General features: G+C 59.0%; 47 protein-coding genes (2 of these 47 only partly in view). 26 read left to right on the top strand and 21 right to left on the bottom strand.

Annotated features, from left to right (window positions below):
* Positions 1-879: the 3' portion of a choice-of-anchor B family protein gene (locus CLV84_RS16420; RefSeq protein ID WP_104420844.1), read on the top strand. Its footprint begins 726 nt before the window's first position; the window shows 879 of its 1,605 coding nt (coding positions 727-1,605); the start codon falls outside the window, past its left edge; its stop codon occupies positions 877-879.
* Positions 880-891: 12 nt separating this feature from the next.
* On the opposite strand, the gene CLV84_RS16415 is transcribed toward CLV84_RS16420, so the two are convergent.
* The gene (locus CLV84_RS16415; protein ID WP_104420843.1) at positions 892-3,597 is read right to left on the bottom strand and encodes an alpha/beta hydrolase family protein; all 2,706 of its coding nucleotides are present in this window, start codon (positions 3,595-3,597) and stop codon (positions 892-894) included.
* Between the two features lie 107 nt (positions 3,598-3,704).
* On the opposite strand from CLV84_RS16415, the gene CLV84_RS21900 reads away from it, so the two are divergent.
* Positions 3,705-3,848 (top strand): hypothetical protein, encoded by a 144-nt coding sequence (locus CLV84_RS21900; RefSeq protein ID WP_170067748.1) that lies wholly within the window; start codon positions 3,705-3,707, stop codon positions 3,846-3,848.
* A gap of 148 nt (positions 3,849-3,996) precedes the next feature.
* On the opposite strand, the gene CLV84_RS16410 is transcribed toward CLV84_RS21900, so the two are convergent.
* Positions 3,997-5,328, bottom strand: a complete 1,332-nt coding sequence (locus CLV84_RS16410; protein ID WP_104420842.1) for a M24 family metallopeptidase — start codon at positions 5,326-5,328, stop codon at positions 3,997-3,999.
* A 72-nt stretch (positions 5,329-5,400) separates the two neighbouring features.
* Between CLV84_RS16410 and CLV84_RS16405 the strand changes: the two genes are divergently transcribed.
* Positions 5,401-7,212, top strand: coding sequence for a glycosyltransferase family protein (locus CLV84_RS16405; RefSeq protein WP_104420841.1), 1,812 nt, complete (start codon positions 5,401-5,403; stop codon positions 7,210-7,212).
* 8 nt (positions 7,213-7,220) lie between these two features.
* Here the strand turns inward: CLV84_RS16405 and CLV84_RS16400 are convergent, their stop codons facing one another.
* Positions 7,221-8,306, bottom strand: coding sequence for a glycoside hydrolase family 113 (locus tag CLV84_RS16400; RefSeq protein ID WP_146088838.1), 1,086 nt, complete (start codon positions 8,304-8,306; stop codon positions 7,221-7,223).
* Between the two features lie 2 nt (positions 8,307-8,308).
* Complete coding sequence (locus CLV84_RS16395; RefSeq protein WP_104420839.1) at positions 8,309-9,145, bottom strand: glycerophosphodiester phosphodiesterase family protein; 837 nt, start codon at positions 9,143-9,145, stop codon at positions 8,309-8,311.
* Positions 9,146-9,202: 57 nt separating this feature from the next.
* Between CLV84_RS16395 and CLV84_RS16390 the strand changes: the two genes are divergently transcribed.
* Together CLV84_RS16390 and CLV84_RS16385 are read left to right on the top strand one after the other, a co-directional pair.
* Positions 9,203-9,655 (top strand): DUF2059 domain-containing protein, encoded by a 453-nt coding sequence (locus CLV84_RS16390; RefSeq protein WP_104420838.1) that lies wholly within the window; start codon positions 9,203-9,205, stop codon positions 9,653-9,655.
* A 3-nt stretch (positions 9,656-9,658) separates the two neighbouring features.
* Positions 9,659-10,441 carry a sterol desaturase family protein gene (locus tag CLV84_RS16385; protein ID WP_104420837.1) on the top strand — a complete coding sequence of 261 codons (783 nt, stop codon included), beginning with the start codon at positions 9,659-9,661 and terminating at the stop codon, positions 10,439-10,441.
* Here the strand turns inward: CLV84_RS16385 and CLV84_RS21895 are convergent.
* Entirely contained in the window at positions 10,438-11,094 is a 657-nt protein-coding gene (locus tag CLV84_RS21895) for a class I SAM-dependent methyltransferase (RefSeq protein ID WP_104420836.1), read from the bottom strand. The two genes, CLV84_RS16385 and CLV84_RS21895, sit on opposite strands and share 4 nt — an antisense overlap.
* Positions 11,095-11,186: 92 nt before the next feature.
* Here CLV84_RS21895 and CLV84_RS16375 point away from each other — a divergent pair, with 92 nt between their 5' ends.
* Both CLV84_RS16375 and CLV84_RS16370 read left to right on the top strand, forming a co-directional pair.
* On the top strand, positions 11,187-12,200 hold the full coding sequence (locus tag CLV84_RS16375; RefSeq protein WP_104420835.1) for a Smr/MutS family protein: 1,014 nt from the start codon (positions 11,187-11,189) through the stop codon (positions 12,198-12,200).
* A 58-nt stretch (positions 12,201-12,258) separates the two neighbouring features.
* Positions 12,259-13,038: an OmpA/MotB family protein gene (locus CLV84_RS16370; protein WP_104420834.1), complete on the top strand. Its 780-nt coding sequence runs from the start codon at positions 12,259-12,261 to the stop codon at positions 13,036-13,038.
* Here the strand turns inward: CLV84_RS16370 and CLV84_RS16365 are convergent.
* The 3 genes from CLV84_RS16365 to CLV84_RS16355 all read right to left on the bottom strand — a co-directional run bounded on the left by CLV84_RS16365 (position 13,004) and on the right by CLV84_RS16355 (position 17,965).
* Entirely contained in the window at positions 13,004-14,728 is a 1,725-nt protein-coding gene (locus CLV84_RS16365; protein WP_104420833.1) for a hypothetical protein, read from the bottom strand. The two genes, CLV84_RS16370 and CLV84_RS16365, sit on opposite strands and share 35 nt — an antisense overlap.
* 70 nt (positions 14,729-14,798) lie before the next feature.
* Entirely contained in the window at positions 14,799-15,848 is a 1,050-nt protein-coding gene (locus tag CLV84_RS16360; RefSeq protein WP_104420832.1) for a PA0069 family radical SAM protein, read from the bottom strand.
* Entirely contained in the window at positions 15,848-17,965 is a 2,118-nt protein-coding gene (locus CLV84_RS16355; protein WP_104420831.1) for a heavy metal translocating P-type ATPase, read from the bottom strand. The genes CLV84_RS16360 and CLV84_RS16355 overlap by 1 nt, the downstream gene beginning before the upstream one ends.
* A 74-nt stretch (positions 17,966-18,039) precedes the next feature.
* On the opposite strand from CLV84_RS16355, the gene CLV84_RS16350 reads away from it, so the two are divergent.
* Positions 18,040-18,864, top strand: coding sequence for a phosphopeptide-binding protein (locus tag CLV84_RS16350; protein ID WP_104420830.1), 825 nt, complete (start codon positions 18,040-18,042; stop codon positions 18,862-18,864).
* A gap of 112 nt (positions 18,865-18,976) precedes the next feature.
* Here the strand turns inward: CLV84_RS16350 and CLV84_RS16345 are convergent, their stop codons facing one another.
* The gene (locus CLV84_RS16345) at positions 18,977-20,512 is read right to left on the bottom strand and encodes an alanine/glycine:cation symporter family protein (protein ID WP_406603343.1); all 1,536 of its coding nucleotides are present in this window, start codon (positions 20,510-20,512) and stop codon (positions 18,977-18,979) included.
* A 195-nt stretch (positions 20,513-20,707) separates the two neighbouring features.
* Between CLV84_RS16345 and CLV84_RS16340 the strand changes: the two genes are divergently transcribed.
* The 4 genes from CLV84_RS16340 to CLV84_RS16325 all read left to right on the top strand — a co-directional run bounded on the left by CLV84_RS16340 (position 20,708) and on the right by CLV84_RS16325 (position 25,923).
* Positions 20,708-21,289, top strand: coding sequence for an RNA polymerase sigma-70 factor (locus CLV84_RS16340; RefSeq protein ID WP_104420828.1), 582 nt, complete (start codon positions 20,708-20,710; stop codon positions 21,287-21,289).
* Between the two features lie 117 nt (positions 21,290-21,406).
* Positions 21,407-22,270, top strand: coding sequence for a FecR family protein (locus CLV84_RS16335; RefSeq protein WP_104420827.1), 864 nt, complete (start codon positions 21,407-21,409; stop codon positions 22,268-22,270).
* 21 nt (positions 22,271-22,291) lie between these two features.
* Entirely contained in the window at positions 22,292-24,961 is a 2,670-nt protein-coding gene (locus CLV84_RS16330; protein ID WP_170067747.1) for a TonB-dependent receptor, read from the top strand.
* Between the two features lie 26 nt (positions 24,962-24,987).
* Positions 24,988-25,923 carry a DUF4249 domain-containing protein gene (locus tag CLV84_RS16325; RefSeq protein WP_104420825.1) on the top strand — a complete coding sequence of 312 codons (936 nt, stop codon included), beginning with the start codon at positions 24,988-24,990 and terminating at the stop codon, positions 25,921-25,923.
* On the opposite strand, the gene CLV84_RS16320 is transcribed toward CLV84_RS16325, so the two are convergent.
* From CLV84_RS16320 to CLV84_RS16305, 4 genes are all read right to left on the bottom strand, one after another.
* Entirely contained in the window at positions 25,920-26,492 is a 573-nt protein-coding gene (locus tag CLV84_RS16320; protein ID WP_170067746.1) for an RDD family protein, read from the bottom strand. The two genes, CLV84_RS16325 and CLV84_RS16320, sit on opposite strands and share 4 nt — an antisense overlap.
* A 14-nt stretch (positions 26,493-26,506) precedes the next feature.
* Entirely contained in the window at positions 26,507-28,564 is a 2,058-nt protein-coding gene (gene dnaG, locus CLV84_RS16315) for a DNA primase (protein ID WP_104420823.1), read from the bottom strand.
* Between the two features lie 261 nt (positions 28,565-28,825).
* Entirely contained in the window at positions 28,826-29,656 is an 831-nt protein-coding gene (locus CLV84_RS16310; RefSeq protein WP_104420822.1) for an anti-sigma factor, read from the bottom strand.
* Between the two features lie 16 nt (positions 29,657-29,672).
* Positions 29,673-30,260 (bottom strand): RNA polymerase sigma factor, encoded by a 588-nt coding sequence (locus tag CLV84_RS16305; protein WP_146088835.1) that lies wholly within the window; start codon positions 30,258-30,260, stop codon positions 29,673-29,675.
* A 166-nt stretch (positions 30,261-30,426) separates the two neighbouring features.
* On the opposite strand from CLV84_RS16305, the gene CLV84_RS16300 reads away from it, so the two are divergent.
* Genes CLV84_RS16300 through CLV84_RS16285 form a run of 4 tightly spaced genes read left to right on the top strand, consistent with a single transcriptional unit; the run spans position 30,427 to position 37,596 of the window.
* Positions 30,427-31,347, top strand: a complete 921-nt coding sequence (locus tag CLV84_RS16300) for a lytic transglycosylase domain-containing protein (RefSeq protein ID WP_104420820.1) — start codon at positions 30,427-30,429, stop codon at positions 31,345-31,347.
* 6 nt (positions 31,348-31,353) lie between these two features.
* Positions 31,354-32,838, top strand: coding sequence for a GH3 auxin-responsive promoter family protein (locus CLV84_RS16295; protein ID WP_104420819.1), 1,485 nt, complete (start codon positions 31,354-31,356; stop codon positions 32,836-32,838).
* 38 nt (positions 32,839-32,876) lie between these two features.
* Positions 32,877-35,138, top strand: coding sequence for a glycoside hydrolase family 3 N-terminal domain-containing protein (locus tag CLV84_RS16290; RefSeq protein ID WP_170067745.1), 2,262 nt, complete (start codon positions 32,877-32,879; stop codon positions 35,136-35,138).
* A gap of 10 nt (positions 35,139-35,148) precedes the next feature.
* Positions 35,149-37,596: a zinc-dependent metalloprotease gene (locus CLV84_RS16285; protein WP_104420817.1), complete on the top strand. Its 2,448-nt coding sequence runs from the start codon at positions 35,149-35,151 to the stop codon at positions 37,594-37,596.
* Positions 37,597-37,598: 2 nt separating this feature from the next.
* Here the strand turns inward: CLV84_RS16285 and CLV84_RS16280 are convergent, their stop codons facing one another.
* Positions 37,599-39,164: an amidohydrolase family protein gene (locus CLV84_RS16280; RefSeq protein WP_104420816.1), complete on the bottom strand. Its 1,566-nt coding sequence runs from the start codon at positions 39,162-39,164 to the stop codon at positions 37,599-37,601.
* 101 nt (positions 39,165-39,265) lie between these two features.
* Between CLV84_RS16280 and CLV84_RS16275 the strand changes: the two genes are divergently transcribed.
* The 3 genes from CLV84_RS16275 to truB are packed head-to-tail and all read left to right on the top strand — an operon-like array spanning position 39,266 to position 41,139.
* On the top strand, positions 39,266-39,613 hold the full coding sequence (locus CLV84_RS16275) for a DUF3098 domain-containing protein (protein ID WP_104420815.1): 348 nt from the start codon (positions 39,266-39,268) through the stop codon (positions 39,611-39,613).
* A 9-nt stretch (positions 39,614-39,622) separates the two neighbouring features.
* Positions 39,623-40,414, top strand: coding sequence for an undecaprenyl-diphosphate phosphatase (locus tag CLV84_RS16270; RefSeq protein WP_170067764.1), 792 nt, complete (start codon positions 39,623-39,625; stop codon positions 40,412-40,414).
* Between the two features lie 11 nt (positions 40,415-40,425).
* The gene (truB, locus tag CLV84_RS16265; RefSeq protein ID WP_104420813.1) at positions 40,426-41,139 is read left to right on the top strand and encodes a tRNA pseudouridine(55) synthase TruB; all 714 of its coding nucleotides are present in this window, start codon (positions 40,426-40,428) and stop codon (positions 41,137-41,139) included.
* A gap of 6 nt (positions 41,140-41,145) precedes the next feature.
* On the opposite strand, the gene glpK is transcribed toward truB, so the two are convergent.
* The 3 genes from glpK to CLV84_RS16250 all read right to left on the bottom strand — a co-directional run bounded on the left by glpK (position 41,146) and on the right by CLV84_RS16250 (position 45,841).
* Positions 41,146-42,642: a glycerol kinase GlpK gene (gene glpK, locus CLV84_RS16260; protein ID WP_211295274.1), complete on the bottom strand. Its 1,497-nt coding sequence runs from the start codon at positions 42,640-42,642 to the stop codon at positions 41,146-41,148.
* Positions 42,643-42,691: 49 nt separating this feature from the next.
* Positions 42,692-43,915: a glycosyltransferase family 4 protein gene (locus CLV84_RS16255; protein WP_104420812.1), complete on the bottom strand. Its 1,224-nt coding sequence runs from the start codon at positions 43,913-43,915 to the stop codon at positions 42,692-42,694.
* A gap of 99 nt (positions 43,916-44,014) precedes the next feature.
* On the bottom strand, positions 44,015-45,841 hold the full coding sequence (locus tag CLV84_RS16250; protein WP_104421224.1) for a M1 family metallopeptidase: 1,827 nt from the start codon (positions 45,839-45,841) through the stop codon (positions 44,015-44,017).
* 367 nt (positions 45,842-46,208) lie between these two features.
* Between CLV84_RS16250 and CLV84_RS21890 the strand changes: the two genes are divergently transcribed.
* A complete protein-coding gene (locus CLV84_RS21890) occupies positions 46,209-46,370 on the top strand; it encodes a hypothetical protein (protein WP_170067744.1) in 162 nt (53 codons plus the stop codon).
* 13 nt (positions 46,371-46,383) lie between these two features.
* Here CLV84_RS21890 and CLV84_RS16245 read toward each other — a convergent pair whose 3' ends face one another.
* Entirely contained in the window at positions 46,384-47,772 is a 1,389-nt protein-coding gene (locus CLV84_RS16245) for an RtcB family protein (RefSeq protein WP_104420811.1), read from the bottom strand.
* Positions 47,773-47,859: 87 nt separating this feature from the next.
* Here CLV84_RS16245 and CLV84_RS16240 point away from each other — a divergent pair, with 87 nt between their 5' ends.
* Entirely contained in the window at positions 47,860-48,783 is a 924-nt protein-coding gene (locus tag CLV84_RS16240; RefSeq protein ID WP_104420810.1) for an NmrA family NAD(P)-binding protein, read from the top strand.
* A 4-nt stretch (positions 48,784-48,787) separates the two neighbouring features.
* Here the strand turns inward: CLV84_RS16240 and CLV84_RS16235 are convergent, their stop codons facing one another.
* The 3 genes from CLV84_RS16235 to CLV84_RS16225 form a co-directional block, all read right to left on the bottom strand.
* Positions 48,788-50,215 (bottom strand): DUF4153 domain-containing protein, encoded by a 1,428-nt coding sequence (locus CLV84_RS16235; protein ID WP_104420809.1) that lies wholly within the window; start codon positions 50,213-50,215, stop codon positions 48,788-48,790.
* A 69-nt stretch (positions 50,216-50,284) separates the two neighbouring features.
* Positions 50,285-50,605 carry a winged helix-turn-helix domain-containing protein gene (locus CLV84_RS16230; protein WP_245911535.1) on the bottom strand — a complete coding sequence of 107 codons (321 nt, stop codon included), beginning with the start codon at positions 50,603-50,605 and terminating at the stop codon, positions 50,285-50,287.
* Complete coding sequence (locus CLV84_RS16225) at positions 50,589-51,251, bottom strand: hypothetical protein (protein WP_104420807.1); 663 nt, start codon at positions 51,249-51,251, stop codon at positions 50,589-50,591. The genes CLV84_RS16230 and CLV84_RS16225 overlap by 17 nt, the downstream gene beginning before the upstream one ends.
* A 125-nt stretch (positions 51,252-51,376) precedes the next feature.
* Between CLV84_RS16225 and CLV84_RS16220 the strand changes: the two genes are divergently transcribed.
* The 5 genes in view from CLV84_RS16220 to CLV84_RS16200 are tightly spaced (at most 28 nt apart) and all read left to right on the top strand, a layout consistent with a single transcriptional unit that may run on beyond the window.
* A complete protein-coding gene (locus CLV84_RS16220; protein ID WP_104420806.1) occupies positions 51,377-52,573 on the top strand; it encodes an AAA family ATPase in 1,197 nt (398 codons plus the stop codon).
* Positions 52,560-53,789, top strand: a complete 1,230-nt coding sequence (locus CLV84_RS16215; protein ID WP_104420805.1) for a vWA domain-containing protein — start codon at positions 52,560-52,562, stop codon at positions 53,787-53,789. The genes CLV84_RS16220 and CLV84_RS16215 overlap by 14 nt, the downstream gene beginning before the upstream one ends.
* Positions 53,790-53,817: 28 nt before the next feature.
* Positions 53,818-55,344 (top strand): hypothetical protein, encoded by a 1,527-nt coding sequence (locus CLV84_RS16210; RefSeq protein ID WP_104420804.1) that lies wholly within the window; start codon positions 53,818-53,820, stop codon positions 55,342-55,344.
* Between the two features lie 2 nt (positions 55,345-55,346).
* Positions 55,347-56,909 (top strand): phytoene desaturase family protein, encoded by a 1,563-nt coding sequence (locus tag CLV84_RS16205; protein ID WP_104420803.1) that lies wholly within the window; start codon positions 55,347-55,349, stop codon positions 56,907-56,909.
* A gap of 1 nt (position 56,910) precedes the next feature.
* On the top strand, positions 56,911-57,671 hold the 5' portion of the coding sequence (locus tag CLV84_RS16200; protein WP_104420802.1) for an APC family permease. It continues 463 nt past the right edge of the window; only the first 761 of its 1,224 coding nucleotides appear in the window; it begins with the start codon at positions 56,911-56,913; the stop codon falls past the right edge of the window.

Below are 57,671 nucleotides of genomic sequence, written 5' to 3'. Positions count from 1 at the left end.
GAAAAGCCTAACGCCTCGGTGGCCGCCTACGATATCACCGATCCTTCCGCCATCGAGCTGCTGGATGAGTACCGGCCGCTGTCTAGCCTGAACTCCGGTACCATTCCCCATAACGTACACGTGATCGACAATTTCCTGTCAGTCAGCTACTACACGGACGGACTGCGGGTAGTGGATGCCAGCGTGCCCACCAACCTGATCGAGGTCGCCAACTACGATACCTGGGTGGGCCCCAACGGGGATTTTAACGGCGCCTGGGGAGCCTATCCGTTCCTGCCCAGCGGACTCACCCTGGTTTCCGACCGCCAGTCCGGCCTCTACGTCATCGACGTCAACTACGTGCGAGCGGCGCGCCTGGAGGGAATGGTCGTCGACAGTGTCACCGGCGTTGGCATTAATAATGCATCGGTTGCCATTCTGACCGATCAGCTTAATGCTACGCTCTCCGACCCGCTGGGAGCCTTCGCGACCGGCATTGCGAGGGCGGGTACCTATTCCGTTGCCGTCTCGGCCGAAGGGTACGTATCCGATACGATCTCGGTCGATTTGGCCAATGATTCCATTTCGGCCCTAACCGTGGAGTTGGCGCGCCCACAGGACCAATCTACCGCCACCGGCGACCCCGGACCGGCGGAGATCGAGGTCGTGCTCGCCCCGAATCCGGCCCCCGGGGCCGCGGTCCTTCGCTATAATCTCGGACGGCTGACCAGCGGCAGCGTAAGGCTGTACACGGCTACCGGTACGCTGGTCAGCGAGCAACGGCTATCGCGGTCGGAAGGCAGCATCGAGGTGGCCGATGGTTTTCCCTCGGGCGTGTACATCCTCCACCTTACCGCCGGGGGCAAATCCTTGCGCACCCTTCAGTTGGTCAAACTGTAAGCCCGGGGGGGCCTACCGCTTAACGGCCTCTACAACGATCCGCAGTCCGACGTGATCGGAAGCGGGCATGCTTTCCGCCGGTGCGGCTTCGTCGACGTAATCGTAAGCACTGTACCCGAAGCTGCCCTGCTGGGTGCGCTCCGCCAGGTTGCCGCCAAGATCGTAGATATACTGACCTTCGAGCTGCACGGGGGCAAAACTCCCGACCGGTTTAACCAAGGGGGTGTGTACTTCGTCGATTTTCTTCCGCAGTACGGTGACCTCCTCCGGGGTGATGGCGTAGCCCGCCCAGTAATTCAGGGTGTTCTCCTTCGCCGCGACTTTCCTGGCCTGCTTTTGGAGTGTCATGGCTTCCTCCGCGTTGGGCAGGCGAACGTGCTTTCCCACCTTCCCCGAAAGCCACTTCAGGTAATCCGCGGCTGCTTTTTCCCCGAGCATCACCGGGTCGTTCGGTCCGTAGGTGCCGAAATCATGATCGGGGCGAAAGGAGGCGTACTGGGCGTGGGTCAGTTCGAAGCGCCCGAGGCTGATGCTGTCTTTTCCCAGTGCCACTACTTCCGGTAGCAGGGTACCGTCGGCCGCGAGGGTACCAAAAAGGGCACCGGCCCGCGCGACCGTGTCCATCTTGAGCAACTGCGCCAACGGACTATCTTCCTTAAGGGCGGGATTGTCCTGCCGCTCCTTTCCGAAGAGGTAGGTATCGATCCAGGCGAGTTCCTCTTCCATCTTGCGCTTCTGGTGGGTGACCTTCTGCAGATCGTGCGGCTGGCCGGGAAACCATAGGAAGCGTACGGGGGCCTTAGCGATCTGCTGCAGGGCGCGATAATATTCCCAGCCCTGATCGCGTGGAACGGCACGATCCTCGCTGCCGTGGAAGATGATCGTAGGGGTCCGCACCTTTTCCATTTCGAAGATGGGCGATTTGAGGACGTAGGCCTCGTTGTACGTTTTCCCGTTGGTGTCATCCCAGGGGGCACCGCCGAAGTAGCTCTGATCGAAGCTCACCCCGAACTCGCAGGTGCCGAAATCGCTCGTCCAGTTAACGTCGCCCGCCCCCGGGCAGGCTACCTTGAATCGGTCGGGGTAGCGCACCGTCAGCATGGTGGTCAGGATGGCCCCGTTGCTCCAGCCCATGGTGCCGAGGCTATCGGGATCCACCATCCCTTCCGCAATCAGTTTGTCGATGCCGGCGGTGATGTCCTCCATTTCCGGGTCGTAGTAATTTTGTTTAATGCTCTCGAGGTATGCCAAACCATGGTTGGAGGAGCCGTGGTAATTAGGTTTCAGTACGAAAGCACCGCGTTGGGTGAGCAGCTGCGGATAGGTGCTCCAGTCTTCGGACCAGCGATCGGTGTCCACCATGAAGGGGCCGCCATGGATACTCAGCATCAGGGGGTACGCCCTACCCTCCTGGTAATTGGTGGGATAGTACAGTATCCCGGTGACCAGCTCGCCCCCGTAACCGGCCCACTCGATGACTTCGCTGCGGGTGATGGTCTTCTTTTTGAGCTTGTCGTTCAGGCTTACGATTTCGCGGAGGTCCGTAACGGCGTTGTCGGAGAAGTCAGCGATGTAGTAAACCGGTAGCCGGCTGGCGGTGGAATACTCCAGAACCACCCGGCTTCCATCGTTGGAGAAGGCCAGCAAGCTAACGTGGTCCGCCATGGTATCCAGGGCAATGTCGGTCCGGCTGCTCCCCTTACGGTAGATCGCTACCCGTTCGGTGGCCCGGTTGGCGAGGTCGGCGACTACATCGTTGCCGACCACCCTGATGGTATTCACCCCGTCCTCCCAATCCAGCGGAACCTCACTGGGCTTACCGTCGAGGGGCAGGTAGTAGAGCTGTCCGATACCGGCACCGTCCCACTGCGGATCGCTGCTGCGGGTAGCGGTGAAGTAGAGGCCGTTGCCGTCATCGGTGAAGGTCAGGCTCCGCGGGCCCTGCAACCCTTCCAGGATACGGCGTTCGGTACCGGACCGCAGGTCGCGCAGGTAGTATGCACTCTTGGGCTGGGCGTCGGCCGCCTGGTGGGGACTCCCTTCGAGTACGTAGGCCAGATGATGGCCGTTTTTGCTGACGCTGTAACCCGCTACCGGTTTGTCGTTCTCGGTAATGCGGCGGATTCGTTCCGACTTTAGGTCGTAGGCGTATATCCGGTCGATCTGCCAGCTGCTGGTGTCCTCGATCACGATCACGTCATCCTTCTCCTCCTCCCGCTTCCTCGTTTCCAGGCTCTTGCCTTCGTGACTGACGAAGAGCAGCGTCGTATCGTTCATCCATTCGATGCTACCGATACCGTTTTCGAATTCGTGTACCTCCTGCGCTTCGCCGCCGTACAAACTGATCTTCCACAGCTTTTTGCCTTCGTCGCGGGAGCTGAGAAAGTAAACGTATTCTCCTGCCCGGTCGAAGCGTGCGGAATGGTCGCTTTCGTCCCCGTTGGTGAGCTGTACGGTCATGAACTTACCGTCCTTCACCTGCTCTAAACGGGTGAGATAGAGGTTGCTGACAAATTTATCCTGCTGCTTGTCCTCGGTGGCCCGCAACTTACTCCACAGCACCAGCTTTCCGTCGGGCGAGAACAAAACGTTGTTCATGGACTCGGTGTGAATGACATCGTCCACCGTCCATTTACCGGGTTCGGAAACCGGCTGTTGCGCCGAGACGCAGGTGCAAAGAAACACGAGGAAAAAGACGGTAGGTAAACGGTGGATCATGCAGCAATGCTTTGGCCTTAAAAATACAACAGGGGCACAATAAATATTTTGTGTTATTTGGTAATAACTACAAACTGTTTGTATATTTATGGTCTAATCGAAAAGATATGAGCAAACCGAGCCCCCGCTTTACCGCCGCCTACCTACTTCAGCGGCTATCGGGTAACCAGCATGGCGACCTAACCCGCTTCGCCGATGATCGCCAGGCCACGCTGGTTGGAATGCAGTCCGTTAAGGATAAACGGGCGTAGATAACATTGGCATATGCGGTTCCGGTCCGTTACCGTTATTACGCTCCCTCAGTGCTTCTTGGGCCCCGCACGCTCGACAACGCGGTCACCGGAAAGAACGAAACGCATCCTCCAGCCCAGTCTACTGCCCGGTAGTCGGATGGGGAATTTAGTCCTGCCGCGGGATCAGGTACAGCTCCTCCTGCCGCCCGTTGATGTAGTGGAAGCGCTCGCCATCCCAAAAACCATCTTCTTCCACCATCACGCGAATGTCCTTTTCCCATCCCGGCAGGAAGGTGGTGTTGTTCAGTTCGATGCTGTAGGCCGTATTCGGGTACAGCGGATAATCCCCATTCACCTTCACCCCCTCTTGCTGATCCCAAAGTCCGATGGTCGGTCCCGCACCGTGACCGTGAAACCCGATCGGGTGGCTGTACACGGATGGACGGAGTCCCTCCCCTTCGGCCGCCGCGATCGTTGAGCGCAGCAGCTCGTTGCCGCTTACCCCATTGCCGAAATTACCGGTGAGTAAGTCCATCACGCGTAAGCCTTTCTTGTGGGCCTCCACCAGTTCTTCCGGTGCGGCCGTCTCCCCGGGCCGGAGCACGTAGGCATTCTCCTGGGTGTCGGTATTCAGGCCGCAGTAGGTGATGCCGAAGTCGCAGTGAAGCAGATCACCGGGTTGAATAACGTCCGCTTCGGGGCGACCGCTGAAGCCATACAAAGCCTGTCGTTCCGATCGCTGTACGTCGACCGTCGGGTGGAACCACACCTCCAGCCCCAGCTCCCGGCTGCGCTCGCGGAGGTACCAGACAACTTCTTCGGTGGTGGTCACGCCCGGCTGGATCACCCGTTCGCTAAAGGCCTCCGCGATAATGGCGTGGGCCACCTGCATGATTTGGCGGTAGACGGTCATCTCGGCGGGAATGCGGGTTTCCAACCAACCGATGGCCAGTTTTTCACCGCTGACGACCCGCTCATCCAGCGCGTCCGGCAGTGCCTCCATCAGCCGGTCGTAGTGGTAGCTACTGATGCCATCGGCCAGACCGAATTCCGCGCTACGGTTCACGGCGATCTTGCGGGGGTTCCTCGCTTCGATCAGTTCCGCCAGCTGCCGCCACTGGTCGGGTTGCTGCTCTTTGTCCCACGCCTTCTTGAACACCTCGCCTACGTCGTACCGGGCGCAAGCCAGGGTTTCCAGTGGTTTCCCTTCACCGGGGTCGTAAATGAGTAGCATGGTGGTGCGCCGGGCACCCATCCAGCTGCTGGGCAGCATCGTTTTTACCACGGCATCCTCGTTGTACTCGCGGGTGATCATCACCCACATATCGATCCCTTCTCGGCGCATCAGCTCCGGCACTACCGTGGCAAATCGTTCCTTTAGCCACCCGTCCCGGAGTTCCCCCTGCTGTTGTAAGGTCAAGATCTTCGGCATCGTACGTTGGGCCTGGAGGCCGGGCAGGGCAAAAAGCCCGAAGCATACAGCGAGTAATCCACGCATAGAGCAACTCAATTCGGGGGGTGAGGGAAGGCCCTAAAGGTATAGGCCACCGGGGTGATTACCTTTACTCCCGTGAAGAAAGCCCCCGCCATAGCGCTGCTGGTCGGTTACGCGATGCTGATCGCTACCCACGCCTATTACCCGAAGTGGCAGCAATCCGGTACGGAGGCCACGCTCAGCTACGACGTTTCCGGATATTACCTCTACCTGCCGGCGCTGTTCATCTACGACGACCTGCGGGAATTGGCTTTCCTGCCCGACATTATCGATCGCTACCACCCCACCTATGATCCCTACCAGGCCTTTGCCCACGAATCGGGTACGATGGTGATGAAGTACAGTGCCGGTCAGGCGGTGCTGTACGCTCCCTTCTTCGCGGTAGGCCATCTGTACGCCACCGTCTCGGAGGCGTATCCCGCCGACGGTTTTTCCCGCCCCTACCAGGTCGCCATATCGGTCGGGAGCTTGCTGGTAGCGTTCCTGGGGCTGTACGTGATGGCCGTCCTGCTCGGCAGGTATTTTCGACCGGGCACGGTCGCCGTCACCCTTCTCCTGCTTGTCTTCGGGACGAATTACCTCAACTACGCGGCCATCGACGGAGCCATGACCCACAATCATGTTTTCACCCTTTATGCCCTGCTCCTGTTAGTCACCGACAATTTATACCGCGGCAAGGATCGCGGGGTCGGAACGGGCGGTTTCCTGGCCATCGGTGCCATCCTGGGCCTGATGGCGCTCACCCGGCCGACCGAGATTTTGGCCGCTGTCCTGCCCCTGTTCTGGCTTATGCCCCTCCACCGCGACGGGCTTCGGCAGCGCCTTACTTTCATCGGCAGCCAACTCCCTAAGGTGGCGGTTGCAGCAATTGCCTGCCTGGCAATCGGGTCGCTGCAGCTTCTATACTGGCATCACGTTACCGGGAACTGGATCGTGTACAGCTACCAGGACCAGGGTTTCGACTGGCTGAGCCCCCACCTGATCGACGGCCTTTTCAGCTACAAAGCGGGTTGGCTTACCTACACCCCCCTGATGTGGTTCGCCGTATGGGGCTTCGGGGCGCTGTACGCGTATCAGCGCCAGCTGTTCGCCGCCGTCGCGCTGCACACCCTGCTTTTTATCTACGTAGCCTTTGCCTGGAGCGTATGGTGGTACGGCGGCAGTCTGGGACAGCGCACCATGGTTCAAGCGTACGCGGTCCTGGCCTTCCCCCTCGCAGCCACGGTCGGGTGGATCTGGGATCGAAAATTTTGGATTAAGGGAGTATTCGCCGCCATTTGCCTGACCTTCGTGGCCCACAACCTTTGGTTCACCCACCAGGCGCACCGCGGAGGCCTATTCGTTTCCGAATGGATGAACCGCTCCTATTACTGGCGCACCCTGTTCACTTTCGAGAAGCACCCGGACGATGCGTTTCTGCTCGATAATCCGGATTTTTACCGCGGCTCCCCCGAACGGATCGATACCCTTTACACCAACGATTTTGAGACACAGCCCACGAAGCTTTGCGGCATGGACCCGATCGAAGGTTCCGGGTCCGTCTGCCTGATCGACTCCCTGAGCAGTACCCCCGAGTTCCGGATCCCTGGCCCCTTCAAGTGGAAAGAATATATCCGGGCAACCGCTGATTTTTCTACCGGGGAGCACCGTTCCGGGATCCATAATTCAACCCAGCTGGTACTCCGCTTCTACCGCAACGGACAAGCGGATAAGTACCGGCTCATCCGGATTCACCGCGCCCTCAACCAGGATCCAAACCGCAGCCTGACCATCGAAGCCCGGGTACCTTACGACGGGGCGGATGAGGTGGCCGTTCTCGTGTGGAACGGCGGCGACGATAAATCAGCGGTACTGATGGATAATCTCGTGGTGATGAAGCTGGAATAAACCGCGGCTCAGCGTTCGGGAGGGTATCGGTAGAGCGTCCGGAGTAACTCTCCCGCGGGCTTACCGCCTGGTACAAATCCGACCCGGCGCCCGTCACGGTCCTCCTGGTGCCCCAGGTAGGAGGGCCACTTCCAGACAAACATGCCCGCTAGCCGTTCCGAACTACAGACGGCGGCGGAAAGGGCGGCGTAACAGCGGGCCTGGGCTTCCTCGCTAGCAACGCGGTCGCCTGCCTCGGCGTGCGGATTGCGCCAGGCACCCGCCACCGAGCGATAACCTACTTCCGTGAGCCACAGCGGTCGGTCGTGCACGCGGCTGGTGCTATCGGCCATCCGCATCCAACTTACGGCGCCTAAGGTGAGTTCCGCCGGGGTGGCTTCCGGATCGTCGGAAAGCGGGTAATAACTGTTCAGCCCCATCACGTCCAACTCCTCCCAGAAGCTGAACTGCTCGAATTCCTCGCCCCAGTTAGCGGCGTAGGTGAGCACGCCGTCGTAGCGATCGCGGATCCTCCGGATCATGTCCCGCCACCGCTCGGGATGTTTTCGGGTGGCCTGCACCAATTCCGTGCCGATGCACAGCGCGTAGAGCTCCTCCCGCTGGGCCATTTCGGCGTAGTGTAGGATCCATTCGCCGTAGGCCCGGAAGAACCTGTCCCATTCCGCATCGGTCGCGAAATCGATCGACCCCGGCCAGCCCCCCCGAACCCAGATTTGGGGTTTGAGCATGACGTAGAGCCCCCGGGCCTGGGCGTTGCGGATGGAATGGAGCACGGCGGAATCATTCTCCGCACCGTAGTGGTCCGGGATCGGGAAGGTATCCACCGGTCCCATTCCCCGCATAAAGGTATAGGGAACGATAGCCACCGCGTTAACGCCCAAGGACTTAAGGCTATCCATTGAAGGCCCTACCAGATCGCCACCGTAACCGTCGTGGCCCCGGTAGCCTTCGTGGGCGAAGGTCATCCCCCGCAGGAAGGTGGTGGGTAGAATGCGTGCTTCCGCTGGCGGCGGCCTATCCGTTTTGCTTCCGCCGTGACATCCGGATAAAAGTGTCAGCACGACCAGTAAAACCAGGGAAGCAGGAGCTCGCACGGCTAACGATTTACGTGTTCTATCCGGTTCGGATAATCGGTGATGATCCCGTCGACGCCCAGGTCGATCAGTTCGCGCATCCGGGCCACGTCGTTGACCGTCCAGGGAATGATGCGCATGTTCAGCGATCGGGCTTCGGCGACAATCCCGGCGGTTAACCCCCGCTCCCAAGGACTGTAAATTTCCGGCACGAAACCCAATCGTTCCATCTTTAGCGCCACCTCTCCGGGCGATTCGTCCAGGTAGGCCAGTGGCATATCGGGTGCCAATTCGTGGATGACGGCCAACATCGGCGGATCGAAGCACTGCAGGTTGACCAACTCCGGATGCCCCCAGTCGGCAACGTCAGCCAAGACCAAGCGGGCGAAGGCTTCCCGGTCGGGCACCATACTTGGCTGCCATTCCGGTTGATACTTCAGCTCGATGTTGTAGCGGGGAAGGTCGCGGCCCTGCTGCACACAGTACCGGTCCACGGCGGCGAAAACGGCGGCCAGGGTGGGTTTACTCGCGGGTCGCGATTGTTGCTCGGGAAATCGCGGGTGGGCCCGCTGCCCGCAGTCGTATGTGGCAATCTCCGTCACGGTCAGCTCACGTAATCGGACGGTATCGGTGATCTCGCCACCGGTCGGGGTCGAGCAGAATTCCGGCTCCATGTACGGATCGTGGCTAACGATGACCCGGTCGTCGCCGCTGATCACGACATCCAGCTCCAGGGTGGTCACGTCGGGATAGCTGAGGGCACGTAAAAAGGCGGGAATCGTATTTTCGGGCAACAGGCCGCGGGCACCGCGGTGCCCCTGCCAGTCGAACGTCGGATCGGTAGTGGAATGAGGAGTCATAGGACGGGCCCCGCAACTCAGCAGCAGGGAGACGGTTATTAGGGAATACTTGAAGGTATGAAACACGTGATCCTCTTCTTTTTGGTTGCCGGTTGGTGGGCGTCGGCCGCAGGTCAGTCCGACAGTCTGGAGTCCAAGGTACTCCGGCTGTTGGAAGTATCCGGGGCTGAAAACCAATTCGTTTCCTCGGCGATGAACATGATTGCCATGCAGGAAAGCCAGCCGGCCTTCGCGCAAATCCCGGCAGCCTGGTGGGAGAAATTTAAAGATAGGGTTCGCAACGAAGGCTGGGACAGTATCGCCCCTTCCCTGGCGGATATTTATTTGCAAAATTATACGGAGGCGGAAATCGACTACCTCATTGCGTACCACAGCCACCCCCTTACGCAGGCCATCATGGCCAAGCTCCCCGTCATACAGCAACAAAGCATGGAGGTCGGCCAGGCGTGGGGCGAGCGCATCGCCCGGGAGTTACAGGACCAACTAACCACCGACCCGGAAGGAAATTAAGTTATGTTATACCATTGGTTATTCTGGGTGGGGGCGCTTTTCGTGGTGATCTTTCTGCGGTATCTCGCCTTTAGCGGACTCTACCACTACCTGCTGCGGTTGCGGCTGCGCGATCGCCTCCGGCACCGCATATTTCACTATGAGGTGGGCGCCGGGGCGCAGGTGCAAACGGAAATCAAACGCTCGGCGATCGTCTCCCTGATCTTTGCCGGATTTGGGATCGCCGTGCTCTTCCTCTGGCAGGCGGGTTGGAGCCAGTTGTACCTCTCTTTGGATTCAGGGCGGGATTACTTCTGGCTCGTGGCCGGGCCACTTATCTTCCTCTTTGCCCAGGAGACGTATTACTACTGGGTGCACCGCTGGATGCACCGGCCCGGAATTTACGAGCGGGTGCACCGCTGGCACCACGAGAGCATCGAAACCACGGCCTGGACGGCCTTTAGTTTTCATCCCATCGAGGCGGTACTCCAGGCCGTCTTCCTGCCGCTCAGCGTACTTCTTATCCCCATGCACGTCTTCGCCTTCTTGCTCCTGCTGACGGTCATGACGCTCTCCGCGACCATCAACCACGCCGGCATCGAAGTTTTTCCGGCCTCCTGGGGGCGCGTACCGTTGCTACGCGGACTCATCGGCGCCACCCACCACGATGTGCACCACAAGCAGGCGCGCTTCAACTTCGGGCTCTATTTCACCTTCTGGGACCAGTGGATGGGGACCGAGAGCCCGAAGTTCGCCGATCGCTTCCGGAACGTTACCCGGCACCCGCGCTCCGGCGCAAAGAATTAGCCCTTTTCCATGGTACACTTCCAGGCGTGGTACTGAAAAATGCGCTCCCGCCTCAATACCCGCTCGCCGTCGATGCGCCAGCCGCGGTCTAGCAAGGCGTTGCGGTAGGCTCCGGCCCCGTGTTGCTGCGGATGGAGCGCATCTCCCGGCAGCGCGCGAAAAATGGGCAATAGCCAGGCGTGGCGGTGCACGTCGCTGGTCAGGAGCAGTTCGGTTCCGGGTTCGGCCATTGCCGTTAGGGCATCCAGCCCGGCCGCCCAATCACGTACGTGATTGATGGCATTAAAGCAGTAGAGCTGCCGGAATGGCCCCAAGTCAACGGCGTCCTCCAGCATTAGCGGTAGAAAACGTACTGCGGGATAGGCCGAGCGGGAAAAGACGTTCAGCCCTTCATACCGGTCCAGTAAGGGGTCAATCGCCGTTACCCGTTGTCGGTCGTGCAGCGCGATATAGACCCCGGCGGGCCCGCAGCCTACGTCCGCAACACTTACGCCCGGAGCGACGGTCCAATCCATCTCCTCCAGGACCCGATGCCAGTAGCGCTCCTTTTCCTCCAGATAATCGGCGACCGGTTTACGTTTCAAATAGGCGCGCCACCAACGCCATTCCAGCGCCTGCGCCAGTTGCCACCTTACGTTTTGGAATGTACCCACGGCTGCAAGGTAGGCTTCCGGACGAATCCCCGGGCATCTTCACAACAACAGCCCCGCCCCGCGCCTTTCATCTTGAACCTAAGATGAATAGTATGAACTTCAATGTCGGCGATCGGGTCAGTCTGTTAAGGACGGGCAAAGCGGGAACGATATCCGGAAAATTGGCCAACGATACGTACCAGGTCCGGCTGGACGGTGGTTTGGGCCACCTCCCGGCTCCCGGGCACGCGTTGGCACTCCTGGATGCGAACAGCCCGGCACCCGCGCCTGCCGCCCCCCAACAACCCGCCACCGGGCGCGGCAACGATCGTACCGACACCGGGATCCAGCTGGCCTTCGACCCGATCTTTAACGACGACGGCGATCCGGAGAAGTACCAACTTTACCTGATCAACGGTACGCGCAATAAGATCCTTTACGAAATAAAGGTGAAGACCGGCGATCGGCAGCGCAGCAGTAAGTTCGGCCCCCTGACCGCTTACGAGAAACTCCGACTGGACCTGGTTCCGTACGCCTGGCTCAACGAAAGGCTGACCGTCGAGCTCGATGTCCGCGCCGTGGTCGAAGGCGGTACGGGACCGCGGCATTTCCACGAGCTGAAGGTTCGGCCCAAGCAGTTCTTTAGCAGCTTCCGGGACGTGCCCGAACTGCGGCACGAGGCGCATCTCTTCGTAGTATTTCCCCACCTTAAGGCTACCTCGGTAGCGGAACGGGAAGCCCCCGCCTCTACGCTGCGGGAGATTACCCGCGCCCAGCTGAAGAGCAAGCCACCCCAGGCGCAACCGGCCCAGCGGCCACCGTCCTTGCAGGACCGCGGCAACTTCGACCCCGTCCTCGACCTGCACCTCACCGCGCTGGTGGACGACCCGGCTTCGGTGCCGAAGGATAAAGTACTGTCCCTGCAGATGGAGCACTTCGACCGCTTCGTCGACAAGGCGCTGCGCCTCGACGTGGAACGGATCTACATTATCCACGGCCTCGGTAACGGGATTCTGAAAACGGAAATTCACCAAAAGCTGGAGCACGTCCCGTTCGTCCGCAAATTTTCCAACGATTATCACCCGAAATACGGCTACGGCGCCACGGAGGTGATCTTCGATTCCTGACAAAAACACGCACTCAACCGCCGATTAAGCCGTTATTGCACCACGAAATCTATACCAAATGAAACACCTAACCCTGTTGCTCCTAGGCCTGGCATTTTTCGGCTGTAACAAAGCCAAGATCACCGAGTTGGAAACCAAGTTAGCCAGTAGCGAACGGGAAAACCAACTTATCCGGGGCCAACTGGAAACCGTGCAACGTACCAACGGCGATTTACTGAACCGGATGGAAGACCTTTCCGTCATCTCGAAGGAAGGGGCCACGAGTATTCGCGAAAGCCTGCAGTCGATCAGCGGGCAAACCAGCCGCATCAACGAACTGAACCGCAGTATACAGCGGAAAGACAGCATGGCCTTGGCTCTGGTGATGAACCTGAAGCGCAGCCTGGACAACATCAACGACGAAGACGTACAGGTGGAAGTGCGGGGCGGAAAAGTTCACGTCAGCATCAGCGACAACCTGCTCTTCAGCAGCGGATCGGCCCGCCTCAATCCGGCCTCGGAACGCGTGCTCGACAAAGTTAGCCGGGTGCTCAACGACCACAGCGACCTGAGCATCATCGTGGAGGGGCACACCGACAACATCCCCATTAACAGCAACAGCATTAAGGACAACTGGGAACTAAGCACCATGCGGGCCGCCGCCGTGGTGCGGAAGCTGGTACAGAATTTCGGAGTAGATCCGTACCGACTAACCGCGGCCGGCCGCGCCGATAACGATCCACGGGGCGACAACAGCACCGCATCGGGCCGGGCCCGTAACCGCCGCACGGAGATCGTGATCACCCCCGCCCTGGATGAATTCTTCAACCTTGCTCAAGACCCCGGGATAGCGGGATAGCCGGAATTGCCGGCGTGACCTCCGCGCGAATCCGGGGAACCGCCAGCCGGGCCACGAGGGGGCGGCGGCACACGATGTACCCATCCTTCACCGGAAGATCGAGCACCGCATTGACGGGAAAGGTGCGCATATTTCGGTCGTCGATCATTTTCAACGGCCAGCTCCGCTCACTCTCCAGGGTAAGGTTCAGGACGGCCCGCCGCTCATCGTATTCGGCATGGACGACGGTGGCATCCAGTGTGTCGTTGCGGGTACCCACGAAGAGATTGCGGGCATTGAAGTTCCCCTGGGCGTCCAGGGGATTCTCTTTGTCTTCCACGTTAAGGGTAAGGTGCCACTGAAAGGCATATTGACCGGTGTTTCGCCGGTGCAGCTCGAAGCGGGTCCCGACCAGGTTGACCAACGGATGGGCGCTGGTCCCGATGCGTTGCAGCACGGGAATGCGCAATTCAGGAACGGAGCCGCCGGCGGGCAACACCAGGTCGTACGACACCGGGACGGTCTCGATTTCCCGGCTCTCAAACAGCGTGGAAGCCGTATATCCGGTTAGGGAAAAGGAGAGACCTTCGTTGTCCGCTTCCACCGCCAGGCTAGGATACTCCTGGTATACCCCCGCACCGACGTTCTGCACCTGCCAGCCAGCACCCGCGAGGGAGGCCGGCAAGCCGGGTACTTCCACGGTGTGGCGATGGGCGGCGGCTTCGCGCAGGGGTACGGTTCTTTCAGCGATGGCGGAAAGATTGGCGAAGTAATCCGCGATCTCATATGGATCGGGCAGCCGGTAAAAAAGTCTTTCCCGGGTGTAGGGTCCTTCGAAGTCGGTATAGACGATGGTTTCCCAGTCGGTGGCGGAAAAGGTATTCTCCTGCTCCCGGCGGTGCGACAGGCTGCTGTTAACCTTGGCGGTAAACGGTAGGGCGACGTTCAGGCCGACCGATTGCTCGGCGGCCATGACCTCCTTGCTGTCGGTGAGGTGCTTGATGACGATGCCATCGAATTGCTTCAGGTAAAAGGCTTCCCCGTTGTATTCCGGGTGCTCCTGGTAGAATTGCCAGAGTCGGGCCATCAGTTGGGTAGTACGGTCGTCATTGGCCCCGAGTATTTTCGAGAGGGGGCTTTCGAAACTACCCGCCATAGCCAGTACACTGCTGTTGCGTTTGGCGTCGGTATCCAGGGCCGCCGCGAAGGCGGCGTATGGGGGTTTGAGTCCGACATCCAGGGCGGCCTTCAGGTAGCCCCCGCAGTTCTTCGTCACCACGAATGCATCGAAGCCTTCGCGGGGCTGGGGCAGCAGCTCTACGCCCTCGGAGGCGGTGTAGAGCAGATTGGTTGGTGAATAGCGGATGTCGTCGAAGGCGGCCGTGGTTTCCGGCTTGGAAAACACGTAGCTGAGCAATCCGCCGCCGTTGATATTGGCCTTTTCCACCCGGGTGCGCAGGGTGCGGGAACCGAGGAATTTTTCGATGGTCGGCGGCGTATAATCCCGGGTACCTTCGCTCTTCGTAAACCCGCAAAAATCGTAGTGTCGCTCGAAGACATCCTGGAGGGCTCCGCCCAAAAATAGGCGGCTAAAGCCGCGTTCGGGTGGCCAGCTGGCTTCATCCCGCTTTTTCCTTCGCTGCGCTTCCCCGGTTGCGGGTAGCAATAGCAGTGGGATAAAGAGAATGAGCAGCAAACGAATTTCGCGCATAGTGTAAATGGGTGAACCGTTACTAAAGGGCGTCGGGCCAAGGGTTATTGTACGAAGCGGCCGGGTGTTTTTACCAAAGACTCAATTGCGGCCTCCGGCGTCGGTGAAAGGGCTCGAAGTCGTATTCTGGCCAATCGAGGGGTTCGGCAAAATATTTCCTTTTGGCGATTGCGTACTGCTGTTGGATCACCTCGGCGATGGCGCCGCTCCCGTGCTGCCGGATTCCGAAGCGCTTTTCGCCGAGGTGGCCACCGCGGCAATCCCGGATGCGATTGAGGATACGGTCCGCGCGGTCGGGGTAGGTGCGCTGCACCCAGTCGGTAAAGATATCGGCAATGTCGTCGTTCAGCCGTACGATATTGTAACCGATGCGACGGGCGCCGGACTCCGCGGCCCGTTTCGCGATCCCGAGTACTTCATGGTCGGTGAGGCCCGGGATGACCGGAGCGATGTTGACCATCACGGGAATGCCCGCGGCACTCAACGTCTCCACGGCCGCAAAACGCTGGTGAATACTGGCCGTCCGGGGTTCGAGCATTCGCCTGATAGGCTCCTGTAGGGTCGTGATGCTGAAGCAAACATGCACCAGCTTTTTGGCGGCCATTTCCCGCAAGATGTCCAGGTCGCGGACCACCAGGCTATTCTTGGTGATAATCCCCACGGGATGCTGGAACTCCCGGAGCACTTCGAGGCAGGCGCGGGTAATCCCAAACCGCTTCTCCGCGGGTTGATAACAATCCGTATTGCCGGACATCATGATCGCCATCGGCTGGTAAGTTGGCTTGCGCAGGGCGGCACGCAGAAGATCGGGTGCCTCCAGCTTATACAGCACCTTGGTTTCGAAGTCAAGGCCTGCACTGTAGCCCCAGTAGGTATGGGTAGTGCGCGCAAAACAATATACGCAACCGTGTTCGCAACCCTGATAACTGTTCAGGCCATAGCCATTACCCAAATCGGGGCTGGTGATCTTATTGAGAATCGTTTTCGGGTGGGTGGGAATGTACTCGGTACGCAGCTCGTCTTCCGGGTCGGGAAACTCGTCGTAGCGCAGGTTATGGTAGGGGTTGGCGGTGTTGATCTGCGCGCCCCTACCCTTTCGAAGCGGTGTAGGATGCTCCATCAGCGGCGCTTTAGTCGGATGGCATTACCGATGACCACTACGTCGGAGAAGGCCATGAACAGGGCCGCCCACATCGGATTGAGGTAACCCAGCGCGGCCAGTGGTATGGCAATGATGTTGTAACTGAAGGCCCAGAAAAGGCTTTCCCTGATGGTTCTGAGGGTGAGCTCGGCGATCCTGCGACCTTCTACCAGCAGCGACAGGTCGTCTCGCATGAGTACTACCTGGGCCGCGTCGAGGGCAGCCGCGCTGGCACCCCCGAGGCTAATACCGAGGTTCGCCCGACTCAGGGCCGCCGCATCGTTGATCCCGTCGCCTACCATCGCGGTGGGTTGGCGGTCGCTGAGTTCCGTGATTTTTGCCAGTTTTTGTTCGGGTAGCTGTCCGGCGTAAACCTCGTCGATACCCACCTCCCTGGCTACCCGGTCGGCCTTTTCTTTGCGGTCTCCGGTGAGCAATACGGTTTTCAGGCCCCGATCGTGCAATTGACCGATCAGATCCGCGGCACCCGGACGGAGTTCGTCTACCAGGGTGAACCAAGCCAGGACAGTATCTCCCCGTTTAAGGACTACATCGGCGTCGGCCACTTCCCCGCGGGGGGCTCCGAGATAGAACGGACCGGAGGTGAGGCCCAGGCCGGCGGTTTCCTCGACATTTAATTGCCCGACGAAGGATTGGTAGGCAGCATCGCGTGGGTCGGCCATCTCCGTTTTCCAGAGGTGATCCCGGATGGAACCGGCGATGGGATGGGAACTGTAGGCTTCCATTTCAAAGATCAGTCGGCGAACCAGGCGCGGGTCGTGGCTAGGGGCGGTTTCGAACGTACCGATATCCAACTGTCCGGTGGTCAGGGTACCGGTCTTGTCGAAAACAATGCGGGTTACGCCGGCGAAGGTCTCTACCGTACTCCCTCCTCGAATGAGCACACCGATTCTTGCCAACCGACCAACTCCCACCATTACCGCGGTGGGGGTCGCGAGTCCCATGGCACAGGGACAGGAAATCAGCAGCACCGCAATCGCGTTCATGAGCGCCTGGGTAGCGGTGGCGTATCCCGTTCCCCAGCCGACGAGGAACGTAAGTACACTGATGCCGATCACTACCGGTACGAAAATGGCACTTATGCGATCGGCCATCCGCTGGAGATCCGGCTTGTCGGCCTGAGCCGTCTTCACCAGCTCGATGATGCGGGCCAGGGTTCCATCACGGTAGGTTTCGGTCACCTCGTAGGTCGTCTGACCGGATACGACCAGGCTACCCCCGAGCAGTCGGTCGCCCTTGGCCTTTTCCACTGGCAGGCTTTCTCCCGTGAGCATAGCTTCGTTAACGCTGAGGCGGCCTTCTAGGACCGTTCCGTCGAGCGGAATTTTATCCCCGGTGTTGGCCCGCACGAGGTGCCCGGGTTTTACTTCCTCGACCGCTAAGCTCACCAGGGCACCGCTAGGCATCACTACCCGGGCCTTGTCTTCCTTGAGCTCGGTTAGGGCACTAATCGCGGTGGTGGTCCGGTCGACCGCCCTGGCTTCCAGCCAGTTGCCCACCAGTACCAGGGTAATGATGGTGGCCGCCGTTTCAAAAAAATAATAGTTCGGATCCTGCCAGTAAAGACCGACCAAACTGTATACGAAAGCGGCGGTAGCGCCCAGGAAAATGAGCACGTCCATATTGAGCATGCGCTCCCGCAGACCGGACCAGGCGGACCTACCGAAATGGAGTCCGCCCACCAGGTATACGGGCAGGGTAAGACCGAATTGCACCCAACCGTTGTCCAGGGGGGTGGCGACCCCGGCGACCATCATAAAATGGTTCAGCAGCAAGGGCATCGTCAGCGTGGCACAGATCATCAGCCGCTGTCCGGGCGTGAGCGAGAAATTCCTGTCGGAGCCGGCAGTGGCCTCGTTCCCGACCACCGTATAGCCTAATCGCTCGATTCCGTTTCGGATTTCCTGTGGATCCAGCCCCCCGTCAGTAGGACGGTAGCGCACTTCCCGCGTCTGGAAGTTCACCATAACGTCTTCGAGGCCCTTACGCTCCAAAAAGCGCTGAATGGACATGGCGCAATTGTTGCAATCCATACCGGTAACCTCCAATTCTACGATGTCTGGGCGCTTTGTCACGAACCTAATTGCTTTTGTGCACTTCAATAGGTAACGTCCTGACGGACAAAACAGTTAAACCAATGTTATACCATATGAAAACCTTTCAATCACTACTTTTCCTCTCCCTGCTGTTCACCTTTAGCTGTGGTGGGGATACCGACCAGGGTGCAATGGATCAGGGCGGCGTCGAAGAAGAAGAAGGCGCGGAGCTGATCGGGACCGGCAACCCCGGGAACGAGGACATTCAGCTGACCGACATGCCACCCACCGAGGGTTTCCCGAACGCCAGCATCGACGATTGGTCCTACGATGGCGGCACCTTCACCTACGAGGTAAGCGGCTACACCTTCGGGCAGATTACCGAAGATGCCGACGAGCTGATGTGCGCCAATTCCGACCAGGGTCAGCACGTTCACCTCATCATCGACAACGAACCCTACATCGCCAAATACGAGCCCACCTTCGATGAGCCGGTTCAGGACGGAGAACACCACATTCTCACCTTTTTGAGTCGGAGCTACCACGAGTCGATTAAAACCCCGGCTGCCCACCGCGCGGTAATGGTCACGGCCTCTAACGGCAGCTTTTCCAGCGAACAGGAAATTACCGAGCCGATGCTCTTTTACAGCCGGCCGAAGGGTACCTATGTGGGCCGCTCCCAGACCGAAAACGTCATGCTTGATTTTTATCCGGTAAATGCGCCCATCGGCGACGAATACCAGGTTAAAGCCAACGTCAACGGTAAGGAGTTCCTAATCGACGAGTGGAAACCCTACTACCTCGAAAACCTGCCAATGGGTGAGAACACCATCACGCTTACCCTGATGCAGGGAGACAGTATTGTCGACACCCCCCTCAACCCCGTACGCAGAACCTTTACCCTGGAAGCCGATCCGATGGAAGAATCGCGGAAGTAACCCTCCGGAAAAGGCCTTATACAAAAGCCCCGGTACCATGAATGGTACCGGGGCTTTTTTCGTTAACCGCTGCTTGTAGGAAACAAACAAAGGGGGCGCAAGCCGGAAAGGGTTAATCGAAGCGGGTGATTTCTCCCGTCCGAACCCGGTGCAGGTAATCCTGGAGCGCCCGACGCACGTTCGGCATCAGGATGTAGAGTCCCATAACGTTGGGGAAACACATGGCAAAGATCATGGCGTCTCCGAAGTTAAATACGGCAGACGCGGAGATCGCCGAACCGATGACGACAAAGAGGCAGAAGATGATCTTGTAAATCGCCTCATTGAGCTTGGACTCTCCGAAGAGGTACGTCCAGGCTTTGAGTCCATAATAGGACCAGCTGATCATCGTGGAAAGCGCGAACAGAATGACCGCAATGCTCAGTACGACCGGAAACCAGCTGATAACCGTTTCGAAGGCGGCGGAGGTAAGGGTGATGTCCCCAACGGTTCCGGCCACCTTATTGGCAAAGGCCGTTTCCGCGCCGTAGCCTCCATAGTTGGTAATGATGATCACCAGGGCGGTCATGGTACAAATGACTACCGTATCGATAAAGGGTTCCAGGAGGGCCACGATGCCCTCGCTGATCGGTTCGTCGGTCTTGGCGGCGGAGTGGGCGATGGATGCGGAACCTATGCCGGCCTCGTTACTGAAAGCAGCCCGCCGAAATCCCTGGATCAAAACACCGACAAATCCACCGTAGAGAGCATCGGCGTTGAAGGCATTGCTAAAGATGATGCCGAACGCGGCGGGAATGTCCGTGATGTGGTAGCCGAGAACCACCAGCGAAGCAAGTACGTAAACCCCTACCATGAAGGGTACTACCTTGTCCGTTACCTTGGCAATGCTCTTGATCCCACCCAGAATAATCAAACCAACCGTGACGGCCATGAGGAGGCCAAATATCCAGCCGCGTTCGTAAAAGAAGCTGTTCACCCCGCCGGTAACTTCGGTCAGCTGCTGGGTGGCCTGGTTGATCTGCACCATGTTTCCGCCCCCGAGGCTTCCGCCAATACAGGCAATGGAAAACATCACGGCCAACACCTTTCCGAGGACGGCCCAGCCGGGTCCCTTTTCCTTCAGCCCCCGGTCGAGGTAATACATCGGCCCCCCGGATACGGACCCATCGGCGTGGACGTCCCGGTACATCAGGCCCAGCGAACACTCAACGAATTTCGACGTCATGCCCAGGAGACCGGCGATGATCATCCAGAAGGTAGCTCCCGGTCCACCCAATGCGACGGCGAAAGCGACTCCGGCGATGTTGCCGACCCCTACCGTGCCGGAAAGTGCCGCCGTCAATGCCTGAAAGTGGGAAACTTCCCCCTGGTCGTCCGGATCGTCGAATTTTCCACTCACGACGTCCAGGGCGTGCTTGAATGCGGTAATGTTGATGAATCCCATGTAAACGGTAAAGACCGTAGCGCCGATGATCAACCAGGGTAAAACGAAGGGAATATCGAAGTCCCCTACCGGTACGGTGAAGAAAACAATGGACTCCACGACGGCGGTGATGGGCTCAAAAACGGCCTGAATCTTTTCGTCGATGGTCGAGGTAGCGGTTCCGGCTGCCGGCTCCACACCCGGATCCTGCGCAAAGGCCAACATGGGTAAAAGGAAAGCGGCCAGGAGCGTGTGTAAGCGTTTCACCATAGGAAGATTGGGGTTTGAAAATCGCAAGGTAAGTACTTTTTAAAACCCTTCCGGAGATTGTACGGAATCGGGCTGGCACTACCTATTCTGCCCGGTCGCAAGCTATACAAGGGGTTTTTCCGTAGATGTACTACCTTACACCTTTCGCCTATGTCCGTCTCCTCCTCTGCCACCGATACCGAGTTATTCACTTCCCTGCGGGGGGGTGAGGCCTCGGCACTCGACGAGTTGTTCCGGCGGCACTATGTTCCGCTGTGCCGTACCGCTATCCGATTGGTTCGTGATCCCGCCGCGGCGGAAGACATTGTCCAGGACTTCTTCGCCCTGCTTTGGACCAAGCGGACGAACCTGCCGTCCGACACGCCGGCGGTAGGTCCCTACCTGCGCACGGCGGTACGCAACCGGAGCCTCAACTATCTGCGCGACCGAAAACGGATCCCCGTTGGCGACGGTGAGGTACCCGAAACGGCGGCCGACCGATCCCAGCAGCCCGCCGCCGTGCTGGAAAACGAGGAACTACAGCAACGGATTAACGCGGCGATCGACCGGCTGCCGGAACGCTGTCGCCTCGTATTCGTGATGAGCAAGCTCGAACACATGAGCCACCGCGAAATTGCCGATGGACTGGACATATCCGTCAAAACGGTAGAAAATCAAATGACGCGGGCGTATAAATTTCTCCGGCAGTATCTGTCGTGCTTCCTATTTTTAATTTCCCTGATTCATGGTTAATTTGAACCTATCGCGTCAGCCAACGGACGAAAATCCACCAATTGAGGCCCTTACCTTAGGGGGGGCTACCTACCTTTGGGGTCACCCTGACGAAGCTAACACTCACGCAACGTCCTCATGAAATTAGATCAGCACGACATAGACCGCTTGGTTACCAACTATCGGGAGGATTATACTCCCGATGTGGAACGCGGACTGATCCAGCTTCACGCCCGTCTCACCCCCGTCCGGCAATTGTCGGCACCCCGTAAAAAGCGCTATCCCTATCTGCTGGGTGCCGCCGCTGCCGTCCTGCTCATCGTAGCGGCCGTATTCTTGTTTAGCGGCGACGGTCGGACCTATCTTTCCAACGACGATGCACCCATTGCCATGTTTCTCCTGCCCGACGGCAGTCAGGTGAGTTTGCAGCAGGGCAGCCGCATAAGCTACGATCCCGATCGCTTTAATGAACAGGACAGAGCCTTAAATTTGGAAGGACAGGGCTACTTCGAGGTCACGCACGACCTTGCCCGCCCTTTCCTGGTTAGCAACGGCAGCAGCGTCGTCCGGGTAACCGGAACCGCCTTCAACGTTCGCGCGGACGCCGATCTACTGGAAGTTGAGGTCTCGGAAGGCTCCGTCCTCGTCAAGACGGACCAGGAAACGCTTCCGGTCGGAGCTATGGAGTTCGCCACCGTGGCCACCGGGCAACCCATGGTGCACGATCGGGCTCCTCACCTCAACCACCACGCCTGGCGTACCGGCGTCCTGAAATTCGACCATACGCCCATCTCCGAGGTCCTGACCTACTTTACCGACAACTGGGGTATCGTGTGTGATTGGGAGCACGGCCAGGCCTGTGATTATCCGGTAAGCGGCAATTTTAATAGCACCGATGCGACCGCCGTACTGCACGATATCGCTAAACTAGGTGGGCTGACGCTTCGTTCCATCGGCGATGACGCCAAACATTTTCAACTTTCCGGGCGCTGTAAACAATAAAAACCCGCAATTATGAGGGGGTTGCAATGGCTACTACTGGTCATCGGCGTTACAGCGACCCTAGCCTTGCGGGCACAGGACAATCCATCCATTTTTTTACCCGGCGGAACCTATACCCTCGAGGAGGCTTTGGTGGCCCTCACCGAACAGGGCGCCTCCATTAGCTACCGGCCGGACCAGCTCCCGACCACCGTCATCGACCTCACGGAGGATATCCGCACTCCTTCCGCCTGGCTCGATTGGTTGCTGCGCGATACCGAACTAACCTACGAGCGAGGATCTGCCGGTCTGCTGATCCTGCCCGACGCGGCCCTTTTGGCGCGCACGTACACCCTGTACGGTATGGTGAGCGACGCGGTCAGCGGCGAGCGACTCATCGGCGCCACGGTCCAGCTCACGAATGCCAAAGCCGGCACCATATCCAACGAATACGGATTTTACACGCTGTCCACATCGGGTGGTCGGCACCGCCTCCGGGCGACCTACATCGGTTACCGGCCACTGGAACAGGACATCCTGCTGCGCTCCGACACCCAGATCAATCTTCGGCTGACCCCCAATAACGAACTACCCCAAATCATTGTCACGGCGGTGGAAAATGGGGAGGGGGACGCCAGGTACTTCGAGACCGGCACCCGGATCGGCCATTCGGAGGTTTCCCAATTAGGTGGTCTTCTGGGAGAAGACGACCCGCTGCAACTGGCCCGTCTGCTCCCGGGAGTGACCAGCGGAGCGGAAGGGATCGGCGGTATGCTGATCCGGGGCAGCGAAGCGGGGCACAACCTGATCCTCCTGGACGGCGTACCGGTGTACGGCCTGAGCCACGCCGGCGGGCTCTTCAGCATCTTCAGCAACCAGGCCATCCGTCGGATTGACCTGTACAAGGATGCGATCCCCGCTCGCTTCGGTGGCCGAATCGGCGGGGTGCTTGATGTCCATACCCGGGACGGTAACCTGTACGAGAACGAACTCTCCGTAGGCAGCAGCCTCCTCTCCGCTCAGGTAGCGGCCGAGGGGCCCATCCGGGTGGGAGAAAGTTCCTTCCTGCTTACCGGACGGTATTTCTGGGCGAGTAGTTTGATCCGGCGATTCAGCGAAGCATACAAACGGCAACGGGGGCGGCGCGGCGCGATGAGCTACGACGTTTACGATATTAACTTCAAGCTCAATCAACGGGCGGGGAAGCGGGGGCGGATCTATCTGAGTGTCTATTCCGGGCTGGACGATTACACGAATTATAGCTGGCAATCGGACACGATCCGACAACTCTCTCAGGCAGGTACGCTCATGACGTATCACGCTCCCGTCGCGCGGCGCGAGAGTGTCCACTGGGGAAATACGGTGGCCGCCCTGCGGTATAACCATGTTTTTAGCGAGAAAATGTTCGGCAACTTCCGGTTGTCGTACAGCGACCTGCAAACCGCCTCCACCTTCGAGCGCTCGGATAGCTTCAAGACGGTCAACAACGGGGACTACGAGGGGAAGCTGGTAAGTGGAAATTATCAGTCGAGTATTCGGCAAATCGGTTTTGCCTTCGACGGTCAGTACAGTATGGGCAATACGTCATTCCTGCGCTTCGGCGCCGAAGTGAACGACCATCGCTTTACCCCTTCGCTGCTCACGGATACCATCCGGCTGGATCATTACGGTAGCGAAGCCGGACCGACCGAGTACAACCCCCTCCAGCTTGCGGCGTATGCGTCGCTCGGCGGGCACCGCGGCAATCTGTATTACCGGCTCGGTTTGCGGGTAAACACCTGGATGGAAGGGGGTGGCAGGTTTACCTCCCTGAGCCCCCGCATTATGTTCTCCGGCCCGCTCACCGACCACATCGACTGGCAACTCAGCTACGACCGGACGGTACAGCCCGTCCACCTCCTCGGAAGTTTCGTGATCGGCGTTCCGTCCGACTTGTGGGTACCGTCTACCGCAGACATCGCGCCCGCCGTATCCCCACAAATCAGCGGGAAACTCACCTTCCACCCCGCACCCACTTGGTCATTTACGACCGCGGCTTACTATAAGTCGATGCAGGGATTGATTGCCTATTCCGAAGGACAGCAATCTTCGGAAACGTGGAAAGATGAGCTGAGCCGCGGCACGGGAAAAGCCTACGGTCTGGAAACGAGCCTGCAGCGCAACCGGGGAAAAGTGAGGGGATGGTTGAGCTACACGCTGGCACGTAGCGAACGCACGTTCGACCTCCTGACGAACCAGGGAAGTACCTTCCCTTTCCGCTACGACCGCCGCCACTCCGTTAATCTCTTGTTAATTTATCAGCTTGGCGAGCGCACCACCCTTACGGGCAGTTGGCGATACGAAACGGGCCTGGCGTACAGCATGAGCGAAATTATTTTCTCCAGCCCCATTGACTACGGCACGCCGAATACGCCCTTGACCGAAGAACGGAACGGCTTCCGAATGCCGGCCAATCACCGGCTGGACCTCAACCTACACACCAATCTCAGCTCCGAGAATAGTCGATTTACGCACGCCATCGACGTCGGGCTCTACAACGTTTACGATCGCCATAACCCGATTTACTACGAGACCCGTCCGGAGTGGACCACGGGCGAGACGGGGCCGGAAAGCCGCGATCAATTCTACAAGATCTTCGTGACCCCCTTGCTGCCGACCCTGAGTTACCGGCTTACGTTTAGTTCCGGCGGCAGGGACGTATTTGGAAGATAGCGGACAAAGCGGTAAATTCACTCATTATGCCGCTATCCTTCACCGTCACGCTCCGCACCCTTTCCGCGCTGTTCCTGAGCTCGGTGCTGCTAGTTGCGTGTGAAGAGCCGGTGGACCTGGACTTACCCGATCGAAAGAGCCGTTTAGTACTTAGTTCCAGCTTTCTGCCGGAGCAAGCCGTCGTGCTACAGGTGTCCGCCACCCGCCCCAGAGGGACTCCTTCCGGCATGCATATCACGGACGCCCGCGTGTCGCTCTTCGAAGGAATGGACCTGGCAGAGGAACTCACCTACTTTCCGTCGACGGAAACGGACCGGCCCGGCACCTACCGCACTACCACCTTCAAGCCCCAGATCGGCCGGCAGTATACCATCCACGTCTATGCCCCCGGCTACGACCCCGTTTCGGCCGTGTCTTCCATTCCCGAACCCGTTGGCATCAGTTCGGTCACGGTGGAAGGACTGAGCGTTTCCCATGAGGAGGCAGCGTCGGTGTACGATTACCGCCTGTTGGTCGACTACGCGGACCCCGAAGCGGAAACCAATTACTACGACCTGCGCATCAGCCAGATGGTCGTTCCCTTCAAACTCGGTAGCAGCGGGGACACGATCCGTATGCAACCTTACCTAAAGGGGCTGACTACTCCCATCCACGAAGCCGCCGGAGGGCAGACCATTAGCATCTTACTTCAGGACAAAGCAGGTGGACCGTTGGTCGACGTTCACCTTCAGAGCCGCCTGGACCCGGCCACGGAACTACTGGGACAGGTGATTGCGGAACTCCGTACGGTAAGCCCCGAATACTACTTTTACCAGCGCAGCATCATGCGCCCGGACGAAATGCCCAACAGCGGCCTCAAAGACCCCGTTGTCATTTACAACAATGTGAGCAGCGGCCTGGGCGTGTTCGCCGGGTACACTTCAGTACAGAAGGGACTAACGCTTCCGGGACCAGGCAATTAGCCCCGTACGGATACGTCTCTTACCACGAAGGTCTCCGCCCAACGATCGTGCAGCGCGCGGTGCCAGGGGTCGGAAATAAGCCATACCGCCGAGAAGATCGGAAAACTGTTTCCCATGCTGACGAAGAAATTCTGGCTAAGGGGAAAGGTGTTCATGTACTTGTTGTACGCCCACAGGTCACCCACTTCCTGGATCCCGGCCGACTGGGCCAGCCGAATGTACACAAAGAGGGTAACGAAAGCGGAGATCGCCCAGGGAAGGTACCGGAGCAGGCTTTGGTTGAAGTCGATCCGTAAATTGGTCCCCCGGTCCACGACCCGCAAACGCATGATCCACTTACCGATGGTGAAGCCAAGTCTGGCCTCGAGTATGGGTTTGTAAGCAAAGGAGATCAACCATACCGCCACGATGCCCAATAGGCTCGGTTGCCAGACCATGAAGTAGTATATGCCAAAGGAGAGCGGGCCGAGCACCACGGCATCGATGATGGCGGCCGCCAGCCGGGGCAGAAATCCGGCCGTGGGGATGGTGGTCGGATCGGGGAGTTCGTTCAGTGCTTGAGAGGTCAAATCGGTATGTCGGGCTATCGGCTAAGAACGACCGTACCCAGTTCCCGGGCCAGGTCGCGCCGCATTTCATCAAGTTTCATTTGTACTTTAAGATGGGTCTTTAGTTTACTGAAGTTTCCATCTTTTTCGTAGCGGGCGATCAGGCCGGCGTTATCGCGGCACTTACGCTCAATCTTTTCCATGCGGAAAATGCGGAGAAAAATTTCTGCGGTCAAGCGGTGATTTTCTTCCGGCATCTTCTGGCTTAAACGTAACCCGTACTTCTCCCGCCAGTTCGGACTGTAGGTGTAGGGGGTTGCCACGGCATCGATCGCAATCTGCCGCCAGCGGCTGTCGGCGTGTTCGGTATACCAGGTTGGATCGGGGGCTCGCCCTACCTCCTGGAGGTAGGCAATCACGGTCTGCAGCAGTTCCCGGTAGACCGGTTTGTCAAAGTCGTTGAGCAAATCCGCTACGTTCCCCGTAAAATAGGTTGCAATGCTGGTTTCCGTCGCCTCGTCGTACAGTTTGTGTCCGTCGCGTACGAGCAACTGGAGCAGGTACTTTTCCTGGAATTCGTGCCCAACGGCCAGTTGCGAGGAAGCTTCGGGGGCTGCCGGCATCGCGGTCGGAGGCGCCTCCTCAACCTCACCTGATTCCGCCGTGGCCCAACCGGGCTCTACCAGGCCTTCCCAACCGTCGTCCGCGGCGCGGGGTGGGTCCAGGCCGGGCTTTCCGGAGGCACGTCGCTCCCGCTGCACCTTGCGTTCTTCCCGTTCGCGGTCCTTGCGACCCTGGGCCCGGCGATCGGCAATGGCGGTATTGACCAGATTGACCAGGAGGGATTCCTCGATTCCAAGTCGGCCGCTGAACTGTTGCAGGTAGCCGGCCCGCTTCAGCGGATCCTCGACCAGGGCCAGCGTGGCCCCGATATCCCGGATCGCCGTCGTGCGCCGCGCAACGTCGTCACCGGCCTCCTCCAGTAGCAAATCGGCTTTGAAGTAGAGAAAATCCTTACTGGCGGCCTCCAGATACTCGGAGAAGGCGGTGGTCCCTACCGCCTGCAGGTAGCTGTCGGGATCGTGCCCGTCCGGCAACAATACCACCCGCACGTTCAGGTCGCTGGTGAGGAGCACGTCGACGCCGCGCAGCGCCGCCTTCACCCCGGCCTTGTCTCCGTCGTAGAGCAGGGTTACGTTATCGGTGAACCGCTTCACCAGCGATGCTTGGCCGTCGGTCAGACTGGTACCGGAGGTGGCCACTACGTTCTTCACCCCGTTCTGGTGGAGGCTGATCACGTCGGTATACCCCTCCACCATGTAGATGCGATCGGCTTTCCGCACCGCCTGCCGCGCCTGGAACATCCCGTACAGTACGTCCGACTTATGGTAGATCTCGGATTCCGGGCTATTGATGTACTTCGGGGCCTTGGCATCCTTCTTCAGGATTCGTCCGGCAAAGGCGATCGGTTTACCGGCCAGGTTATGGATCGTGAACATGACCCGGTCGCGGAAAAAATCGCGGCCGTTCCGGACGAGGCCTAGCTTTTCGAGTTGCTCATCCTTATGGCCGGCGGCGCGGGCGGCGCGGAGCAAGGTATCGCTGTCTGCGGAAGCGTATCCGAGGTCGAAGGCCGCTAGGGTTTCGCGGCGAAAGCCTCGGCTGCGAAAATAGCTGAGGCCAATGCTTTTCCCTTCTTCGGTATGGAATAGTTGATCGGCGTAAAAGGTACGGGCAAAGTCATTGGTAATGATGAGGCTCTCCTTTTCCTGAAGTTCTTCCCGAACCTCCTGGCTTACTTCTTTTTCCTCGAGTTTGATATTGTACTTCCGGGCAATCCAGCGGATAGCATCCGGGAAAGGCAGTTGCTCGAGTTCCATCAGAAACTTGACGGGGTCTCCCCCTACCCCACATCCGAAGCACTTGTAAATGTTCCGGGCCGGGTTGACGTTGAAGGAGGGTGTCTTCTCATTGTGGAAGGGACACAGACCGGAATAATTGTTCCCCCGCCGGCGTAAATTGACGAAATCGCCGACGATATCCTCTATCCGTGCGGTGTCGATGACCTCCCTGACGCTGTCCTCCGTGATCATGCCCGCAAGGTACGAATTTTATTCGTCGGCTGACTGTCAGTAGCCAACCGAAACGGAAACATAACTTACTGAATCCCAGTTGCTTTAAGACTTATTTAAGCATAAATAGCGGGAGCCAACGCATACTTTTTTCCGTCCCGCTTGTCTTAATAGTATACGCGGAACGAGCACAGGCTCCCGCCAAGATTTAATGGGTGTTCTCATAGTGTGTGGACTGTCCCGACGATATTATATCGCTCGGGGCAGTTTTGTTTTCGGGCCCTACGAGCCGACCTCTCCGATGACCTGCAACTGCGTCAGATCGGGTGTGGGCTGGCCGCCTTCTTGCTCAAGCGTGATGGCAAAGGCCTGCGTATTGGCTACGAAGGGCACGCTTACCAACTCTTCGCCGGTCAGTGCGCGATCGAGCACGCCCAGATCCTGCGGTCCTTCCGCGTTGATGGCCCACAATTGATACTGTCGGCCGGCCGGGGGAGCGGGTAAATTGGCCGCGGTAAAGAGCACCGACTCGCGGTCCGGATTATAGAATACGCGGGCGCGACTCTCCGGGGCGTTATCGGTGCCGGAAAGCACGATACCCCGGGTGCCGATATCGGTGAGCAGTTCGATCTGTTGCTGGTCGGCCGCATAATTCTGGGCTACCTCCTGGCATTCTGCCTGGAGAGCGGTGAATTGGTTGCTGAGTTCGGTAAGATCTTCCCGCCCGTCGCGGTTTTGAAGGAAGAAATAAACCAGGCCGGCAAGGGCAAGAGCCAGGGCAACCACGAGAATCCAGACCGCCGTACCGGCACCACGCTCGGCGGGCGGTACTGGGGTACCTCCCGTGGTGGCAGGTGCGGAAGCCGGAGCCGGGGCGGCGGCTGACGGAGTGATCTCACGGAGCAGGCCTTCGAGCATGGCCGGCGGGGGCGGGGTGGTCTCGCCGTGCAGCAGCGCGTACCGTTCGAGGTCCAGTTCGATCTGCTCGATTTCCGCCTTCACTTCCGGGTAGTCCGCTGCGTACGCCTCCACCCGCCGACGTTCGTCGGGGGATAAACGATCCAGAACGTATAGTTCCAGAACGCCGGAGTTGATGTATGCAGTGAGGTCCACGGTTCGTATTCGCTGTTTATTTGGTGAGGTAAGTGAGGGCGGTCATCAGTAAAATGATCAGCTCGTGCTTCAGGATTTCCCGCAGTTTTTGCAGCGCACGGCGGGAACGGGTCTTCACCGTGCCCAGGGGCAAGTCAAGCGCATCCGCAGCTTCAGCCTGTGTGAAATCCTTGAAATAAAGCAGATCAATTATTGACCGATAATTGCCATCAAGTTTGTCCAGTACCTTGGTCAGCCCGATGTGGTCTACCGACATCGTCTCACTAAGGTTGTTGTGGTTAACTACGACGACATCGAACTCATCGGTTTTAGCCGACTGGCGGTGCGCCTTCGATCTTACCTTGTCAATGGCCGCATTTCGCGCGATCCGCGCCATCCAGGTGAACAGCCGGCTCTTACTTTCCTCGTATTGATCGATGTTGTTCCAGATCCGTAATAGCACGTCGTGCAGTACCTCCTGGGCGGTTTCCTTATCGGTGATGATTTGACCGATTATGTTGTTGAGCGCCCCGCCGTAGTGTTCGAAGAGATAGCGCATACCGGCCTCTTCCCGCTTGCGGAGGAGCTGCAACAGTACGTCTTGTCTTTCTCTTTTTACCGACACGGACACTTACTAATTCGGTTCTTGCGCCGGAGCGCGGGTGCAAAACTTTTTTCTAAAAAAAAGAATGCTTGCTAATCGTGTTGTTATGTTACCGGCCCCAAGATGGCTAAAAATTTATTGAAGGGCCGGTCGTTACGCCCGATACGCGGCGCAATTTATACATTTTATGAAAGCATTACTCGGAGGAATCGGAATCGGACTAGTTTTTCTACTCGGGTGGCTCCTGCTTTCCAGTAGCCCCAACGAGAACCCCCCGACGAGCCCGCCCACCAACGGGGCCGTCCTCGACGACGGGCTTCCGCAGTTGGTACGCCCGATCGACCTAAGCGGGCCGTTTTCATTTGCCGGCAAAACGCTGCCCATGGACAACTTCGATGTACGGGAGCGGCTGGACCTGGAGCTAATGCGGAACGCTTACTTCCACCGCAACACCCTGCTGCTGCTCAAACGCCAGGGTCGCTACTTTCCCATCATCGAGCGCATCCTGGCCGAAGAAGGTGTTCCGGACGACCTAAAATACCTGGCTGCCGCCGAAAGCACCCTCACCGAGGCGGTGAGCCCCGCCGGGGCGAAGGGGGTCTGGCAGTTCATGGCCCCGACGGGGCGCGCCTACGGCCTGGAGATCAACGACGAGGTAGATGAACGCTTCCACCTCGAAAAGGCTACCCGGGCCGCGGCGGCCTACCTCAAGGATTATTACGAAGATTTCGGCGACTGGAACAAGGTAGCCGCCGCCTACAACATGGGCGGTCCGAACTTGAAAAAGTGGCTCGACCGTCAGCGAGCCGAAGAGCTCTACGACCTGGACATTAACCAGGAAACCATGCAGTACCTCTTCCGCATCGTAGCACTGAAGGCGATCATGGAGCGGCCCGAGGAGTTCGGGTACCGCGTTCCCGATGGTGAGTTCTATCCCGTGCTGGATAACTACCGGACCGTCACCGTGGATACTTCGATTGCGAACCTGGGCGACTTTGCCCGGCAACAGGGCACGACCTACCGCATGCTCAAATTGTACAACCCCTGGTTAGTCACCGGCAACCTTACCGTGAGCCGGGGCAATAGTTACGAACTTCGAATTCCCTGATCCTTGTTGAAATCCACCCTGCTTCGACCCTTCGCCTCCTACATCCGCCGCCGGTTACGGTACCGGTCGGCCCTAGCCGTCGAGATCCAGGAAGAAATCCGGAAGGACCTGGTGCGGACGGCCCGCGATACCGCTTTCGGCCGGGACCACCATTTCGACGAGATCAGATCGTATCCCGACTTCCGGCGGCGGATTCCCATTGGCGACTACGAGGCCTTCAAGCCCTACGCCGATCGCATTAAATTGGGGGAACCCGACGTCAGTTGGCCCGGTGTCCCGAAGTACCTAGCCAAGACCAGCGGTACCACTAGTGGGGTAAAGTACATTCCCCTGACCCGCGACAGCCTGCCCAATCATTTCGGTTCGGCCCGCAATGCCCTCTTCAACTACGTCGCCGAAACGGGCCATGCGCGCTGGCTGGACGGAAAAATGATCTTCCTCAGCGGAAGCCCGGAGATGGATTCTACCAACGGCATTCCGACCGGACGCCTGTCGGGGATCGTGAACCACGAAGTACCGGCCTGGTTGCGCACGAATCAGCTACCCTCCTACGCGACCAACTGTATCGAGGATTGGGAGACCAAACTCGAGGCTATCGTGGAGGAAACCATCCACGCCGATATGCGGCTCATCAGCGGCATTCCGCCCTGGGTGCAGATGTATTACGAGCGGCTGCTGGCGCGGAGCGGAAAGGCCACGGTGAAGGAGTTGTTCCCCAATCTGGACATGTTTGTCTACGGCGGGGTGAACTTCGAACCGTACCGCGAAAGCCTCGAACGCCTGGTCGGTGCACGCATCCCCAGCGTAGAAACTTACCCGGCCAGCGAGGGCTTTATCGCTTTCCAGGATAGCCAAACGGAACCGGGGCTACTGCTAAACACCGGTAGCGGGATCTTCTTCGAGTTCGTTCCGGCGGAGCAGGTTTCCAGCGATCGCCCCGAGCGGCTGTCGCTCGCCGAGGTAAAAATGGGGGTCAATTACGCGCTCTTACTCTCCTCCACCGCCGGCCTGTGGGCGTACGACATCGGTGATACGGTTGAGTTCGTCAGCCTTGACCCCTACCGCATCCGAGTTACCGGCCGGGTGAAGCACTACATTTCCGCCTTTGGCGAGCACGTCATCGGGAAAGAAGTGGAAACCGCGCTTCGATCGGTTGCCGGTCGCTACGGCGCGGAGGTAACGGAGTTTACGGTGGCCCCCCAGGTAAACCCCGTGGAAGGACTACCCTACCATGAATGGCTGGTTGAATTTAGCCGGCCACCAGCGGATGCAGCGGCCTTTTCCGCCGCGCTGGATCGGGCCATGGTGGAAGAAAACCTGTACTACCGGGACCTCATCCAGGGAAAGATCCTGCGCCCGCTGGTGCTCACCGCTTTACCGACGGGGGCATTCCGCCGATTCATGAAGCAAAGCGGTAAGTTGGGGGGGCAAAATAAGGTCCCCCGGCTGGCCAACGATCGCAAGATTGCCGATGCCCTACTGGAGGCATAAGCCCGTAGTTAGTAGCTTAGCGGCTAATGATGGCAACTATGCGCTACCTGACGACACTTCTGGTTATTCTGTTGTATTGCACCTGCGCTTCGGCGCAATCTGCCGACAACGGCGATCCACTTACATTCTCCTTCCTTACCGAGGAAGAAAACACCTTCGTCCGGTCTGAGCTGCGGCGGCTGACGCTGCGGCAGAAGGCGGGCCAAATGACCCAGGTGGCCGTAGACTTGGTGTTTGAAGGCCCGACCTATGTGCTCACGGTACCGCCCGAGCTCAGCGAGGAAAAGATCGACCGCGTAATCGGCCAGTTGGAGATCGGATCGCTCCTCAATCACCCCAGCCGCACCTACCCTACCCCCGCGGAATACCACGACTACATCGCGGAATTGCAGGCTAAAGCCATGGAAACGACAGGGGTACCGTTGCTTTACGGCCAGGATGCGATCCACGGCGTCAATTACGTAAAGGGCGCCACGCTGTACGCCCAGCCGATTAACGTAGCGGCGACCTTCAACACGGAGCTCGCCACGGAATTGGCGAGCCTGACGGCCTACGAGATGAAGTCCGCCAGTATCCCGTGGAATTTCAGTCCCGCAATGGACGTGGGCCGCCAGCCGGTATGGCCCCGCAACTGGGAAAGCTTCGGGGAGGATGTGTACGTCAACCAGCGTTTCGGGCTGGCGATGCTGCAGGGGTACCAGGGGAACTCGGTGGGCGACCGTACCAGTGTAGCGGCCTGTTTGAAACACTTCACGGGTTACGGCGCTCCGGCTAGCGGCCGCGATCGTACCCCCGTCTACCTGCCCGAGCGCCAGCTCAAGGAATATTACCTCCCGCAATTCGCCGCGGCCATCGATAGCGGGGCCCTCTCCATTATGGTCAACTCCGGAGAAATCAACGGCGTGCCGACCCACGTCAACCGGGAACTGCTGACGGACGTACTCCGTGGCGAACTGGGTTTCGAAGGCCTCTTGGTATCCGACTGGCAGGACGTGCGGTACCTGTACGAACGGCATAAAGTGGCCGAGAACCTGAAGGAGGCGGTCAAAATGTCCATCGACGCCGGACTCGACATGAGCATGACGGCCGTCACGACCGAATTTCCGGAAATGGTCGTGGAACTGGTACAGGAGGGCGAACTCTCTATGGGGCGCATCGATACTTCCGTGGCTCGTATTCTGGCGGTGAAGGTCGCGCTCGGGTTGTACGAGCAGCGGGTATGGGATCCCGCCGATTTCCCCGAGTTTGGAGGCGAGCAATTCGCGCGCAAGGCGCTACAGTCGGCCGAAGAATCCATCGTCCTGCTCAAGAACGACGGCCTGCCGCTGCCCGTGGGTCAGGAACAGCGCTTACTCGTTGTGGGCCCTACGGCCGACAATATGCGCAGCCTAAACGGCGGGTGGACGTACGGCTGGCAGGGGACGGAAGCGGATGACTACCTCGGCGATTACAACACCATTCGCGAGGCGCTGGAAAAAGAGTTTCCCAACCGGGTGGATTACGTAGCGGGAGCGACCTTCGATTCCCTGGGCAACGTCGAGGGCGCCGTGGCCGCAGCTGATAACGCCGATCTCATTGTAGTATGCCTCGGGGAACTGAGCTATACGGAGGTACCCGGCAACATCAATACCCTGCTCCTACCGAAAGCGCAGCGGGATTTGTTTTTCGCCCTCGAAGCTACCGGCAAACCGATCGTGCTGGTGATGGCCGGCGGACGGCCGCGGTTAATGACCGAGCTTTCCCGCCGATCCAAGGCCGTATTGTTTGCGGGTTATCCGGGTCCGCGGGGCGGGGATGCCCTGGCCGGCATCCTGGCGGGAAGGGTGAACCCGAGTGCCCGCCTTCCCCTCACCTACCCCCGCTACACGAACGCCATCGCCTTTTACGACCATAAGGCTACCGAGGCCCTGAGCGGCAACTTCAACCCCCTGTTTGAATTTGGCTACGGCCTTTCGTTTACGGAATTCGAATACAGCAACCTGGAGTTGAGCAGCCGGGTGCTGAACCCTAACGATACGCTTACCGTAAACCTGCGCGTCACCAACCAGGGCCAGCGGGCCGGCAAACATTCCATTTTACTTTACACTAGCGACCAGGTCGCTTCCATTACACCCAGTGCCCGCCGCTTACGGGATTTCATCAAAATTCACCTGGAACCCGGTGAGTACCGCGATGTCACCTTCGAACTTACCGCCGCCGACTTGGCCTTTGTCGGACTGGATAACGAATGGGTTACCGAAGCGGGTACCTTTTCGGTAATGGTCGGTAACCTAAGTGAAGATTTCGATTACGAAGAATAACCCCCAACCTATGCGTTTTTTACCCTTCCTGCTCCTGTCATTCCTAGCTTGTAAGACAGCGGCGCCCCCGCCGGCCACGCCCCTGGACAGTACGACGGAGACAAATGCTTCCTCCGATACCACCGATATCGAGGAAACCGAAAAGGATGGCAAATTCAAGGAGTATACGGATGTAATCACCGGGGAAGCCGTCTCGGACGACGGGGTGTTTACCGTCCATCGGGTTGGGGAAGATTACTACTTCGAGATTCCCTTTGCCACCTTCAGCAAGGATATGTTGCTCGTTACCCGCATCGCCAAAATTCCGGCGGAACTGGGCGGGGGCTACCTGAATGCCGGCTCGAAAACCAACGAACAACTCATACAGTGGGATCGCGTGAACGACGCGATTTATCTAAGATCGATCGCCTACGACGCGGTGGCGGATACGAGTCTGCCGATCAATATCTCCGTCCAGAATAACAACTACGCGCCCATCATCATGGCCTTCGACATCGAGGCGATGAACCCCGATTCCACCGCCGCGGTGATCAAGGTGAACGAACTCTTCAGCACGGACGTCCAGGCCATAACCGGATTGAGCCAACGGCTGCGTAAATCCTACGAAGTTCGTAACCTCGACCAAAGCCGCAGCTTTATCAGTCGGATGGCCAGCTACCCCGGCAACCTGGAAGTGCGCCACGATATGACTTTCGTGGCGAACAACCCGCCGTCGAACGGTGGCACGGGAACCATCTCCATGCAAATGAGCCAGTCGATGTACCTGCTTCCGGAGGTGCCCATGCAACCGCGACTGCACGACGAGCGGGTGGGCTGGTTTACGGTCTCTCAGGTCGATTACGGCTCCGAAGCGCTCAAAGCGGACGAAAAAACCTACATCAAGCGGTGGAAACTGGTGCCGAGTGACCTGGCTGCCTACGAGCGCGGTGAACTCGTCGAACCCGTCGAGCCCATTGTTTACTACCTGGACCCCGCTACTCCCGAGAAGTTCCGGCCTTACTTCCGGCAAGGGATCGAGGATTGGCAGGTGGCTTTCGAAGCCGCTGGATTCAAGAACGCGATCGTAGCGCGCGATGCGCCGACCGAAGCCGAAGATCCGGACTGGAGTCCGGAGGACGCCCGCTTCTCCGTGGTACGGTACGTGGCCTCGACTACCCGTAATGCCATCGGGCCAAGCGTGGTAGATCCTCGCTCCGGTCAGATTATCGAAAGCGACATCATCTGGTACCACAACCACCTCAGGAGCTACCGCAATCGCTACCTGTTGGAAACCGGGGGCGCCAATCCGGGGGCGCGTAGCCTGGATACCCCCGAAGAAGAAATCGGCGAGATGATGCGGCGGGTCATCTCCCACGAGGTCGGTCACGCGCTGGGCCTTCCGCACAATATGAAGGCCAGCTACGCCTACCCCACCGATAGCTTGCGTTCGGCCACCTTTACCAACAAATGGGGACTAGCCTCCACCATCATGGATTACACCCGCTATAATTACGTGGCCCAGCCGGGAGACGAAGGGGTAAGGTGGGTCCGCATGCTAGGGCCCTATGACGTATACGCCATCAATTGGGGCTACCGTTACCTCCCCGATGTTGCTTCTGCCAAGGCAGAAAAGCCAATCCTGAATGAGTGGATCGCGGAAAAGAAGGGGGACCCGGTATACCTGTTCGGCGGCCGTAGCTCCTCCGACCCGAGTGCCCAGACCGAATCCGTCGGCGACGACCCGGTGAAGGCCAGCACCTACGGAATGAAGAACCTTCGCATCGTAGCCGAAAACCTGGCGGACTGGACTACCGAACCCGGGGAAGATTACACCGACCTCAGGGAGTTGTACGGGGAATTGCTGGGAGTATGGTCGCGCTACGCCGCCCACGTAACCGCCAACATCGGCGGGGTATACGAACAGCTACGGACGACCGACGAGCAAGGCGACACCTATACCCACCTGGACAGTGAAGAGCAAGAACGGGCCATGCGCTTCCTCAACCAAGAGGTTTTCGGGTCCCCCGACTGGCTGATGCCGCGTCGCATCATCGCCAACATCGGGGCTTCCGGCATCGTCGACCGCATGGCCGGTCTGCAGGGGCGTCAGCTCGACAATCTGCTGGATGAGGACCGCCTCGGACGGATGATCGAGAATGAAACCCTGAACGGGGAATCGGCCTATACCGCCACCGAGATGCTGGAGCAGTTGCGCAAGGGTCTCTGGGAAGAGGCGCTCACCGGAAAGGACATCAACGTCTACCGCCGCAACCTGCAACGCTCGCACGTCGACCGGCTCCAGGAACTAATGACGGAGAATGCCGAAAATTCCTCGGACGTGGCTGCACTGACTCGCGCAGAATTGACGAACATTCAACGGCTGGCGGAACGGGCGGCTACTCGCTACCGGAACGGTGTAGTGAAGTACCACCTGCTGGAGATCGCCGCGGACATTGAACAGTTGCTAACCGCCAAATAAGACTATTGCGCCTTTGCTTCCCGCACCATTTCCTTGACAGCCTCGCGTAACTGTATGGCATCGTAAACAATGCCGTCCTTAATCGTATAGCGGATCCCTTCCGTGGTGGTTACCTCGTTGTCTTCGGTGAGCCGCGTGGCGCCGGTGCCGTAGAGGACCTTGAAGTCGGCGAGCGGATTTTCGGCCACTAGGATAAGGTCGGCGAGTTTACCGGGCTCGATGGTTCCGATGCGGTCTGCCATCCCGAGTGCCTCGGCACCGTGCAGGGTCGCAGACTGAACGACTTCGAGGGGGTGGAAACCTGCTTCCCGCAGCAATTCCAGTTCACGGATGTAGCCGAAGCCGTAAAGTTGGTAGATGTATCCACTATCGGAACCTGCCGTCACCCGTCCTCCGCGATTCTTGAACTCATTGATGAACGTCATCCAGAGCCGATAATTTTCCTTCCAATTTACTTCCTGCTCGGTGCCCCAGTGGTGCCAGTAGCTACCGTGGCTGACGCGGCTGGGGGCGTAGAATCTCAGCAGGCTGGGCAGGGTGTATTCCGCGTGCCAGTCAGCGTTCCGGGCGCGCATGATGTCGCGGTTGGCGTCGTATATGTTGAAGGTGGGATTGATGGTAAAATCGAGGGCAAGCAAGCTGTCCATGACTGCATTCCAGTGATCGCTGTAGGGTTCGGCGGCTTGCTGCCACAGATCGCCGGCAGCCCCGAAGCGGTGCTGCTCGTTCTGGTAGTTGTAATCCACCGGATAATCCTGCACCCGCCGGTCCTTGAACAGCGCCTCGGGCAGGCCGTACCAATGCTCCATGGTGGTCAGCCCCGCGCGGGCGGAGTGAAGCACGTTCCATTCTCCTACGTTCATCTGCGCATGGTGCATGGCGCTGCGGAGGCCCAGTTTTTTATTCTCTTCCAGGGCGGCCTGCATTAAATCCGGGCGGGCACCAAAAAGTTTGATGCCGTCACTTCCCTTCACCTTGTTGTCCCGCACCCATTCGCGTACCTCATCGGTGGTGGTAAAGGCTTCCTCCCGTCCCATACCGAAACCCGTGTATGCAACGATGCGCGGGGCGACAATCTCATTTCGTTCCGATCTGGCTTTATGCCGCAATGTCCAATCCAGTCCGTTGAAAGATCCCGGCTCCCGAATGGTGGTGATGCCGTGGCCCAACCACAACTTGTACACGTAATCCGGAGTAGTCCCCTGGGCGCGGCCGCCGGTGTGCCCGTGCATGTCGACGAAGCCAGGCAGTGCGTACATTCCTTCCGCGTCGAGTTCCCGCCCTCCGGGCCGCAGCTGGGGTCGGTCTTCCGGCGCCACGGGCACCCCAGGAAAACCGATGGTTTCGACGGAAACGATTCGGTTGTTTTCGATTACGATATCAACCGGTCCGATGGGGGGTGCCAGGTTCCCGTTGATGAGGGTAACGCCCCGGATAATGAGTTGGTCGTAGGGTCCTTCCCCGAAATCACCGGCTCGGTCGGCCGCGTCCGACATCTGGGCGGAGAGGCCCCATCCGAATAGACAGGAAAGAATCAGCAAACACGGCAATAGATAGCTTCGGCGCATAGTTGGTTGGAATAGATCGCAAGTTTACGAACGGGCTAGCTAGTGCCCGGACAACTACGAAAGTAGTACCTTCGCGGTGGCCGAAAGAACCACGTTCAACTATGAGTAAGCGGAAAAAGCAAAATACGCGTCCATCGACCCCCTCCGCCCCGGAGGAGGAGCCCGTACGCGTGGCGGCTAAGCCAAAGGTCAAAGCCCGCCCCTCCGCGCGTACCCACCCTACCGAGACCGTTGCCCATCCGTTAATCTTCGGACGAGACACCTATTATTGGCTCGGCGGCGGCTTTTTGCTCATCGTGATCGGCTTTTTACTCATGACCGGCGGCCGTGGGGAAGATCCCACCGTGTTCGACGAAGGTGTCATCTACAGTTGGCGCAAGATTACCCTCGCTCCCATGATTATCCTCGCGGGTCTGGGTGTGGTAACCTACGCAATCTTTAAAAAGTAGTACTAAGTGATAGAATGGTTACGTGCCCTGGTACTCGGTATCGTCCAGGGGCTTACCGAATTCCTGCCGGTTAGTAGCAGCGGACACCTGGAACTCACCAAATGGTTGTTTCAGGACGACAGCCTTGCCGCCGAAAGCATGTTGATGACCGTCACGCTTCACGCCGCTACGGCGCTGGCTACGGTGGTCGTTTTTCGGCGGGACATTGCCGAGATCCTCCAGGACCTGTTTCGCTTTGAATGGAACGGAGGAACTAAATTTTCCCTGCTCATTATCCTGAGCATGATTCCGGCCGCGGTAGTCGGTGTACTCTACGATGATCTCCTCACCGCGCTGTTCGACCGCCAGATCGTCTTGGTGGCGTTCATGCTTATCCTGACCGGCTTGTTGCTTTTTCTCGCCGACCGGGCCAAGCAGACGGACAAGGCCGTCGATTGGAAAACGGCTATCCTCATCGGCATATCCCAGGCGATCGCGATTCTGCCGGGTATCAGCCGCTCGGGTGCTACGATCTCCACCAGTGTACTCCTGGGCATCGACCGCGAACGGTCGGCCCGTTTTTCCTTCCTGATGGTAGTGCCGCTGATCCTCGGCAAAATGGCCAAAGACATGCTGGACGGCGAGTTTACCGACACCACCTCCGCCCCCGAGCTCATCATCGGGTTCACCGCGGCTTTCCTCACGGGAATTGCCGCGTGTCTCTGGATGATCAAACTGGTCAAAAAAGCCAAACTGAAGTATTTTGCTTATTACTGCTTCACGGTGGCCGCCATCGTCTTGTTGGTCAAATTGGCTTTCTGAATTTACCCCCTATGCTTCCCGCATCCGATGCTCCCCCGTTTTCGCTAGCCGATGGTGCCCTCTTCCTGGTTGATAAGCCCCAGGGATGGACCAGTTTCGACGTGGTGAATAAGGTGCGCTACCGAATCCGCAAGAAGCTCGGAGTTAAGAAATTCAAAGTCGGCCACGCCGGCACCCTCGATCCCATGGCTACCGGCCTGTTGAATATTTGCGTGGGAAAATGGACGAAGCGGTTGGGGGAACTCGAGGGCCTGGATAAGTCCTATACCGGTACGATCCAGTTGGGGGCGAGTACCCCTTCCTACGATGCGGAAACCGACCCCGACGCCGAGTATCCTACCGCCCACATCGACTTGGCTGCGTTGCGGACGGCCGCTGCCGAACTAACCGGCCCGATCCAGCAGGTGCCGCCCATGTACTCCGCCCTGAAGGTAGACGGACAGCCCCTTTACAAACGAGCGCGCCGCGGCGAAACGATCGAGGTGAAGCCCCGACCCGTGACGGTACACCACTTTGACCTCGAAAATTTCACCGGTACCTCCGTAGATTTTTCCATTGGTTGCAGTAAGGGGACGTACATCCGCTCCCTGGCCCACGACCTCGGCCGGGCCGTCGGCAGCGGGGGGTATTTGACGGCCTTGCGGCGTACGGAAGTAGGCCCCTACCACATCGATACCGCCTGGCAGCTGGAGGAACTGTTGGCCGCGATCGATCCGGAAGCCTGACGGAGGTTATTCGCTCGATTCGCTTTCCTCCCAGTTCATGGTTCGTTTAACCGCCTTCTGCCATCCGGCGTAGCGGCTTTTCCTTACGGAAGCTTCCATTTGCGGATCGAAGGATTTGTCCTTTTGCCAAGTGGCGGTCAGGTCGTCCTGTGTCCAGAATCCTACGGCGAGCCCCGCCAGCATCGCCGCGCCCAGAGCCGTCGTTTCCACGATCTTGGGGCGCTCCACGCTGGCGCCTAGGATGTCCGCCTGGAATTGCATCAGGAAATCATTAGCGCTGGCCCCCCCGTCGACACGTAAGGTGCTCAATTCACAACCGGCATCCTTTTGCATCGCTTCGAGTACATCCTTGGTTTGGTAGGCCAGACTCTGTAAGGTGGCTCGCACGATATGGCTTTTGGAGGTACCCCGGGTGAGTCCGAAAATGGCCCCGCGGGCGTACATATCCCAGTACGGTGCCCCCAGCCCGGCGAAAGCCGGCACCACGTATACCCCATCGGTGTCCTTGACCTTGCGGGCGTAATATTCGCTGTCGGGTGCCTCGTCAATCAGTTTTAGCCCGTCACGTAGCCACTGGATGGCCGCCCCTGCGATGAAAACGCTACCCTCGAGGGCGTACTCCGTGCGTCCGTTCACTTCCCACGCGATCGTGGTGACCAAACCGTGTTGGCTCGGCACCGCCTCCGTACCCGTGTTCATGAGCATGAAGCAGCCGGTTCCGTACGTATTCTTAGCCTGTCCCGGCTCGAAACATGCCTGGCCGAAAAGGGCCGCGTGCTGGTCGCCGGCTATGCCCGCAATGGGGATCGAGCCACCGAAAAGCTGCGTATGACCGTATACCTCGCTACTGGATTTTACCTCCGGTAATAATTGTCGCGGCACCTCCAGTTCCCGAAGCAGCCGGTCGTCCCAGTCGCGTTTCCGAATATCGAAGAGCATGGTCCGCCCCGCGTTCGTGACGTCCGTAAGGTGATGCCTACCGCCAGTCAGCTTGTAGACCAGCCAGCTGTCCATCGTACCGAAACAAAGCTCGCCCGCTTCGGCCCGCTGCCGGGCGCCGGGTACATTGTCGAGTAGCCACTTGATCTTCGTCCCGCTGAAATAAGCATCGATGACCAAGCCCGTCGTCTGGCGTACGTGGTCCTCTAGCCCCTTTCTTTTAAGTTGATCGCAGATCCCTGCCGTACGCCGATCCTGCCATACGATCGCGTGATGAATGGGTTGGCCCGTCTGACGATCCCAGATCAGCGTGGTTTCCCGCTGATTGGTAATGCCAATGGCCTGAATTTCCGAAGCCCCGACTTTGGTCCGGTCGAGCAAGTCCCGCACTACCGTGGCCTGAGCATTCCAAATCTCATTGGCATCGTGCTCCACCCAGGCGGGCTCGGGGTAATACTGCGTAAACTCCTTCTGGGCCGTGCCTACGATCGCACCGGAGTGGTCGAACAGAATGGCTCGGGAGGAAGTCGTACCCTGGTCCAGGGCGAGGATGTACTGTGGCATGATCGAAAGTCTTGCCACAATATATCACACCATAGCTAAGTCGGGCAGGCTAGTCCAGCTCGGCGTACTCCGTGCGAAGCAGTTTCTCGTAGGTCTGTAGCAGCTTCCGGGCCAGAACCCGACGATCGTACCGCCGGTGAAAGGCACCGTAGGCACTCCGGCCCACGGCTTCCAATTTTCGTCCCCGGGCAACACATTCCTCGACCACGGCAACAAACTGCTCGGGGGTATCGGCAATAAAGAGGTCACGCCGGTTGCGGGCCTTGATGCCTTCCAGCCCTACCGTCGTTGTAATCACTACCCGCCCCAGCGACATGGCCTCTAAAATCTTGGCGCGCATACCGCCCCCGCTCAGCAGGGGCACGATGCTGATCGTGTGGGAAGAGACGAACTTGCAGCTGCTGTCGACCTCCCCGTGAATAACCACCTGTTTCATTTGTAGCTGCCGGATGCTGTGGGGCATGTTCCGCCCGGCTATGTGAAATTTGACTTCCGGACACCGCCGGTGAATTTCCGGCCAGACCTCGTTAAGGAACCAATTCAGCCCTTCCAAATTCGGCAGCCAGTCGAGGGATCCGATAAAATGCAGGTCGGGCGAACGCCGATAACTTTCGTAGGTCGGGGACCCACAACTGGTTTCCAGTCCGATGGGCAAGACCTGCATGTGCCCGCGACCGCCGAGGCGTTCGAAGTTCTTCTTATCCCGCTGGGTGATCGGCAAATGGAGGTCGTACTGGTTGAGTTGGCTGCGTTCGAAGTCACGCAGCTGCCGGGTGATATGCTGCAAGTACCAGCGCTTCGGCGCAAAAGCAATATTCTCACAGCACCGTTCCCAGATTTCGTGCTCGACGTTGTGGGAGCGCATGACGATTTGCGCGTTCGATAAGCGGCGGATGGTATTCACGTAGGGCGCGAGGTAGAGCGTTTCGAGCTGAACGATGTCGAACGACTTCTCCAGCAACCAGCGGGATAAAGCTTCGTGGTAGCTCTCCTGGTGAAACCGGCTAATGTGGTAGGAGGTGCCCCGGATCAAATTGGATACCGCATCGATCGGACTGAAGTCATTGTTGATCGAAACCGTCCGGACCTCCCGGTAATGCGCCATTTCCGGCGGTAGCTCCTTGCTTTCGTAGAAGTGCTTGCTCGTGTTCATCGCCAACAGGCTTACCTCGCAGCCCAGTTCACTCAGGCTTTTGGTAAGCCCGTGGATAGCCAGGCTCTCCCCATCCTTAAGCGGAAAGGGAAATTTTTTCGTGAGAACGAGTAGGGTCATGGGTGTTAGAACTGTCGGGATTATGCACTTATACGTTCACGATACCGGAGGACCGCACTTACGTGGCCTCAACGAGCGGAAACCGGCAACTTATTGCCATTAATCTTCCCAACCGTTGTTTTGCAGGTCGTCTTCGAACATGCGTTCCCGCGCATTGATGGTCACTTTTTCGATCTGCTGCTTATTCGTTTCGATCGTAAAGCTATAATTCGGATTCGTCCATCCCCAGTCCGGCAGCACGTTCCACTCCGAAGCATAGGCTGGTTGCGGCTTTTCTCCCCGCAGGATCTCAGGCGCGATGTAGTAGTAGGTTTCCGTCCCGTCCTTGAGGGTAACGCTCACTTCGAGTGGCATGGGCATTCTGCCGACCCGCTGCAGGTCGATGCGGGTCGTACCGCTCGCGTCGAGGTCCTCGACGTCGGTGACGGCGTAATCCGCATACTCGGTGCCGTTGACCCAGTATTCCCGGTACCAGTCGAGTTCGAGGCCGGAGCATTTTTCCGCTACCCGCGTGAAGTCGTTCGAATTGGGGTGCTTGAAGCGCCAGTCGTTGTAGTAGCGGTGCAGGGTGCACTCAAAGGCATCCTCGCCGATGATGTACCGCAGTTGCTCCAGGAATACCGCACCGTTGGTGTAGCTGGCTACCGAGTAGGCCGAGTTGGTGGCGAAGTGGTCGGCGTGGACGGAAAGCGGCTCCTGCATGCCGGTGGTACGGAAGCCCCGGAGGCTGGCGTAGGTCCGGGCGTGGGGATTATCCGTCACTTCGCCTTCGATCAGCCCCTGCTCCCGCAGGTGATTCATGACTTCGCTGCTGGCCCAGCTGGTGAATCCCTCGTCCATCCAGGCGTAGAGCGACTCGTTGGTGCCCATCAGCATCTGGTACCAGGTGTGCATCAGTTCGTGCACGCTAACGCCTACGAGGGAATTCATCGACCGCTCGCCGGTGATCAGCGTGGCCATGGGATATTCCATACCGCCGTCACCGCCCTGGATGAAACTGTACTGCTCGTAGGGATAGGGGCCGTAATGTTCCCCGATGTAGGCGAAGGCCTCGTCCATGATCCGCGGAAGGTTCTCCCAGTTTTCCGAAGTGGCCTCCCCGGGCTGGAAGTAGAAGTTCAGGGTCGTACCGTTACCGCGGTCGTAGGCGATGTGCTCGTAGTCGGGGTCGGCGGCCCACACGAAATCGTGGACGGTAGGCGCGATAAAACGGTAGCGTTGCTTGCCTCCGTCAATGGATTCGGGTTCGCCTTGCTGGTACCCCGTAGCGGCCACTACGTAAGCTTCGTCGATGTCGATCGTGACGTCGTAATCGCCCCAGACGCCGTAAAATTCCCGTCCGATATACGGATTGGCGTGCCAGCCCTGGTAGTCGTATTCCGCCAGTTTCGGGTACCACTGCGCCATGCTCAGGTCGATCCCCTCGGCGTTATCGCGGCCGCTGCGGCGGATTTGCAGGGGTACCTGGGCATCCCATTCCATGGTGAAGCGGGCACTGTCGCCCGGGTAGATCGGTTCGGCCAGCGCCACTTCCAGGATGGTACCGACCGTTTCGTAGGTCAGCTCACTCCCCTCGCGGGTCAGGCTGTTTACCTGAATGTATCCTTCTTCCTCGGCCTGCAGGTTGCTGATCCGGTCGGACACCCGCTTGTCGGCGTCGGGCAGGTTCAGGTTCCGGAGATCCATCTGGCTGCCGGGCTGAAACGCATTGAAGTAGAGGTGGTAAAACACCTTGTCCAGCGTATCCGGCGAATTGTTAAAGTAGGTCAGCTGCTGGTTACCGGTGTACTGGTGGTTATCGGCGTCTACGTCGATGTCCATGTCGTAGACCACCCGTTGTTGCCAGCGATCCGGCTGGGCGGTCAGTTGGGCGGCGGCGGCGCAGGTGAAAAGCAAAAAGACAAACGAAAGAATTCTGGTACGCATCGAATTGGCTTGGTTGGGGCGAATAATGATTTCCAAAGCAACGTATCAAACCGGCAGAGTGCTGACTTCCCCGGCAAATTTCACGCAATGGTAACGGATTTCTTGGTGATTACCACCATAGCTACGTCCGTCATTCCGAACACCGGGGCAGGGCAGCCCGAGTTTTCACAAACTGTCTACTACCGGACTCCCCGGTTTGCTCCCCCACCCCCCGTGCACCCTATACGTCCTTAATTCCGCGTTTGGCAAGCCGTTTAACCTGGTCGGTTCCACGCTTTCGACCGTAACGTCCGCTGCAGGCGGTGCCGGGGTGGTCGATGACTTGGCCCAGAAGGTAGGGGAGCCACGGTAGCAGGCCGAATTCAGCATGAACGACATCCGCGACGAAACCCGGCGGCTGGTCAAAGTGGCCAACGCCGACTTCCTTGCCCTGCCGGTCGGAGCCCTGGCCGGCTGGATTGACCGCGCGACCGGCCGACAGAAGAGCCTCACCACGTGGGAGGGAGGTTGCATCCCCACCACCCGGTAGACCTGATCGAAGGTCAGGGCCCCGCCTGGCGCTTTCGTTTGCGCCAGGGTGCATCCTTCTTCCAGTCCCCCGCCATGATGCAGCCATAGGGAAGGATACGGTCCACCACCGATCCCAGCCCGAACTCGGCCATCTGCCGTTGCACGGTATCCGCGTTCTTGTAGGCCGAAGGCAGTTCGGAGATATCGACGTGGCCGGAGTAGAAGCGGACGTCCAGTCCGGCCGTCTCTTCCCGGAAGATCTGCGCGGCAGGTTTTCCCGCCAGGCCGCGCTTGTGGGCACCCCGACTCGTGTTCCGGCCCGCTCCGTGGGGAGCGAATCCCAGGTTGCTGGCCGTGGTTTCTCCCCGGACGATGAGAATCGGCTCGGCCATATTCAGGGGGATCAACCGCAGTCCTTCGTAGCTATCCGGCACGAAACGATCGTCCAGCGGGGTAGCACCTTTCGCGTGGTAAAACACATCATCGTCGCGGAAGACGAAGTTATGCTCGTTCCAGAAACGGCCGGTAGCGGCTGATTGGGCCTTGCGAACGATGCGGTCATGCAGCAGGCCATGGTTGGTCTTCGTCCATTCCCGCACGATCTGCAGTGCCTCCCAGTAGTCCTGGCCGAAAGGATCGTCGAACGGTATCCAGGCATTATTGGCCGCCGTCTGCGGGGCAAGTTCCCGCCGGAAGTTTTCGGCAACCCGCATTCCCTGCTGATACAGGTAAGCACCCAGCCCGCGGGAACCATGGTGGGTAACCAGGATGGTCTCCCCCGTTTTCTCGGATTGCCCCACGTACAGAAAGTGGTTTCCGTCGCCCTGGGTACCGAGGTGGTGGCGGGCCAGGCTACGGCTTTTCTCGTCGTTGAGAAAGCGGTTCGCCTGCATCGCGTTGGAAATTGCCTTCGGTAAGGGGAACAGGTCGTCCCGACCGCCCCCGCCGAAGTGGGTCACGCTTTGGGCGGCATCCAATACGGCTTTGGGTGATACGGTGCCCAGGCTCGTCAGCATGACCGAGCAGCAGATATCGGCACTGTGCATGTTCGGGTGAATCGCGTTCCGGGTAGCCACGACGCCACCTACCGGTATCTGGCCAATGCTGCCCGTCGGACAGGCATCCGGCATGATGGCGCCGGTCACGGCGGTAGGGACCGTCATAACGGCCTCCATGGTTTCGACCACGGCGCGAACATTGTCCGCTTCCAGCGGGGTTTCGGCGCGGATGTTGCGGTAGAAGCTTCGTTCGCCAGTGGCTAAAGGTTCCCGGGTTTGGGGCACGGCGGATGACAAGTATTCGTGTAGGGCATTCCCGCTCAGTCCCCGGTCATTGATGTGGGCTAGAGCCTCACCAAACCATTTTCCGGGACGGAAGCCCAGTTCAATCAAGTCGTTTCCCGTGATCTTTTTGTGTTCCATTACGGGGGAAGTAACGGCATCACCCGCAAGAAAAGTTGCAGGCCGAACGTGGCTGACACTTTTGGGGTATTAGGGGTAAATACGCTTATGGACTCGACAACCGATACCCCCCTCATCATCGTCGCCGGCGCAACGGGCGAGCTAGGCGGATTGATCGCCCACGCGCTACGGGATCGAGGGGCCGGTGTACGGGCGCTGGTACGTCCGGGCACGGAATCCTCCCGGCTGGCAGATCTACGTGCCCGCGGCGTCGAAATCCGAGAGGTAAGCCTGGAATCGGTACCGGACCTCACAAAAGCCTGCTCCGGAGCCCACTGCGTGGTTTCCGCACTTTCCGGCCTCGGTGAGGTCATTATCGACTTACAAACGAACCTGCTTAAGGCTACGGAACAGGCTGGGGTAAAACGCTTTATCCCCTCTGACTATTCTCTTGACTTTACTCGCCTACCAAGGGGGACCAACCGGAACCTCGACTTTCGGATGACCTTCCAGGAGATCGCGGACGCATCCGGGCTGGAAGTGACTTCCGTGCTGAATGGCATGTTTACGGACCTGCTGAAGGGAGATGCCCCCCTGATCGTCAAACCCATCTCCCGTGTAGTCTACTGGGGAGATGTTGGGCAACCGATGGACATGACGTCCATGCGCGATACGGCCGCCTACACCGCGCGGGTCGCGATGGATTCCAGTACGCCCCGGTGGCTACGTATTGCCGGAGAAGTGGTCGATGCCGAAGGACTCCGCCGGGCAGCTTCCGCAGCCTATGGGAAAGATTTTAAAACCTTGCGAGTGGGTGGTATCGGGGTATTGTCGACCATGATCGACCTTACCCGGCTGCTCTTACCGAAACGGGAAGAAGTCTTCCCTCCCTGGCAGGGTATGCAGTACATGCGCAACATGCTGAGCGGTCGGGGAAAGCATCCCAGCCTGGATAACAATCGGTATCCCGACCTGGATTGGGAGTCGGTGCGGGCGGTGCTGGTGGGTGATTCCGCCGGCTCGAGAAACTAGGAGATCATTGTTCCCGCGCTCCGGCGCCCCAGATGGTGTTTCGCCAGTCGGCGTAGTTCCAGCTACGCCAGTCCTGTGCCGGATAGCCGTAACGCTCCAACTTCCCCGCCAACCGGGTCGGCAGTCGTTCCTGTTCCTGTCGTAATAGGAAATAGTTGTCCCGATCCAGGTCATCCACCAGGTACGTCCAGTCGATCCGGTGGGTGGGTTGCCGGAGGTTCACCCGGGTAATGACCCCGGACCAGTTGACCGCCCCGTAACCTACCAGGAAAAGCCACGCCGCCAGGCCGTTGACCTGTAAAAGGTAGTGCAGCGATCGTCGCTGACGCACCTTGCGGGACAACGAGAAAATGCCAACCAGCACCAGACAAAGCGCCACCCCTACGTGAACGCGACCGATGGCCAACCCGTACGCATGGATATAGTGCCAGTTGCGCATCCCGACCGATAAGGCGAGAAACGCATTCTGGGCCAACCAACAGTAGGTCAGCGCGCGCAGGGTACGGGCGTTGGGGTAAAAATTGAGGTTGCGCCGGAAGAAGTAAAGCACCACGACCATTGCCAGGAGAATGCTGGCCATCAGGCTATTGGTGCCGGCATGCACGTACTCACTAAGGGTACTGGCGGGAAGCTCGGTAGCCGACAACCAGATGTACCGGAGATCGGTCAGATTGACGACCCACAACAAGGCATTGAGGGTGAGGAAAACCATCACCGCCCGACGGTACTCAACCCGCAGTGCCAGCGGGGAAAAGGGGTGGTTGTTGCCGCCCCGGGAACGGGATAATGTATCCGGATCGACGGTATCGTCGTAGGCCAGATCGAAATTTGCCCCGGCCAGGATCAAGGGAATAGTACCACAGAGGCCGACAACGAACAGCACGGCAAAGCGCAGTGGCTCATCGAACCGATGCACTCCGTCCAGCCAACCAAGCAGCCACTCCAGGCCGCGAAAAAAGTCGGAATTGCCAATGGAGTAAAGGAGAAAAAACGGCAGGCTCACCGCGAGCGCCGTGAGCCCTGGCCGTACCCACACCCACCGATTGGTGGAAGCGAGGCGATGCGCGTAGCGGCCGTGCAGCTGACGCAAAAACCGCGTCGGCCCGGCCAGCAGGGAGAACACCCCCAGTAGCAGCCCGTACCAGATAAACCGAAGCTCGCGCTCCTGGACGAAACCGATCAGGAGCAGAAAACTCAGGTGATGCGCAACCAGGGACGCGGGCGCGTGAACGATCACCACCGACACGGCTGATGCCAGCAACAGGAAAACCGCCCAACGAACGGCCGGACGTCGGGTAAGTTCCGGCCGGGAGGCAAACAACGTCAGTAGAGCGATTGCATCAAAGACGAAGACGTTCAATCCGGCGGAAAGGGGAAAGAATAGGTAAGCAAACACCGTTCCTAGCGCAATCGGATATTTAACATTTCTCATAAAGAACTTTGTTTTTTAAAGTTAAAGAGCATTTACGTGCCTTCTCAGGCGCGCCCCGGTAACTGAGAGTCAGTTATTGACCAGTTTGAGAAAGTCTTCCAATTCGCCCAGATGTTGCTCGAAGGCGCGCCGCCCCGCTGCGGTGGCGCGGTAACTGGTCCGGGGCTTATCCTCCACGAAGCGTTTCTCCGTCTCGATTTGACCGGCCTTATCGAGGGCTTTGATATGACCGGCGAGGCTTCCGTCGGTAAGTTTTAGCGCGTCGCGCAGGGTAACGAAATCCACCCAGTCGTTGACCACCAGGATCCCCATTAGCCCCAGGCGCATGCGGTGGCTGTACAGCTTACTGAGCCCCGCGACGGTGGATTTCATTTCATCTACCTTGTTCATTCGTGTCGTATTTGGAATACATCCAGAGGCCGTAAACGATGTGCAACAGCCCGAAGCCGACGCCCCAGAAGAAGAGGCCGTAGGATGGAAAGAAAAGCGCTACCAGTCCGAGTCCGATCTCCAGGTAAGCCAGCAACCGGAGTTCCTCGCTCACGAAGTTGCTACCGTTCAGCAGCGCCAGACCGTAAAAGATAATCGTGGTGGGGCCGATGAGCCCACCGTTGCCGTGGTAAATCAGTGCAAGACAGAACACCCCGCCGATGGCAAGGGGCAGCGCTAGGTTGGTGAGGAGCTTGTAGGTTCTGGGATGGGCAAATTCGTGTCCCATGCGGACAACCCGCCGGTTCGTAAAGTAAAAACCGCTGGCCAACGCTCCGGTCAGTACCAACGTAGCCACACAGAATAGGAAGGGAACCGGCGCAATCCCCCAGGGATGGACGGATGATAATCCCAACTGATCGGGAACGTAAGTGACGGGATGGTCACTCACCCACCCGTATGTGAAAATGGCCAGTACGCCCAGCAAGGCGGACACACCCGCCCCTACGCCGGAAAGCCCGCTCAATCCGATAAAGTACCGCGACCGTTCCATTAGGTCGCGAATGTGCCGTAAATCCGAAATGGGGGTGTTGATGGTCCGAGCCATAAAGAACTTTGTAAAGCAAAGCTACGGTATTTTAGTCGAACGGTGAGCAGGAATGTGTATCCTTCCATTAGAACAAAGCCACCGGCCGTTTCCTTGTTAGCGAGAATCGACTGTTTGTAACCTGCATGCCCCTACCAACCGACCTGCCCACCGGCGCCCAAGCCCTGCTCATCGCCCTCGCTACCCCATCTCCCCAGGGCCCGCTCGGTATCCCGGTCCTGCTCTGGGGACGTCCCGGGGTCGGTAAATCGAGCTTCATCGAAGGCCTGGCCACGGAGCAGCTCCGCGTGACCACGCTGATCGCCTCCATCCACGATCCAACCGACTTCAGCGGGTTACCGGTGCTGGAAGGCGGCCGCGTTCGCTACGCCATACCGGAATGGGTAGAGGCCTTCGGCGATGATGAGGATGGGATTCTTTTCCTCGATGAGCTAAGTACTGCCCCCCCCTCCGTTCAGGCGGCCCTCCTACGGGTGGTCTTCGAACGGCGGGTGGGTTTTCGCGAACTTCCGGAACGGGTGCGGATCGTCGCCGCGGCGAACCCACCCGACCTCATGATCGGCGGTTGGGAGCTATCCCCGCCGCTGCGCAACCGCTTCGTCCACCTAAACTGGGCCATCCCGGAATCCCTCTACATCCGGTCGCTCACCGAAGGCTGGAACAAGGGTGAATTGCCGGAGATCGACCGGAATGACCACCGGAACCGGCTACCGGCATGGAAGGTCAAAATCGCCGGCTTCCTGCGCCTGAGCCGAACGGCGCTGCACAGCGACCCGGAAGAAAACCCTTATGGTTTCGCCAGTCCCCGAACCTGGGACTTCGCCGCCGCCCTGCTGGCTTCGTGTGACGTTCTGGGCTATCGCCCGGGTTCCGAGGATATTACCGCTCAAACGGTACTCCTGGAACTGATGGCCGGATGCCTGGGCGAAGCCACCGCCCTACCCTTCCTGGAATACCTGAACCGACTGCGTATCCCCGACCCCGAAGATATTCTATCGAAGCAAGAAGGCATAGACCTTAACGATTTGGACGACAGCGAGCTATACGTTCTGTTTTACAGTTTGAACAACAGGCTAATCGCAGCCTTTGACCGGCCGCCCTTTTTGGATTACTCACTGGTGTACTTGTCCTTGGTGGACAAAGTCTTCGAACTTGGCCGGCGGGACGTGATCTTCGTTTCCCTTCGCGACCTGGCCCGGGCGGGCTGGGTGAGCCGCCTGGCCGCCACCGACGACGACGCGGGACGTGGTCAGGCCATGGAGGAAATAGCGAAGCTGTTTAGCGACGTCACCTTCAAGGAATTCGTGGATGTCCTCGCCTGAAACCGGGAGCCTACTGGAAGACCTGCGCTTCGCGCGAGCCTACGCGGCCGAGCGGCTCCCGTGGTTTGCCCCCGCCCTGTTTCGCTGCCGCATCGTGGTAACGGACCAGGTGAAGGTCGCCGCCATAGACCGACACTACAACATCTACTGGAATCCGGATGCGGTACGCCGCATCGGTGGCGGACGCGCTCGGCTGGACGCGCTCGCCGAACTCGGATTTTTGTGGGTCCACGAGATCAGCCACTTGCTGCGCCGGCACGGCGACCGGGCCGAAACCCTGGGCATCGTAGGCGCTGAGCCGGAACGGCGTTGGAACATTGCCTGCGATCTGGAGATCAACGACGCGAAGTGGGCGGGGCTACGGATGCCGGCGGCCTACCCCGGCCGCTTCCCCGAAGCGATGGACCTGGAGACCGGCCAACTGGCGGAATACTACTACCGCCGCATCGACGCGGTGCCCTCCGCTGCCCAGTTTCCGATTGATGAGGGCAGTGGGGTACACGGGCGCATCCGGCCGTGGGAAGCCGGGGGCGAGCAACGCCTAGCACCGCTGGACGAAGAACTGGTGCGGCGGGAGGTTGCCCGGCTCACCCGGGAGGCGGATCAGGCCGGCATTCCGGAAGCGTGGCGGGCGTGGGCCCGTAGCGTTTTGGGTAGCCGGGTCAACTGGCGGCAGCGGTTACGCCACCGGATGAGCCTGGCCGTCCGTAAGGGGCAGGGCGCCAAGACGGATTATTCCTACGGGCGTGCCCACCGCCGGCAGTCGGTATACCATCCGGTACTCCCTCCCGCCCTATCCGGAACCCGCAGCCCGCACATCGCCGTGGTCGTGGACACCTCCGCTTCCATGGATGACGCGGACCTCCAACGCGCGCTAACCGAAATAGCGGCCATCATCCGACAGTTCGATGCGCCGGTGACGATGATCCCCTGTGATGTAAAGGATTACGAACCGGTACGCCTCGTTTCGGAACGGGAAGCATTCCGGATCAACTATTTGCCCGGCGGGAGCGGAACGGACCTGCGGCGCGGCATCGAGGCGGCAGTCAACTTGCAACCGATTCCCGATACCGTACTGGTGATCACGGATGGCTTGACGGCGTACCCGGCCGTGGCTCCCCGGCTTCCGCTGGTCTTTGCCATCCTTGGTCAGGCGGAATCGTACGCCCTCCCCCCCAATCCCCCCTTCACCCCCGATCAGGTCGTAGTAATCTAATCGTCCCCTGCCCGGTTGTAAACAGGAGATGAAAACTTCCACCCATCGATTCACGCTGGCTACCCGTTACGGTGATGCCACCTTTACGATCACTTTCGACGAAAATGGCCGGATATCCATTATCGGCACCCCGCTGGAGGGCCTGCCCGACTCCGTATACCAGCTAACTTACGGCCACGACTGGCCCACGGTGAAGGCCTACTTTGAGGATCTCTGCAAGCTCTTACCCTTCTGGGCGGAAGCCTACCTTACAACCGCTAATGCCCCAGCTCCCCTACTTCCGCTGAGCGCCTTTTTTGCCACTGAATTTACCCCAGAGTCAGTGACCGGCGCCCCCGGCTACTGGGCCGAGCAAGGACACTGGCGGGAACTGTTCCACCCCGATCCGGTATTGCGGAACCGGATGCTCTCTCGCGCCACCGGGGAAGACCATACCCTGTTTCGCAACCAGGCCGCGGCTTACCTCGAACCGTATTTGCTTGCGTTAGTCGCGGCACCTACCCTCGGTTCGGTGGCCGAGGCGTACCGCTTGCTGGGAACCCTCGGCACGCCCTCGGCCCGACAATTCCTCCTGGCCGAACTCGAACGGGAAGGACGTCACCCTTATACCCGCCACCTACTCTTCGGACTCCGGTATTTCCAAAACGCGGCCGATTTGGTGCGCATCGCTGCCGTCTACCGGTCCGGTAATATTTCCGAAGACGATCTACCCGCGGTCCTGAAATATATGGATGGTGTACCCGGAAAAACCACCCTCGATTTCGCGCGGGAACTCCTGGCCGACCACGCCTATCTATCCGAATCTATTCTTCGGGTATTCTACGGTATCAGGCTCCAGGACAAAGACATACGCCCTTTACTGCTCCGTGCATTCGAGGCCGAAAAAGCGTACCACCATTTGGATATCCTTCTTCGGACCACCAACCGGTTATCCACCGAACCCATAAACCTGGAAGCCATGAACCGCCGCGCGGCCGCCCCGGAATTCCTGGATGTGCCGCCGGTCAACTGGCCCCAGCAGCTGGAACCCGGGTGGACGACGCTCGTCCGCACCACGCCTCCAGGGGAGGCCCTTCGAATTATCGCAGCCTATCTCGACCGGCCCGAGCCCCGGTTGCAACGCAACGCCCTGCTACAGATGAAGGTGTTGGTGCAGCAGCCCGAATTTTCCGGCACCCTCCCCGGTCCCGTCGAACATCGTTTGCGAGACTTGCTGCGATCTCCTTTCGATAAGGTCTACGTCGAAGTACTGAATCTTTTGGGCATGCGGTCCCTGACCTGTGCCGACCCGCTACCCATGTTGGACGCGATCCTTCGACTCAGCGTAGGCACCCGCTACCGGATCGTGGTCCTGAAGGCCCTGCGGGGGGTCGGTGATTTCCCCGCGGCCCGTGAACGCGCCCGCACCTTTCTATCTGACGCGATAACAAAGGCACCGGATACCCGGCGCCTCGAACACCTGACGGCCTTGCTTCCTTACGTGGAGAAATACCTCGGACAGGCCGACGACCTTCGTTCCCAATTGAACGCACGCGTTTCCGTACTTACAGATTGAATATGACCAAGCACACCATCATCATCGGCAGCGGTATCAATAGCCTATGCGCTGCGGTGGTGCTGGCGACCAGCGGGCAGCGGGTTACCGTCTTCGAAAAAAACGACTGGTTGGGCGGCAACATACTTACCAAGGAGTTATCGGTACCCGGTTTTCGCCACGAGATCTTTTCCGGATTTCACCCACTGTTCACCTCGGGACCCTTCTACCGGGAATTTCGTACTACCCTGGAAGCCTACGGTGTCACCTACCTGAACACCGAGTACACTGCCGGCGTACTCCTCCCCGACGGACGCGCCTTGGCCCTGCGCGACAATCGGGACAAGAACGTAGCCGCACTGAACGGAGCCCATTCCGGTGACGGAGATGCCTACCGTCGGGTCATGACGGCCTTCGACCAACAGGCGGAACTGGCCTTCGGCTTGCTCTCGAAGGAGTTGTGGTCGCTGGGGGGAGCGGGATTGGCCGCCAAAAACCTGTGGAGTATGGGCCCGGAAGGCCTGCTGGAGTTTTTCGGTGAAGCCCTCCCCGATGCCCGTAAATGGCTCGACAACACGTTTCGGAGCGACCTGGTCAGGGCGGCCCTCGCCCCCTGGACCCTGCACACCGGCATGGGCCCGGACGACGCCGGTGGAAGCCTCATGCTCCGCATCATCCTCGCCTCCTTCGAAAACACCGGCATGCCCGTGGCAGAGGGAGGGGGTACCCGCCTGGTGGAAGCACTTACCCGAATTATCACCGACAACGGCGGGGAGTGCCACACCGCCAGCATCGTGGACCGCATCGTCGTCGAAGACGGTCGCGCCACCGGTGTCGAGGTGGCCGGCCAGCTTCACCCGGCTGACCGCGTACTGGCCAACGTCAGTCCTACCGCCCTTTACGGCCAACTCCTGCCGGCGAGCGCCGTTCCGCAAGCCACGCGCCAGGAAGCCGACGATTACCGTTACGGACGGGGAAATATGCAGATCCAGCTTTCGCTGGATCATCCGCCCCGCTGGCCCAATCCCGTACTGCTCAAAACCGGTATGGTGCACGTCACCCCCGGAATGAATGGCACCAGTCGGGCCGTCAACGAGGCCGTCCGGGGGTTGCTACCCGCCGAACCGACCATCGTGGTGGGCCAGCACACGGCGATCGACCCGAGCCGGGCGCCCGAGGGCAAGTGGACGATCTGGATCCAGCTACAGGAGCTACCCGCCTCCCCCACCGGAGACAGCCTCGGCGAAATCGACTGCCACGGGGAGTGGACGGAAGCCATCGCCGAAGCCTACGCCGACCGGGTGATCGCCATCCTCGACCGTCAGTTACCCGGCTTCGCGGAAGATATTCTCGAGCGACACGTCCTGAGTCCGGCCGATCTGGCCCGCATCAATCCCAACCTCGTGGGCGGCGATCCCTACTGCGGGAAGGCTTCCCTCGACCAGTTCTTGTTCTGGCGCCCGCTGCCCGGTATGCGGGGACACGAAACACCGGTCACGGACCTGTACCACATCGGAGCTGCTACCCACCCCGGTCCCGGACTGAATGGAACCTCGGGTTACCTAGTAGCGAAACAATTAACTTGATTTGGGAGAGAAGAAATTAGCGCGCGACCTGGGTCTCGGAGATATTCTCATGTTCGGTATCGGCGGTATCGTCGGAGCAGGAATTTATGCCATCGTGGGGGAAGCGGCCGGGCTGAGCGGTAATATGCTTTGGGCCAGTTTCCTGGTAGCCGCCACGGTGGCCTTACTGACCGCGATGACCTACGCCGAATTTGTCAGCCGCTTTCCCGACGCCGGCGGAAGCTTCGAGTACGTAAAGCGTGGGTTCGGACAGACTACGGCGCTGTGGTTCAGCATTTTGATGCTCTTCACTGGTATCGTTGCTGCGGCGGCCATTGCCATCAGCTTTAGTGATTATCTTGGTCGGTTACTGGCCGTGCCCTCCTACCTCACCACCATCGGCGTGATCGCCCTTATGGGTGGCATCAATGCCGCCGGTGTCCAGGAAGCGAGCTGGTTCAATACCCTGGCCACCGTCGTTACCCTGTTTGGACTGGGGGCCGTTGTCTACTTTTCCTTTCCCGACTGGGGATCGGTTCCCCTGTTCGACCCGGGCGAAGGGGGTGTCACCGGCATCATTTCCGGGGGCGCGCTGATCTTCTTCAGCTTCATCGGTTACGAAGACCTGGTCAAGATGGCGGAGGAAACTCGAGACCCCGAGCGCACCATGCCGCGGGGCATCCTGATTTCCGGGGTCGCGGTCCTCCTGATCTACCTACTCATCGCCGTTGGCACCGTATCGGTCATGGGAGCGGAAGACCTGGCCAAGCAATCGGGACCGTT

The sequence above is a fragment of the Neolewinella xylanilytica genome, assembly GCF_002934605.1.
Lineage (GTDB): Bacteria > Bacteroidota > Bacteroidia > Chitinophagales > Saprospiraceae > Neolewinella > Neolewinella xylanilytica.
Note: the sequence above shows the minus strand (reverse complement) of the source record. Positions and strands in the feature narration are given on the sequence as shown.

What these genes read in the sequence shown, in the direction of transcription:
- CLV84_RS16360 (WP_104420832.1), bottom strand. Translation starts at nt 15,848, where the DNA reads ATGGAGCATCCTACACCGCTTCGAAAGGGTAGGGGCGCGCAGATCAAC.
- CLV84_RS16385 (WP_104420837.1), top strand. Translation starts at nt 9,659, where the DNA reads ATGTTATACCATTGGTTATTCTGGGTGGGGGCGCTTTTCGTGGTGATC.
- CLV84_RS16235 (WP_104420809.1), bottom strand. Translation starts at nt 50,215, where the DNA reads ATGAGAAATGTTAAATATCCGATTGCGCTAGGAACGGTGTTTGCTTAC.
- CLV84_RS16300 (WP_104420820.1), top strand. Translation starts at nt 30,427, where the DNA reads ATGAAAGCATTACTCGGAGGAATCGGAATCGGACTAGTTTTTCTACTC.
- CLV84_RS16220 (WP_104420806.1), top strand. Translation starts at nt 51,377, where the DNA reads ATGCCCCTACCAACCGACCTGCCCACCGGCGCCCAAGCCCTGCTCATC.
- CLV84_RS16205 (WP_104420803.1), top strand. Translation starts at nt 55,347, where the DNA reads ATGACCAAGCACACCATCATCATCGGCAGCGGTATCAATAGCCTATGC.
- glpK (WP_211295274.1), bottom strand. Translation starts at nt 42,642, where the DNA reads ATGCCACAGTACATCCTCGCCCTGGACCAGGGTACGACTTCCTCCCGA.
- CLV84_RS16230 (WP_245911535.1), bottom strand. Translation starts at nt 50,605, where the DNA reads ATGAACAAGGTAGATGAAATGAAATCCACCGTCGCGGGGCTCAGTAAG.
- CLV84_RS16210 (WP_104420804.1), top strand. Translation starts at nt 53,818, where the DNA reads ATGAAAACTTCCACCCATCGATTCACGCTGGCTACCCGTTACGGTGAT.
- CLV84_RS16390 (WP_104420838.1), top strand. Translation starts at nt 9,203, where the DNA reads ATGAAACACGTGATCCTCTTCTTTTTGGTTGCCGGTTGGTGGGCGTCG.
- CLV84_RS16250 (WP_104421224.1), bottom strand. Translation starts at nt 45,841, where the DNA reads ATGCGTACCAGAATTCTTTCGTTTGTCTTTTTGCTTTTCACCTGCGCC.
- CLV84_RS16395 (WP_104420839.1), bottom strand. Translation starts at nt 9,145, where the DNA reads ATGACTCCTCATTCCACTACCGATCCGACGTTCGACTGGCAGGGGCAC.
- CLV84_RS16335 (WP_104420827.1), top strand. Translation starts at nt 21,407, where the DNA reads ATGAAATTAGATCAGCACGACATAGACCGCTTGGTTACCAACTATCGG.
- dnaG (WP_104420823.1), bottom strand. Translation starts at nt 28,564, where the DNA reads ATGATCACGGAGGACAGCGTCAGGGAGGTCATCGACACCGCACGGATA.
- CLV84_RS16290 (WP_170067745.1), top strand. Translation starts at nt 32,877, where the DNA reads ATGCGCTACCTGACGACACTTCTGGTTATTCTGTTGTATTGCACCTGC.
- truB (WP_104420813.1), top strand. Translation starts at nt 40,426, where the DNA reads ATGCTTCCCGCATCCGATGCTCCCCCGTTTTCGCTAGCCGATGGTGCC.
- CLV84_RS16245 (WP_104420811.1), bottom strand. Translation starts at nt 47,772, where the DNA reads ATGGAACACAAAAAGATCACGGGAAACGACTTGATTGAACTGGGCTTC.
- CLV84_RS16275 (WP_104420815.1), top strand. Translation starts at nt 39,266, where the DNA reads ATGAGTAAGCGGAAAAAGCAAAATACGCGTCCATCGACCCCCTCCGCC.
- CLV84_RS21890 (WP_170067744.1), top strand. Translation starts at nt 46,209, where the DNA reads ATGAACGACATCCGCGACGAAACCCGGCGGCTGGTCAAAGTGGCCAAC.
- CLV84_RS16285 (WP_104420817.1), top strand. Translation starts at nt 35,149, where the DNA reads ATGCGTTTTTTACCCTTCCTGCTCCTGTCATTCCTAGCTTGTAAGACA.
- CLV84_RS16280 (WP_104420816.1), bottom strand. Translation starts at nt 39,164, where the DNA reads ATGCGCCGAAGCTATCTATTGCCGTGTTTGCTGATTCTTTCCTGTCTA.
- CLV84_RS16375 (WP_104420835.1), top strand. Translation starts at nt 11,187, where the DNA reads ATGAACTTCAATGTCGGCGATCGGGTCAGTCTGTTAAGGACGGGCAAA.
- CLV84_RS16340 (WP_104420828.1), top strand. Translation starts at nt 20,708, where the DNA reads ATGTCCGTCTCCTCCTCTGCCACCGATACCGAGTTATTCACTTCCCTG.
- CLV84_RS21900 (WP_170067748.1), top strand. Translation starts at nt 3,705, where the DNA reads ATGAGCAAACCGAGCCCCCGCTTTACCGCCGCCTACCTACTTCAGCGG.
- CLV84_RS16415 (WP_104420843.1), bottom strand. Translation starts at nt 3,597, where the DNA reads ATGATCCACCGTTTACCTACCGTCTTTTTCCTCGTGTTTCTTTGCACC.
- CLV84_RS16215 (WP_104420805.1), top strand. Translation starts at nt 52,560, where the DNA reads ATGTCCTCGCCTGAAACCGGGAGCCTACTGGAAGACCTGCGCTTCGCG.
- CLV84_RS16365 (WP_104420833.1), bottom strand. Translation starts at nt 14,728, where the DNA reads ATGCGCGAAATTCGTTTGCTGCTCATTCTCTTTATCCCACTGCTATTG.
- CLV84_RS16325 (WP_104420825.1), top strand. Translation starts at nt 24,988, where the DNA reads ATGCCGCTATCCTTCACCGTCACGCTCCGCACCCTTTCCGCGCTGTTC.
- CLV84_RS16350 (WP_104420830.1), top strand. Translation starts at nt 18,040, where the DNA reads ATGAAAACCTTTCAATCACTACTTTTCCTCTCCCTGCTGTTCACCTTT.
- CLV84_RS16255 (WP_104420812.1), bottom strand. Translation starts at nt 43,915, where the DNA reads ATGACCCTACTCGTTCTCACGAAAAAATTTCCCTTTCCGCTTAAGGAT.
- CLV84_RS16410 (WP_104420842.1), bottom strand. Translation starts at nt 5,328, where the DNA reads ATGCGTGGATTACTCGCTGTATGCTTCGGGCTTTTTGCCCTGCCCGGC.
- CLV84_RS16370 (WP_104420834.1), top strand. Translation starts at nt 12,259, where the DNA reads ATGAAACACCTAACCCTGTTGCTCCTAGGCCTGGCATTTTTCGGCTGT.
- CLV84_RS16225 (WP_104420807.1), bottom strand. Translation starts at nt 51,251, where the DNA reads ATGGCTCGGACCATCAACACCCCCATTTCGGATTTACGGCACATTCGC.
- CLV84_RS16345 (WP_406603343.1), bottom strand. Translation starts at nt 20,512, where the DNA reads ATGTTGGCCTTTGCGCAGGATCCGGGTGTGGAGCCGGCAGCCGGAACC.
- CLV84_RS16240 (WP_104420810.1), top strand. Translation starts at nt 47,860, where the DNA reads ATGGACTCGACAACCGATACCCCCCTCATCATCGTCGCCGGCGCAACG.